This is a genomic window from Chelativorans composti, from assembly GCF_039541695.1.
Lineage (GTDB): Bacteria > Pseudomonadota > Alphaproteobacteria > Rhizobiales > Rhizobiaceae > Chelativorans > Chelativorans composti.
This window is the reverse complement of the sequence record NZ_BAABGS010000018.1, coordinates 1-56,064: the sequence shown is the minus strand read 5'-3', so window position 1 is coordinate 56,064 and position 56,064 is coordinate 1. Positions and strand designations below refer to the sequence as shown.

55 protein-coding genes (1 of these 55 only partly in view) are annotated in these 56,064 nt (G+C 64.3%); 29 read left to right on the top strand and 26 right to left on the bottom strand.

The annotated features are described in order from the left end of the window. A protein-coding gene (gene rpe, locus ABD906_RS05665; protein ID WP_165277232.1) for a ribulose-phosphate 3-epimerase crosses the window boundary here: on the bottom strand, positions 1 to 196 show its start. 488 nt of this gene lie to the left of the window's left edge; only the first 196 of its 684 coding nucleotides appear in the window; it begins with the start codon at positions 194 to 196; its stop codon lies off the left edge, out of view. A gap of 285 nt (positions 197 to 481) precedes the next feature. Here rpe and ABD906_RS05660 point away from each other — a divergent pair, with 285 nt between their 5' ends. The 3 genes from ABD906_RS05660 (at position 482) to ABD906_RS05650 (ending at position 2,213) form a co-directional block, all read left to right on the top strand. Then, on the top strand, positions 482 to 1,192 hold the full coding sequence (locus tag ABD906_RS05660) for a DUF1045 domain-containing protein (protein ID WP_345098594.1): 711 nt from the start codon (positions 482 to 484) through the stop codon (positions 1,190 to 1,192). A gap of 65 nt (positions 1,193 to 1,257) precedes the next feature. Beyond that, positions 1,258 to 1,887 (top strand): phosphonate metabolism protein/1,5-bisphosphokinase (PRPP-forming) PhnN, encoded by a 630-nt coding sequence (gene phnN, locus ABD906_RS05655; RefSeq protein WP_165277230.1) that lies wholly within the window; start codon positions 1,258 to 1,260, stop codon positions 1,885 to 1,887. A gap of 128 nt (positions 1,888 to 2,015) precedes the next feature. Then, complete coding sequence (locus ABD906_RS05650; protein ID WP_165277229.1) at positions 2,016 to 2,213, top strand: CsbD family protein; 198 nt, start codon at positions 2,016 to 2,018, stop codon at positions 2,211 to 2,213. A gap of 225 nt (positions 2,214 to 2,438) precedes the next feature. Here the strand turns inward: ABD906_RS05650 and znuA are convergent, their stop codons facing one another. Further along, entirely contained in the window at positions 2,439 to 3,443 is a 1,005-nt protein-coding gene (gene znuA / locus ABD906_RS05645; protein ID WP_165277228.1) for a zinc ABC transporter substrate-binding protein ZnuA, read from the bottom strand. An 83-nt stretch (positions 3,444 to 3,526) separates the two neighbouring features. On the opposite strand from znuA, the gene ABD906_RS05640 reads away from it, so the two are divergent. The 3 genes from ABD906_RS05640 to ABD906_RS05630 are packed head-to-tail and all read left to right on the top strand — an operon-like array spanning position 3,527 to position 5,719. Then, complete coding sequence (locus ABD906_RS05640; protein ID WP_345098593.1) at positions 3,527 to 4,504, top strand: ATP-binding cassette domain-containing protein; 978 nt, start codon at positions 3,527 to 3,529, stop codon at positions 4,502 to 4,504. Beyond that, on the top strand, positions 4,504 to 5,310 hold the full coding sequence (gene znuB / locus ABD906_RS05635) for a zinc ABC transporter permease subunit ZnuB (RefSeq protein WP_345098592.1): 807 nt from the start codon (positions 4,504 to 4,506) through the stop codon (positions 5,308 to 5,310). The genes ABD906_RS05640 and znuB overlap by 1 nt, the downstream gene beginning before the upstream one ends. A gap of 1 nt (position 5,311) precedes the next feature. Further along, on the top strand, positions 5,312 to 5,719 hold the full coding sequence (locus tag ABD906_RS05630; protein WP_165277226.1) for a transcriptional repressor: 408 nt from the start codon (positions 5,312 to 5,314) through the stop codon (positions 5,717 to 5,719). Positions 5,720 to 5,947: 228 nt separating this feature from the next. Here the strand turns inward: ABD906_RS05630 and ABD906_RS05625 are convergent, their stop codons facing one another. Further along, entirely contained in the window at positions 5,948 to 6,916 is a 969-nt protein-coding gene (locus tag ABD906_RS05625; RefSeq protein WP_165277225.1) for an NAD-dependent epimerase/dehydratase family protein, read from the bottom strand. Between the two features lie 227 nt (positions 6,917 to 7,143). Here ABD906_RS05625 and gyrB point away from each other — a divergent pair, with 227 nt between their 5' ends. After that, a complete protein-coding gene (gyrB, locus tag ABD906_RS05620) occupies positions 7,144 to 9,591 on the top strand; it encodes a DNA topoisomerase (ATP-hydrolyzing) subunit B (RefSeq protein ID WP_345098590.1) in 2,448 nt (815 codons plus the stop codon). A gap of 61 nt (positions 9,592 to 9,652) precedes the next feature. On the opposite strand, the gene ABD906_RS05615 is transcribed toward gyrB, so the two are convergent. From ABD906_RS05615 to ABD906_RS05565, 11 genes are all read right to left on the bottom strand, one after another. Next, complete coding sequence (locus tag ABD906_RS05615) at positions 9,653 to 9,931, bottom strand: DUF2335 domain-containing protein (protein ID WP_345098765.1); 279 nt, start codon at positions 9,929 to 9,931, stop codon at positions 9,653 to 9,655. Positions 9,932 to 10,487: 556 nt separating this feature from the next. Then, positions 10,488 to 11,714 carry an FAD-dependent oxidoreductase gene (locus ABD906_RS05610; protein WP_165277222.1) on the bottom strand — a complete coding sequence of 409 codons (1,227 nt, stop codon included), beginning with the start codon at positions 11,712 to 11,714 and terminating at the stop codon, positions 10,488 to 10,490. A 189-nt stretch (positions 11,715 to 11,903) separates the two neighbouring features. Beyond that, positions 11,904 to 12,761: a tetrahydrofolate dehydrogenase/cyclohydrolase catalytic domain-containing protein gene (locus tag ABD906_RS05605; protein ID WP_165277221.1), complete on the bottom strand. Its 858-nt coding sequence runs from the start codon at positions 12,759 to 12,761 to the stop codon at positions 11,904 to 11,906. After that, positions 12,761 to 13,918: a hypothetical protein gene (locus ABD906_RS05600; RefSeq protein WP_345098589.1), complete on the bottom strand. Its 1,158-nt coding sequence runs from the start codon at positions 13,916 to 13,918 to the stop codon at positions 12,761 to 12,763. The genes ABD906_RS05605 and ABD906_RS05600 overlap by 1 nt, the downstream gene beginning before the upstream one ends. Positions 13,919 to 13,995: 77 nt before the next feature. After that, positions 13,996 to 14,853 (bottom strand): ABC transporter permease subunit, encoded by an 858-nt coding sequence (locus ABD906_RS05595; RefSeq protein WP_165277219.1) that lies wholly within the window; start codon positions 14,851 to 14,853, stop codon positions 13,996 to 13,998. Positions 14,854 to 14,858: 5 nt separating this feature from the next. Continuing rightward, entirely contained in the window at positions 14,859 to 15,710 is an 852-nt protein-coding gene (locus ABD906_RS05590; RefSeq protein ID WP_345098588.1) for an ABC transporter ATP-binding protein, read from the bottom strand. Continuing rightward, a complete protein-coding gene (locus tag ABD906_RS05585) occupies positions 15,688 to 16,956 on the bottom strand; it encodes an FAD-dependent oxidoreductase (protein ID WP_165277218.1) in 1,269 nt (422 codons plus the stop codon). Before ABD906_RS05585 ends, ABD906_RS05590 begins: the two co-directional genes overlap by 23 nt. Before the next feature lie 64 nt (positions 16,957 to 17,020). Then, a complete protein-coding gene (locus tag ABD906_RS05580) occupies positions 17,021 to 17,602 on the bottom strand; it encodes an NAD(P)H-dependent oxidoreductase (protein WP_165277217.1) in 582 nt (193 codons plus the stop codon). A 5-nt stretch (positions 17,603 to 17,607) separates the two neighbouring features. After that, positions 17,608 to 18,999 carry an FAD-binding oxidoreductase gene (locus ABD906_RS05575; RefSeq protein WP_345098586.1) on the bottom strand — a complete coding sequence of 464 codons (1,392 nt, stop codon included), beginning with the start codon at positions 18,997 to 18,999 and terminating at the stop codon, positions 17,608 to 17,610. Beyond that, positions 18,996 to 20,282, bottom strand: a complete 1,287-nt coding sequence (locus ABD906_RS05570; RefSeq protein WP_345098585.1) for a cytosine deaminase — start codon at positions 20,280 to 20,282, stop codon at positions 18,996 to 18,998. Before ABD906_RS05570 ends, ABD906_RS05575 begins: the two co-directional genes overlap by 4 nt. 2 nt (positions 20,283 to 20,284) lie before the next feature. Further along, positions 20,285 to 21,076: a creatininase family protein gene (locus ABD906_RS05565; protein ID WP_165277214.1), complete on the bottom strand. Its 792-nt coding sequence runs from the start codon at positions 21,074 to 21,076 to the stop codon at positions 20,285 to 20,287. Between the two features lie 62 nt (positions 21,077 to 21,138). Here ABD906_RS05565 and ABD906_RS05560 point away from each other — a divergent pair, with 62 nt between their 5' ends. The 7 genes from ABD906_RS05560 to ABD906_RS05530 all read left to right on the top strand — a co-directional run bounded on the left by ABD906_RS05560 (position 21,139) and on the right by ABD906_RS05530 (position 29,549). Further along, on the top strand, positions 21,139 to 21,774 hold the full coding sequence (locus ABD906_RS05560; RefSeq protein ID WP_345098583.1) for an ureidoglycolate lyase: 636 nt from the start codon (positions 21,139 to 21,141) through the stop codon (positions 21,772 to 21,774). Next, complete coding sequence (locus ABD906_RS05555; RefSeq protein WP_345098582.1) at positions 21,771 to 25,109, top strand: hydantoinase B/oxoprolinase family protein; 3,339 nt, start codon at positions 21,771 to 21,773, stop codon at positions 25,107 to 25,109. Before ABD906_RS05560 ends, ABD906_RS05555 begins: the two co-directional genes overlap by 4 nt. A gap of 36 nt (positions 25,110 to 25,145) precedes the next feature. After that, positions 25,146 to 25,928: an IclR family transcriptional regulator domain-containing protein gene (locus tag ABD906_RS05550; protein ID WP_165277211.1), complete on the top strand. Its 783-nt coding sequence runs from the start codon at positions 25,146 to 25,148 to the stop codon at positions 25,926 to 25,928. 43 nt (positions 25,929 to 25,971) lie between these two features. Then, positions 25,972 to 26,796, top strand: coding sequence for a bifunctional 5,10-methylenetetrahydrofolate dehydrogenase/5,10-methenyltetrahydrofolate cyclohydrolase (locus ABD906_RS05545; RefSeq protein ID WP_165277210.1), 825 nt, complete (start codon positions 25,972 to 25,974; stop codon positions 26,794 to 26,796). Between the two features lie 455 nt (positions 26,797 to 27,251). Then, positions 27,252 to 28,133, top strand: a complete 882-nt coding sequence (gene exbB, locus ABD906_RS05540; protein WP_378188345.1) for a tonB-system energizer ExbB — start codon at positions 27,252 to 27,254, stop codon at positions 28,131 to 28,133. Positions 28,134 to 28,137: 4 nt separating this feature from the next. Further along, positions 28,138 to 28,599, top strand: a complete 462-nt coding sequence (gene exbD, locus ABD906_RS05535) for a TonB system transport protein ExbD (RefSeq protein WP_165277208.1) — start codon at positions 28,138 to 28,140, stop codon at positions 28,597 to 28,599. Beyond that, positions 28,596 to 29,549: an energy transducer TonB gene (locus ABD906_RS05530; protein ID WP_345098580.1), complete on the top strand. Its 954-nt coding sequence runs from the start codon at positions 28,596 to 28,598 to the stop codon at positions 29,547 to 29,549. Before exbD ends, ABD906_RS05530 begins: the two co-directional genes overlap by 4 nt. Before the next feature lie 253 nt (positions 29,550 to 29,802). Here the strand turns inward: ABD906_RS05530 and ligM are convergent, their stop codons facing one another. Then, on the bottom strand, positions 29,803 to 31,209 hold the full coding sequence (gene ligM / locus ABD906_RS05525; protein ID WP_165277207.1) for a vanillate/3-O-methylgallate O-demethylase: 1,407 nt from the start codon (positions 31,207 to 31,209) through the stop codon (positions 29,803 to 29,805). Positions 31,210 to 31,790: 581 nt separating this feature from the next. Here ligM and ABD906_RS05520 point away from each other — a divergent pair. Next, positions 31,791 to 33,473 (top strand): LTA synthase family protein, encoded by a 1,683-nt coding sequence (locus ABD906_RS05520; RefSeq protein WP_165277206.1) that lies wholly within the window; start codon positions 31,791 to 31,793, stop codon positions 33,471 to 33,473. A 17-nt stretch (positions 33,474 to 33,490) separates the two neighbouring features. On the opposite strand, the gene upp is transcribed toward ABD906_RS05520, so the two are convergent. After that, positions 33,491 to 34,120 carry a uracil phosphoribosyltransferase gene (gene upp, locus ABD906_RS05515; protein ID WP_165277205.1) on the bottom strand — a complete coding sequence of 210 codons (630 nt, stop codon included), beginning with the start codon at positions 34,118 to 34,120 and terminating at the stop codon, positions 33,491 to 33,493. 376 nt (positions 34,121 to 34,496) lie between these two features. Here upp and mbfA point away from each other — a divergent pair, with 376 nt between their 5' ends. Next, positions 34,497 to 35,477, top strand: coding sequence for an iron exporter MbfA (mbfA, locus tag ABD906_RS05510; RefSeq protein ID WP_165277204.1), 981 nt, complete (start codon positions 34,497 to 34,499; stop codon positions 35,475 to 35,477). Between the two features lie 198 nt (positions 35,478 to 35,675). On the opposite strand, the gene nth is transcribed toward mbfA, so the two are convergent. After that, positions 35,676 to 36,473 carry an endonuclease III gene (gene nth / locus ABD906_RS05505; RefSeq protein WP_165277203.1) on the bottom strand — a complete coding sequence of 266 codons (798 nt, stop codon included), beginning with the start codon at positions 36,471 to 36,473 and terminating at the stop codon, positions 35,676 to 35,678. A gap of 21 nt (positions 36,474 to 36,494) precedes the next feature. Here nth and ABD906_RS05500 point away from each other — a divergent pair, with 21 nt between their 5' ends. The 4 genes from ABD906_RS05500 to ABD906_RS05485 all read left to right on the top strand — a co-directional run bounded on the left by ABD906_RS05500 (position 36,495) and on the right by ABD906_RS05485 (position 38,911). Beyond that, positions 36,495 to 36,977 carry a DUF2244 domain-containing protein gene (locus ABD906_RS05500; RefSeq protein ID WP_165277202.1) on the top strand — a complete coding sequence of 161 codons (483 nt, stop codon included), beginning with the start codon at positions 36,495 to 36,497 and terminating at the stop codon, positions 36,975 to 36,977. Positions 36,978 to 37,060: 83 nt separating this feature from the next. Beyond that, complete coding sequence (locus ABD906_RS05495; protein ID WP_345098579.1) at positions 37,061 to 37,897, top strand: methylated-DNA--[protein]-cysteine S-methyltransferase; 837 nt, start codon at positions 37,061 to 37,063, stop codon at positions 37,895 to 37,897. Positions 37,898 to 38,137: 240 nt separating this feature from the next. Beyond that, on the top strand, positions 38,138 to 38,563 hold the full coding sequence (locus ABD906_RS05490) for an Hsp20 family protein (protein ID WP_345098577.1): 426 nt from the start codon (positions 38,138 to 38,140) through the stop codon (positions 38,561 to 38,563). Between the two features lie 90 nt (positions 38,564 to 38,653). Then, positions 38,654 to 38,911: a BQ00720 family protein gene (locus ABD906_RS05485; protein WP_165277199.1), complete on the top strand. Its 258-nt coding sequence runs from the start codon at positions 38,654 to 38,656 to the stop codon at positions 38,909 to 38,911. Positions 38,912 to 39,089: 178 nt separating this feature from the next. Here ABD906_RS05485 and ptsN read toward each other — a convergent pair whose 3' ends face one another. The 6 genes from ptsN to lptC form a co-directional block, all read right to left on the bottom strand. Next, the gene (gene ptsN, locus ABD906_RS05480; RefSeq protein ID WP_165277198.1) at positions 39,090 to 39,557 is read right to left on the bottom strand and encodes a PTS IIA-like nitrogen regulatory protein PtsN; all 468 of its coding nucleotides are present in this window, start codon (positions 39,555 to 39,557) and stop codon (positions 39,090 to 39,092) included. Between the two features lie 51 nt (positions 39,558 to 39,608). Then, entirely contained in the window at positions 39,609 to 40,193 is a 585-nt protein-coding gene (gene hpf, locus ABD906_RS05475) for a ribosome hibernation-promoting factor, HPF/YfiA family (protein WP_165277197.1), read from the bottom strand. A gap of 236 nt (positions 40,194 to 40,429) precedes the next feature. Beyond that, positions 40,430 to 41,899: an RNA polymerase factor sigma-54 gene (rpoN, locus tag ABD906_RS05470; RefSeq protein ID WP_345098575.1), complete on the bottom strand. Its 1,470-nt coding sequence runs from the start codon at positions 41,897 to 41,899 to the stop codon at positions 40,430 to 40,432. A gap of 248 nt (positions 41,900 to 42,147) precedes the next feature. After that, on the bottom strand, positions 42,148 to 42,945 hold the full coding sequence (gene lptB / locus ABD906_RS05465) for an LPS export ABC transporter ATP-binding protein (RefSeq protein ID WP_345098574.1): 798 nt from the start codon (positions 42,943 to 42,945) through the stop codon (positions 42,148 to 42,150). Then, positions 42,935 to 43,498, bottom strand: coding sequence for an LptA/OstA family protein (locus ABD906_RS05460; protein WP_165277195.1), 564 nt, complete (start codon positions 43,496 to 43,498; stop codon positions 42,935 to 42,937). The genes lptB and ABD906_RS05460 overlap by 11 nt, the downstream gene beginning before the upstream one ends. Further along, a complete protein-coding gene (lptC, locus tag ABD906_RS05455) occupies positions 43,476 to 44,114 on the bottom strand; it encodes an LPS export ABC transporter periplasmic protein LptC (RefSeq protein WP_345098573.1) in 639 nt (212 codons plus the stop codon). The genes ABD906_RS05460 and lptC overlap by 23 nt, the downstream gene beginning before the upstream one ends. Before the next feature lie 328 nt (positions 44,115 to 44,442). Between lptC and sppA the strand changes: the two genes are divergently transcribed. The 9 genes from sppA to ABD906_RS05410 all read left to right on the top strand — a co-directional run bounded on the left by sppA (position 44,443) and on the right by ABD906_RS05410 (position 52,621). Further along, positions 44,443 to 45,402: a signal peptide peptidase SppA gene (sppA, locus tag ABD906_RS05450; protein WP_165277193.1), complete on the top strand. Its 960-nt coding sequence runs from the start codon at positions 44,443 to 44,445 to the stop codon at positions 45,400 to 45,402. Positions 45,403 to 45,462: 60 nt separating this feature from the next. Continuing rightward, positions 45,463 to 45,747 carry an integration host factor subunit beta gene (locus ABD906_RS05445; RefSeq protein ID WP_165277192.1) on the top strand — a complete coding sequence of 95 codons (285 nt, stop codon included), beginning with the start codon at positions 45,463 to 45,465 and terminating at the stop codon, positions 45,745 to 45,747. 24 nt (positions 45,748 to 45,771) lie between these two features. Continuing rightward, on the top strand, positions 45,772 to 46,095 hold the full coding sequence (locus ABD906_RS05440; RefSeq protein WP_165277191.1) for a lipopolysaccharide assembly protein LapA domain-containing protein: 324 nt from the start codon (positions 45,772 to 45,774) through the stop codon (positions 46,093 to 46,095). Positions 46,096 to 46,323: 228 nt separating this feature from the next. Next, on the top strand, positions 46,324 to 47,325 hold the full coding sequence (locus tag ABD906_RS05435; protein WP_165277190.1) for an RsmD family RNA methyltransferase: 1,002 nt from the start codon (positions 46,324 to 46,326) through the stop codon (positions 47,323 to 47,325). Then, the gene (locus ABD906_RS05430) at positions 47,322 to 48,182 is read left to right on the top strand and encodes a TrmH family RNA methyltransferase (RefSeq protein ID WP_165277189.1); all 861 of its coding nucleotides are present in this window, start codon (positions 47,322 to 47,324) and stop codon (positions 48,180 to 48,182) included. The genes ABD906_RS05435 and ABD906_RS05430 overlap by 4 nt, the downstream gene beginning before the upstream one ends. Next, complete coding sequence (gene lspA / locus ABD906_RS05425; RefSeq protein WP_165277188.1) at positions 48,179 to 48,670, top strand: signal peptidase II; 492 nt, start codon at positions 48,179 to 48,181, stop codon at positions 48,668 to 48,670. The genes ABD906_RS05430 and lspA overlap by 4 nt, the downstream gene beginning before the upstream one ends. 202 nt (positions 48,671 to 48,872) lie before the next feature. After that, positions 48,873 to 50,801 carry an ATP-binding protein gene (locus ABD906_RS05420; RefSeq protein WP_345098572.1) on the top strand — a complete coding sequence of 643 codons (1,929 nt, stop codon included), beginning with the start codon at positions 48,873 to 48,875 and terminating at the stop codon, positions 50,799 to 50,801. 114 nt (positions 50,802 to 50,915) lie between these two features. Next, positions 50,916 to 51,800, top strand: a complete 885-nt coding sequence (gene olsB / locus ABD906_RS05415; protein ID WP_165277364.1) for a l-ornithine N(alpha)-acyltransferase — start codon at positions 50,916 to 50,918, stop codon at positions 51,798 to 51,800. A gap of 101 nt (positions 51,801 to 51,901) precedes the next feature. Further along, positions 51,902 to 52,621 carry an SH3 domain-containing protein gene (locus ABD906_RS05410; protein WP_165277186.1) on the top strand — a complete coding sequence of 240 codons (720 nt, stop codon included), beginning with the start codon at positions 51,902 to 51,904 and terminating at the stop codon, positions 52,619 to 52,621. A 237-nt stretch (positions 52,622 to 52,858) separates the two neighbouring features. Here the strand turns inward: ABD906_RS05410 and ABD906_RS05405 are convergent, their stop codons facing one another. From ABD906_RS05405 to ABD906_RS05395, 3 genes are all read right to left on the bottom strand, one after another. Next, the gene (locus tag ABD906_RS05405) at positions 52,859 to 53,854 is read right to left on the bottom strand and encodes an extracellular solute-binding protein (RefSeq protein ID WP_345098571.1); all 996 of its coding nucleotides are present in this window, start codon (positions 53,852 to 53,854) and stop codon (positions 52,859 to 52,861) included. A 23-nt stretch (positions 53,855 to 53,877) separates the two neighbouring features. After that, positions 53,878 to 54,855 (bottom strand): ABC transporter permease, encoded by a 978-nt coding sequence (locus ABD906_RS05400; RefSeq protein WP_345098570.1) that lies wholly within the window; start codon positions 54,853 to 54,855, stop codon positions 53,878 to 53,880. Positions 54,856 to 55,048: 193 nt separating this feature from the next. Beyond that, a complete protein-coding gene (locus ABD906_RS05395) occupies positions 55,049 to 55,975 on the bottom strand; it encodes an ABC transporter ATP-binding protein (protein WP_345098569.1) in 927 nt (308 codons plus the stop codon). Between the last annotated feature and the right edge of the window lie 89 nt (positions 55,976 to 56,064).

Sequence of the window (56,064 nt, the reverse complement as noted above, 5' to 3'; positions counted from 1 at the left end):
CCTTGTCGGTGCGGTTGCGGATGGACTTCACTACGGCCGGGCCGAAGGTGATGTTCGGGACGAAATGGCCGTCCATGACATCCAGGTGAATCCAGTCGGCTCCTGCCGCGGCGACCGTCTCGACCTCTTCGCCCAGGCGGGAGAAGTCTGCCGACAGAATGGAGGGCGCGATGGCGATCGGGCGTTTGGTGCTCATGGCTGCTCCAGCTCGTTCCTGATCCTGATTTATCCGGCCCGCATTGGGCGCGTTGACTGGGTACCCTGCGCGCATCCGCTCCAGCCGGTTCGGATACTCGGGGCGGGGAGGCAAACCGACTACTGACTCGATTATCAGTAGTCGAGATCCTATCTCGGGGAAGATACGATCAAGCGCCATGTTGCAGGCTTGGTGCCATTCAGGCAAGTTCCGGGACAACCCTCGGCGCCGTTCCAGTCAAGGTCACGTTGTCACACACGCCGGGCAAGGATGGAGAGACCGCCCATGCGATATGCGATCTATTTCACCCCACCCCGACACCACCCGCTGACGGCGACAGCAGAGCGGTGGCTGCAGCGCAGCGCTTTCGACGGGCCGGTCGCGTCGATCCACATCCCCGGATTTTCCGAAACGGAAGTGGCGCAGCTGACGGCGGAGCCACGGCGGTACGGGTTTCACGCGACGATCAAGGCGCCATTCCGGCTCGCCGGGGGCACGAGTGCGGAGGCGCTCGACGAGGAGCTTGCCAGTTTCGTCAGCGACCAGGAGCCGTTCGGGGTACGTCTCAAGGTCGGGCGGCACAACGGCACGCTTGCACTTGTGGCGGACGGCGCACAGCCCCCCGAGCTGGACCGTCTCGCCGGGGCAGTGGTGGAGCGGTTCGACCGCTTCCGGGCCCCGCTCACGCCGGCTGAAATCGCCCGGCGCGAGCCGGACAGGCTCACTCCATCGCAGCGGCGGAATCTGGATCGCTGGGGCTATCCGTATGTCTTCGAGGACTTTCGCTTCCACATGACGCTGACGGGCAAGATGCCGGAGGAGCAGCTGGACGCGATGCAAGCGGCGCTGGAGGAGATTTTCAATCCGGTGCTGCAGCAACCGGTCGAAATCGCCGCACTTGCCCTCTTCACGCAAAGGAGTATGGATTCCCCGTTCTTTGTGGAGCGTGTTCACGCCTTCGGGGCTGCCCGGCAGAGCGGTTTGGCGAGCATCTGAACACGCCTGGCAAACACGCCTGACGGAGCAAGACTGCTCCATGAGGCGTGAGGGGGGGCAGTCGAGTGAGTGTCATCGTTGCCGAGAGGAGTCCTTCCCCGGCAGGACTCATTGGTCCGGGCGCGGTCATTGCGGTTGCCGGCCCGTCCGGCGCGGGCAAGGATTCGGTCATGAAGGCCGCCCGCGAACGACTGGACCCCGCGCTGCCCGCAAGCTTCATCCGCCGCATCATCACGCGGCCAGCCGATGGCGATGCGGAAGACCATGACAGCGTGGACGCTGAAACCTTCCGGCGGATGAGCGCCGATGGGGCGTTTGCCATCCAGTGGGAAGCGCACGGGCTTCTCTACGGGTTGCCGGCCAGCATGGACAAGTTCGTGGCGTCGGGCGGTGTCGCGGTGGCCAATGTTTCGCGCGGCGTGATCCCGCAGCTACGCAGACGCTATGCGCATGTAGTGCCGGTCGTGGTCACGGCATCCGTGCCCGTACTGGCGGAGCGGCTCATGCGGCGGGGGCGCGAAAGCGCCGAAGCGGTCGGCGCGCGTCTCCGGCGGGCGGTGGCGCAGGATCTGCAGATCGCAGGTGCAGAGACGATCGTCAACGATGGTTCTTTGGAGGATGCAGCGGAGCAGTTCGCCGCCCTGATACTGAGGGTCTGCGAGGACGTTCGGGCAGAACGGTTCGCTATTCCGTGACACTCCGGCCAGGGGGTCTCGCGCGGATGAGTCCGTTGCGGTGATGCGCACGGATAATCATTTCCCGGAACCATCCGCCGAGGCTCGCGTTGTCAGGCCAGTCCCCCCCAAGAAAAGGAGATTGGCCGATGAACTGGAACCAGATCGAAGGCAACTGGGAGCAATTCAAGGGCAAGGTACAGAAGCAGTGGGGCAAGCTCACGAACGATGATCTTGATGTGATCAAGGGCAATCGCCGCGAGCTCGCCGGACGCCTGCAGAAACATTACGGCAAGGCGGAGGAAGAAATCGAGCGCGAGATCGACGACTGGTCCGGCCGCCTCTAGGACCGTCAAGCTGTAGGCTTCGCCTGGCCGCATCCTGAGCTTGTCGAAGGACGCAGTTAAGAGAAGCCACGGTCTCTGAAGCCCGCGCCGTTCGACCGGTCTAATCAGGTTGAGGGTGTCAGGGTGAGGGTCCGGTGACCGTCCGTGAAAGGGCCTGCGGCTCAACGAGCTGCAGGCCCTTTTCTTCGTCAGGTGGTGCCACAACGCGTCATGCGGGCAGTGGCATTAATTGGCCGCCGCACAGGCCCTGAAGGAGGCGGCGAGGGCCTGGATCAGCCGCGGGTAGAGGTCCGGTCCGTCCGCAAGGTCCGCGCCGAGGGGATCGAGAACGCCCGACTTCGCATCGGTTCCTTCAGTGACGACGCCAACGATCTTCGGTTCGAACTGCGGTTCAGCGAATACGCAGATAGCACCGCTTTCCGCGATCCGGTCGCGGATTTCCTTCACCCGCTGGGCGCTCGGTGGCGTCTCCGGATTGATGCTGATGCTTCCCGCCGCGTGCAGGCCGAAGCGGTCCTCGAAATAGTGATAGGCGTCGTGGAAGACGATGAACGGCTTGTCCGCCACAGGCGCCAGTTCATTGCGGACCGTTTCCATGAGGGAAGCCAGGCGTTCGTCCAGAGCTTGAGCATTGCGTGCGTAGACAGCGGCATTTTCCGGGTCTGCCTCCCCCAGGGTCGCGGCGATCTTCCTTGCCATCACCCGCGCATTTTCGGGATCGAGCCAGATGTGCATGTCCTTGCCGTGGGGCCGGTCCTGACCTTCGTGCGCGTGTTCATGCTCGTGGTCATGATCATGATCATGATCATGATCGTCGTGATCCTCGTCATCATGATCGTCTGCGTGGTCATCGTGGTTGTGGGCCTCGAAGGCACCGCCCTCACGCAAATCCAGAAGTGTCAGGCCCTCGGTTTCGGAGAGCGTGATGACACGCGCGTTGCGGGCGAGCGCATCGAGCGGCTTGCCGAGGAAGGTCTCCATGCCCTCGCCGACCCAGAAGACCACCTTCGCCTGTTCGAGCTTGCGCGCCTCCGAAGGACGCAGGGAATAGGTGTGGGGCGAGGAAGCGCCCTGAACGAGGAGCTCCGGCGAGCCGGTGTCACCCATCACCGCCGCGACCAAAGAATGCACCGGCTTGATGGAGGCGACGACACCATCCAGCGCCAGGGCAGGGCCGGACAGAAGAACGGACGCTGCAAACAGCGGAGCAGCGAGGGAGGATCTGGTCATGTCAATAGTCCTGAACGTTATAATATTACGAATCGTTGCGTTATGCTATAACGTATGGCGTAGCGGCAGCGCAAGAGAGCGAGATGGCCATGAACGAAGTCCAGATAATGGCGACGGGTGCAAACGCAGTTCCGGCCGCAGCGCAAGGCGAAGGCGCAGCCTCTGGAAGGGCCGGAGGCGCCGGATCGGATATTCTGGTGGAGCTTGTTGACGCCGGCATCCGGCGCAACGGGCGGTGGCTCGTGCGGGGTGTCGATCTCACCGTGCGGCGTGGCGAGATCGTCACGCTGATCGGGCCGAACGGTTCCGGCAAGAGCACGACGGTCAAGATGGCGCTCGGCATCTGGAAGCCGGATGAAGGCACGGTTCGCTCGAAGCCGTCGCTGCGCGTGGGCTACGTGCCGCAGAAGGTGGCCGTGGACTGGACGCTGCCGCTGACAGTGGAGCGGCTGATGACGCTCACGGGCAAACTGCCTGAGCAGCGCATCCGCGAGGCGATGGCCGCCGCGGGGATCGAACACCGGGCCAAGGCCGAGGTGCAGACGCTTTCCGGCGGCGAGTTTCAGCGGGCGCTGCTGGCGCGGGCGCTGGCACGGAATCCGGAGCTCCTGGTACTGGACGAGCCCGTGCAGGGCGTGGACTTCACCGGCGAGATCGCCATCTACCAGCTCATCCGTGAGATCCGCGACCGGACGGGATGCGGCGTTCTCCTCATTTCGCACGATCTTCATGTGGTGATGGCGCAGACCGACACGGTCGTGTGCCTCAACGGACATGTCTGCTGCCGGGGTGCGCCCGCGCAGGTGCTTGAAAGCCCCGAATATGTGCGCCTGTTCGGTGCGCGCGCGGCGGAGACGCTCGCCATCTACAGACACCACCACGATCACACGCATCTGGCCGACGGCCGTGTGCAGCTCGCGGACGGCACGATTACCGACAGCTGCGGTCACGACCATCATCATCACCATGACCATGACCACGATCATGGCCATCATCATGACCACCACGGGCATGACCATATGACCGCCGAAGATATCCGGCGCGCGAAAGGAAACGCGTGATGCTGGACGACTTCTTTACCCGCGCCATCATCGCAGGCGTCGGCATTGCGCTGGCCGCCGGACCGCTCGGCTGTTTCGTGGTGTGGCGGCGGATGGCGTATTTCGGCGACACGATGGCCCATTCGGCGCTGCTCGGCGTGGCTTTCGCGTTCCTCTTCCAGATCAACCTGGTGGCCGGCGTTTTCGTCGTGGCAGGGCTGGCTTCGCTGGTGCTCATCCTGCTGCAGAGGCAGGAGGCACTGTCCACCGACGCGCTGCTGGGCATCCTGTCGCACTCGACGCTGGCCATCGGGCTGGTCATGGTTGCCTTCATGACCAATGTGCGGTTTGATCTCATGGGCTTTCTGTTCGGCGACATCCTTGCGGTTTCGGCAACGGATATCGCGCTGATCTGGGGAGGTGGCGCCGTCGTGCTCGGCGTTCTGGCGTATCTGTGGCGGCCGCTGCTGGCGGCAACGGTCAATCCCGACATCGCAGAGGCGGAGGGGCTTCGCCCCGAGCGCGCCCGCATCCTGTTCATGCTGCTGATGGCGGCGGTGATCGCCATCGCCATGAAGATCGTGGGCATCATGCTGATCACTTCGCTGCTGATCATCCCCGCAGCGACGGCGCGGCGACTTTCCGCCACCCCTGAGATGATGGCTGCCGTTGCGTCGGTCGCGGGTGCGGTGGCGGTGGTCGGCGGCCTCACCGCATCGCTGCGGTTCGACACGCCGTCCGGTCCTTCAATCGTTGTGGCAGCTCTGGCGCTCTTCCTGCTGAGCCTCGTTCGGCTGCCGTGGCGTGCAAAGCGTGGAGCAATGTGAGATGGCAGGTACGGCTCACCCGGAGTTGACGCGAAACCAGGCGCTGGTGCTCAAGGCGCTCGACAGCGCCGAGGGGCCGTTGGGCGCCTATGCGATCCTCGACCGGCTGCGCGACAAGGGGTTTCGCGCGCCGCTTCAGGTCTACCGGGCGCTCGACAAGCTGCTGGAATTCGGCCTTGTGCACCGGCTCGAGAGCATCAATGCCTTCGTTGCCTGCGCGCACCCGGAATGCCACGCCCATGCGACCATCGCCTTCGCCATCTGCGACAAGTGCGGGAGGGTGTCCGAATTCGGCGATGAGGATGTGGAGGACCGTCTCGGCACCTGGGCAAAGGAGCACAAGTTCAAGCCGACCAAGACCACCATCGAGATCCGCGGCTTTTGCGAGAAGTGCGCCAGCGAAGGGTAACGGCTGGCGTCACCATGGTGAGCCCGTCGGACCAGGCGGCCGCGGGCTTTTCTTCGATAGTCTCACACTCCTGACCCCTTTTTCCGCAAGCCCACCATGAAGGCGGGCTTGCCGCATACCCTCGGATAAGCCCATGCCTCGACAAGCTCGGCATGAGGGAGGACGGAGGGAAACGAAAATGGGCGCCAGCAGCGCCCATTCAAGTTCCTGTTTTCCGAATTCCGCCAATCAGGCCTGAGGCTGGGTGAACTGGCCGGCCGGGCGGTAGGACCAGAGATAGGTGGGCAGGATCGCATGGATCGAGTGGCGGGCGATGCCCATGGCTTCCAGCGTCCGGCCCTCCTGGCGGGCCTGCTCGGAGACGATGTTGTCGACGGTGAGCATGTTCACCTGGTCCACCGTCAGCAGCGGCTTCGGCAGAAGGCCGAGGAAGCGCGCCTGCAGGCGGGCGAGCCACCACGGGATCGAGACCAGCGGGCGCTTGCGGTCGATGATCTCCAGCATTTCTTCCATGCACTCGCGGAAGGTGAAGACATGCGGGCCACCGAGTTCGTAGATTCCCGGCGCCAGCTCGCCATCCACCGACTTCGCGAAGGCCTCGGCCACATCGCCCGCATAGACGGGCTGCAGCTTCGTATGGCCGCCGCCGATCAGCGGCAGGAAGGGCGAAAAACGCGTCATGCTGGCGAAGCGGTTGAAGAAGTGGTCATCCGGCCCGAAGACGATGGATGGGCGCATGATCACCGCATCCGGCACCGCCTTCAGGACCTCGGCTTCGCCCATTGCCTTCGAGCGGCCGTAACCGGCCGGAGACCTCGGATCCGCGCCAATGGCGGAGGTGTGAGTGAGCTTCGCACCTGCTGCCGCGGCGGCTTCCGCGACGGCGCGGGCGCCAGCCACGTGGATGGAGCCGTAGTTCTGGCGGCCCGACTCGTAGAGGATGCCGACAAGGTTGATGACATGATCGGCACCCGCCACAGCCCGGTCGATCGACCAGCGGTACCGCAGATTGGCCTGTACCGGCTGCACCTGGCCCATGTTGCCGAGCGTCTGCACGCGATTGGCCTTGTGGGGATCGCGGCAGGCGACACGAACACGATGACCCCGGCGGGCAAGCGCCTGCACGACATAGCGTCCAAGGAAGCCGCTACCGCCGAAAACCGTTACAAGTTTGGGTTTATCGCTGATCATGGCCATGGATTTCTCGAGGTGAGCTCAACACAATTCCGTTGCTGCTTCTTAATCCCTTTCGGCGCAAAGGCAAAGGGTGGAAGTGCCGCGAAATTTTGCCCTTCCTCCCCAACAGTTTGGCCCGCGCAACTGGAAAAATGTGTTGAAATGCCTATATCTTAGACAATTGAAGGCCCTTGATTCGCCGCATTCCTGCGATCCTTTTGCGAAGCCTCCTTGACCGAAAGCAGTTCATGAACGACACCCCCGAAACGAAGCGCGGCGCGACCGCCGAATATGGTGCTGAATCAATCCGAGTGCTGAAGGGGCTGGATGCAGTCCGCAAGCGCCCCGGCATGTACATCGGCGACACCGATGACGGCTCGGGTCTCCACCACATGGTGTATGAGGTGGTCGATAATGCGATCGACGAGGCTCTCGCGGGCTATGCGTCACGCGTGACGGTCACGCTCAACCCTGACGGTTCCTGCACGGTCACGGACAACGGCCGCGGCATTCCGACGGACATTCACAAGGAGGAGGGCGTTTCGGCGGCTGAGGTGATCATGACCCAGCTGCATGCGGGCGGCAAGTTCGACCAGAATTCCTATAAGGTTTCCGGCGGCCTGCACGGCGTGGGTGTGTCGGTGGTGAACGCGCTGTCGACCTGGCTCAAGCTCAAGATCCGCCGCGGCGGCAAGATCCACGAGATGAGCTTCACGCACGGCGTGCCGGACGCACCGCTGGCGGTGACCGGCGAGTGCGGCGACGAGACGGGCACGGAGGTGACCTTCCTGCCTTCGCCCGAGACCTTCACCATGACCGAGTTCAGCTTCGAGACGCTGGAGCGGCGCCTGCGCGAGCTCGCGTTCCTGAACTCGGGCGTGCACATCACGCTGACGGACAACCGCCATGCCGATCCCAAGGTGGTGGAATTTCACTACACGGGCGGCATCGTCGAGTTCGTGAAATATCTCGACCGCGCCAAGAAGCCGCTGATCGCGGAGCCGATTTCCATCGTCGCGGAGCGCGACGGCATCGGTGTCGAGGTGGCGATGTGGTGGAACGATTCCTACCACGAGACGGTGTTAGCCTTCACCAACAACATCCCGCAGCGGGATGGCGGTACGCATCTCGCCGGCTTCCGCGCGGCGCTGACGCGCCAGGTGACGTCCTACGGCGAGACCTCCGGCCTCACCAAGAAGGAGAAGGTCACGGTCACCGGCGACGACTGCCGCGAGGGCCTGACGGCGGTGCTGTCGGTCAAGGTGCCGGATCCCAAGTTCTCCTCGCAGACGAAGGACAAGCTGGTTTCGTCCGAGGTGCGTCCGGTCGTGGAAAGCCTGGTCAACGAGGCGCTGTCGACCTGGTTCGAGGAGCATCCGGCCGAGGCGCGGGTGCTGGTCGCGAAGGTGGTGGAAGCCGCCGCCGCACGCGAGGCTGCGCGCAAGGCGCGCGAGCTCACCCGCCGCAAGGGGGCGCTCGACATCGCGTCGCTGCCCGGCAAGCTCGCCGACTGCCAGGAGCGCGATCCGGCCAAGTCGGAGCTCTTCATCGTCGAGGGTGACTCGGCAGGCGGTTCGGCCAAGGCCGGACGGTCACGCAAGAACCAGGCGATCCTGCCGCTGCGCGGCAAGATCCTGAACGTCGAGCGCGCGCGCTTCGACCGCATGCTCTCGTCGGACATGATCGGCACGCTGATCACGGCGCTCGGCACCGGCATCGGCAAGGACGAGTTCAACATCGACAAGCTGCGCTACCACAAGATCATCATCATGAGCGATGCCGACGTGGACGGCGCGCACATCCGAACCCTGCTGCTGACGTTCTTCTTCCGGCAGATGCCGGAGATCATCGAGCGCGGGCACCTCTATATCGCCCAGCCGCCGCTCTACAAGGTGACGCGGGGCAAGTCGTCCCAGTACATCAAGAACGAGGCGGCGTTCGAGGAATTCCTGATCGACACCGGTCTGCAGGACGCGAGGCTGGAGCTGCCGAACGGCGAGGTTCGCGCCGCCGGCGACCTGCGCCAGATCATCGAGGAAGCCCGCACGCTGCGGACGCTCATCAACGGCTTGCACACGCGCTACAACCGTTCGGTGGTGGAGCAGGCAGCGATTGCCGGAGCGCTCAACGCCGACGTGCTCAAGGATCCGGAGAAGGCTCAGGCGGCCGCCGAATATGTCGCGCGCCGGCTGGACCTCATCTCCGAGGAGACAGAGCGCGGCTGGAAGGGCACCGTGAACCCCGACTTGGAGGGTGGCGGTGGCTACATGTTCGAGCGCACGGTGCGCGGCGTGCGCGACGTCGTCATGCTGGATGCGGCGCTGATCAATTCGGCCGATGCGCGGGCGATCGACCGCTTCACTCCGAAGCTGCAGGAAGTGTTCGAGAAGCCGCCGGTCCTGCGCCGCAGCGACAAGACGGAACAGGTCAACGGTCCGCTGTCGCTGCTGGATGCCGTGTTCGCGGCTGGCCGAAAGGGCCTCACCGTTCAGCGCTACAAGGGTCTGGGCGAGATGAACGCCGAGCAGCTGTGGGAGACGACGCTCGACCCGAACGCGCGCTCGCTGCTGCAGGTGAAGATCACCGACGCGACCGATGCCGACGCGCTGTTCGCCCGCCTGATGGGCGACGAGGTCGAGCCACGCCGCGAGTTCATCCAGGAAAACGCCCTGTCGGTGGCAAACCTGGACGTGTAACGGCTTTAGCCGGTACGGGATGCGCAGAGGGCCGCCTGAAGTATTCCGGCGGCCTTTTTGTTCATGAGCGACCGTTATGATTGCCCCAGATCAGAGCTGCCGCGCCGCTCAGCATGCCGCTGGTGAGGAGCATTCCTGCGAGGATATTGTTGCCTGACATGCCCGCCCAGACCGCAAGTCCAATCAGGATCAGGAGAACGGAAGCGCCGAGGATCATTCCGGCCCTCGCTTCCCAGATGGATGCGCGAATGATCGCTTCCTCCATCTTCCGATTGTGGTCCTGAGCCTTTTCGGCCATCTGGATGATGCGCTCTGCCGACCCGGGACGATCTCCTCGTATGCTCTGAGGTGCTTCGGATGAGCAATGGGGCCGCTAAACTGTTCCGACATCAGGAACATTACGCGAGAGATAACCTGTTCTCGCGACTGGCAATGAGGGGGCCGATTTGCTTTTCCAGTTGGGCGCGCAAGTTTGCGCCCGATGTGTCATCGGGATTTGATACGCCGTCCTGCGCGCGGGACTTTGATCCCGGTCTCTTGCTCAATTGTCCGCCCCTGCTCTTGAGTTGCCCTGGCAAGCGCGTGGCCTACATCCGACCACGCTTTCGCGACGCTGGCGGAGTAGGTCTTGGGACGGTCAATTCGTGGAGGCATGAAGAAAAGGAACGGCGCACTCAGACCCTGGCGAAAACCTCTCTTAAAGGAAGCCGAAATCAGCGATTTCTTCTCACGCCCAGCTTTCATGGTCCGATTCACCGCTATTCCCCCTAACCCCTATTGCGACCTCCTCAATCATCCCCCCGATCGCACCTCAACAATACATACATTGGCAATCGAGGGGACAACTTTGGCTATCTCCATGCAATTGCCGACAAACTACATGGATGAACCGGCTGTCAGCTGCTCTTCACCGCCTTCATCAACGGAACGCCGGCATCGGCGGCGAGCGACAGGTCGAGGAACGCGCCCTCGGCGATGAGGCGGCGCGCGGCCATGTGGTCGGCCGCGCGATTGACCGAGAAGACCGCGACCAGCTTGCCGTCGATGGTCTCGATCACCGAGAAGGCGTTCGCGTCGGGATCGCCGCGGAGCGTCTGCACCGCGTCCGGGCGTGAGAGACCCGCCATCTGGACCTTGAGGTCGTACTGGTCGGTCCAGAACCAGGGCGTGACGGGAGCCGGGGCCGGCTGCCCGAGGATGTGAGCGGCGATTGCCTTGGCCTGGTCGACCGCGTTCTGGACGGATTCGAGCCGCATGGGCTCGCTCGCCAGCAGGTTGGGCGCGGCAGCGACGTCACCGAGGGCGTAGACGTTCCCGATGGAAGTGCGGCCGAACTCATCCACCTCGATACCACCGGCGGCCAGTTTCAGGCCGAGGGGCGCGGCCAGGGTGAGCTCCGCCTCGCCGCCAATGCCAACAAGGGCCATGTCGGCCGGGATGCGCGTGCCGTCTGCGAGCCGGATAGCGCGGAGCCTGCCGCTTTCGCCCTCGAACTCGGCGAAATGGGCATTGAAATGGAAGCGGACGTTGTGCGCGGCGTGGTAGGCGCGGATGAAGTCGCCTACGGTGGCCGGGAGCGATCGCATCAGCAGCTTTTCGCGGGCTTCGATCACGGTCACGGTCTTGCCGAGCTTGGCGGCGGTCGAAGCGAACTCGAGGCCGATGAAGCCACCGCCGACGATGACGATGTCCTGCGCCTCAGCCATGGCTTCCTTGAGGGCGTGCACATCGGACAGCGTGCGCAGGGTGAAGATGCCCCGCAGGTCATGGCCCGGCGCCTTGAGCAGCCGGGGCCGCGACCCTGTCGCGATCACAAGTTTGCTGAAGGCCTGCTCTCCGGAGCGGGCGCGGACCCGGCCAGCGGCGAGATCGATCGCCTCGACCGGATCGGCCAGGCGCAGGTCGACGCGATGGTCCTCATAGAAGGCGGGGCCTTTCAGCAGGATCTGGTCGAGGTCCTTCTCTCCCGCGAGATAGGCCTTTGAGAGCGGCGGGCGGTGATAGGGGAGGACGTTTTCGGCCGAAAAGAGGATGATCTCCTCCTCAAAACCCAACTGGCGCAGCGATGCCGCGACCTGAACGCCTCCGTGCGAGGCTCCGATGATGACGACTGGTGCGCTCAAGATCGATGCTCCGGTAATTCCTGACTGATGGTGTGCCAATCTCCGCTGGCGTGGCCGCGAAGTTGGTCCATTTCATGTCCGGCCGCTGCCAAATCCTGCGCATAGCATATCGCGTGAGGCTTGCGCGCAAGAGTTCCCTGCGGACTTGTTGGGGCGCGAGGGAAAGGCATCGGCTTGTCTCCGATCCGGTCAACGTCCGCTGGCGAGCTGCAGCAGATTGGCCAGCAGGAAGGCGCGGGTGAGCGCACCGACGGAGCCATGGCGTGGTGTCTTCCAGCCAGCGACCGCTGCGACGTCATCGGCGATGTCCGAGACCAACTGCCCGTCTGCATCATAGGTGATGCCAACGCCGACCACGGCGGCGCCAGGCTTCACCATGTCCCTGGTGACGAGGTCGGGAACACCGGCGGCGGAGATGATCACGTCCGACTGGCGGGCAAGCTCGGCCAGGTCGGGCGTGCGGCGATGGGCGAGGGTTACTGTTGCATCTACCCCGCGCAGCGAGAGCAGCATGGCGAGGGGCCGGCCCACCAGCGTGCCACGGCCGATGACGAGCACGCGCTTGCCTGAAAGCCGGATATCCCAGGATTCGAGCAGGGCGAGAACGCCGGCGGGTGTGCAGGGCAGAACCGTCGGGGTTCCCGCAAGAAGGCGGCCGAGATTGTAGGGGTGCAATCCGTCGATGTCCTTGGTGGGCAGGATGGACGAAGCCGCCTCGCCCTCATCGAGACCCTCCGGAAGGGGGAACTGCACCAGAAAGCCGTGGACGGCAGGGTCGTCGTTCAGGCGCCGGATGACGCTCAGGAGCTCGGTGCGGGATGTATTCGCGGGAAGGTTGAGCTCGCGGGATTCGATGCCGACCTCGCGGCAGTCCGCATGCTTGCGTGCGACATAGGCGCGGCTCGCGGGATTGTCACCCACCAGCACGGTGGCGAGGGTGGGGACGATGCCCGCGTCTCTCAGCGCGCGCGCCTCGTTCGCCAGCTCGCCGCGGATGCGGCGAGCCAGATCGTCACCATCGAGAACGATGGCAGTCCTTCCGGTCATCAGTTCCTGAATCCGATGCTGGGGTCGATGAAGCGGTTCGTGACCACGTCCTCGGGCTTCACGTCCGGATTGGCCCGCTCGTCGAGCCAAGGTTTGACGATCTCGTACATCTTCAGGACGCGATCCATGTCGAAGGCACCTACCGCACCGGATGGGCTGTTGGCGACGATGCCTGCCTCCTTCATGGTGTTCGAGGCGTATTCCATCAGGTCCATCGGCGTTTTCCACCAGCTGGTGGCGTGCCCGGCCTCGTTGAACTCGTAGATCAGCTGGTTCACTTCGCGCGGATCATTGATGTAATCGACATAGGCCTGCTGGATGATCGGTACGAGCTTCTCGAGGCAGGGGGCGAGTTCCTCCAGCCGGTTGGTCGCCACCGCAAGCATACCGGTATAGTTGTCGTAACCGAGTTCGCCGACGGTCACCGCGTCGATCGGCTTGCTCCAGTTCATGCCGGTGGAGAACTTGTAGGGCTCGCTGGTGATGAAGCCCTGGTTCAGCCAGGTGCCGTTGCTGGTGACGAAGTTCTCGCCGTCGCCCCGGTAGCCCTCGATGAAGACCTCTTTCGGAACGCCGGATTCGACCAGCCAGAGGCCGAAGGTGCGCTGGATGGTCGAGACATAGATCATGCCCTTGCCGGAGGCGGCGAAGGCCTTGAGATCGTCGATGCTGTGGAAGCCTTCGGGATAGGTGCCACGATCCCACCACAGACCCTGCGGGGCCTTTTCCAGCGGGGTGACGACGCCGACCACGGGGAAGCGCTTCGAAAAGATGACGGCGCCGTCGAGCTCCTGGAAGCCGAGGTGCGGAACGACGCCGGCTTTGGAATTGCCGTTGTAGAGAGCGGAATAGGCGGTTTCGCCATCGCCCAGGCCGATGCCGCCGCCGCCCTCAAGAATGGTGAGGGTGATGCCGGTGCTGCCCAGCGGGCCCGAGTACTGGCCGCTCGACATTTCGCCGCCGGCGCCGATCATCTGGTAAAGCCCGCCGTGCTCGGCCTGGGCCAGCCAGTCCTTCTGGATGTAGAAGGGGCTCGGGCAGACGTCGGCAAGCGGCGTGGTGTAGTGCTCACGGGCGAACGCGCCGGGCTCGGGCTGCTGGGCGAGCGCCGGAGACGCTGCGACTGCCGCCAGCAATGCCAGTTTCAGGTGTTTCATGGTTCCCTCTCGAGGTTCGGATTGGAGTTGACAGGGTTTCTTGTCATTTCTGCCAGGACGGTTGCGCCGCATGGCGCTCAGCCCTGCTTTCCTCCCGATTCGTGCCACTCGGAGAACAGGTAGTTTCCGAGCCAGCTGAAGAAGAGATAGACCGACACCGACAGCACCGTCGAAGCGATGAGCGCCGCATACATCTGTTCATACTTGAAGTCGATCTTCGAGTTGATGATCATCTGACCGAGACCACCCTTGCCGGCAAGGAAGAAGAGCTCGGAGACGATGGCGCCGACGACGGCCATGCTCGCCGAAATGCGCAGTCCGGCGAAAAGGGCCGGGGCCGAGGACGGCAGGGCGCATTTCCAGAGGGTGGTCCACCAGCTCGCGTTCTGAAGCTTGAAGAGATCCAGCGCGCCGCGGTCAACGCTCTTCAGGCCGAGCAGGAAAGTCGTCGGAATGGCGAAGAAGGTCATCTTGGCGACGATCAGCACCTTCGGCAGGAAGCCGAAGCCGAGCGCCGTCTGGATGAGGGGAATGACCGCCAGCATGGGGATGGCCTGAAGGGCCACGATGTTGGGCAGCAGGCCGCGCTCCAGGATGAAGTAGCGGTACATGACGAGGCCGGTGAGCATGCCGAGCGGAATGGAAATGGCGAGGCCGGAAAGCGCGATGGAGATCGTCACCAGCGAGCGGCTGCCAAGCTCTGCCCAAACCTGCGGCAGCGAAAAGGCGTTGGCCCAGAGTTCGTAGCCGCTCGGCATCAGGAACTGACGATGGGGCTCCAGCTGGGCGCGCACCCAGGCGTAGAGCAGGATCAGAAGTCCAGCCACCACCAGGGGCGGCAGCACCCTGAGGATCGCCCGGGTGAGGGGCCCCTGCGGTTTCGGGAGAGGGACCGGCTGGTAAAGCTGCACGGACATGTTGGTCGTGTCGGTCATGGCGGTTAGCCCTCGATGGCCTGGCGCAGGGAGATGGAAATTTCTCCGCAGAGGGCGGAGAAGGCGGCGTCATAGCGAAGCTCGGGCGAGCGTGGAAAGCCGAACGGAACGTCGAAGGTCTTCAGAATGCGGCCGGGGCGGCGGGACATGACGACCACCTTCGACGACATGTAGACGGCCTCCGGGATCGAGTGGGTGATGAAGAGGCCGGTGAAGCCCTTGCGCACGTAGAGCGAGATGAGCTCGTCATTGAGACGCTCGCGAGTGATTTCGTCGAGCGCTCCGAAGGGTTCGTCGAACATGAAGACGCTCGGGTTCAAGGCGAGCGAGCGGGCGAGCGAGGCGCGCATCTTCATGCCGCCGGACAGGCGCTTCGGGTAGTGGTTCTCGAAGCCCGAGAGGCCGACGAGGGCAATCTGCTCCATCGCGATGCGGCGGCGCTCCGCGGCGGGATAGCCGCGCAGCTCCATCAGCAACTCGACATTGCCGAGCACCTTACGCCAGGGCAGCAGCGTGGCATCCTGGAAGGTGTAGCCCAGATTGTTGCGGTCGACGGATACGGTGCCCGAGGTTTGGGGAACGAGGCCGGAGGCGATCTTGAGGAGCGTGGACTTGCCGCAACCCGAGGGGCCGACGACGGAGACGAATTCGCCCTGCCGGATATGGAGAGTCACGTTTTCGAGGGCGATCGTGCCGTCGGGGAACTGCATCCCGACATTGTCGAAGGCCAGGGCGACCGGCCGTTCGGCGGCACGGTTGTCGGTACCCTGACCAGAGGTTCCCTGGGCAGACAGCGCGGCTGGCTGGTTTTCCATCTGGGCCTGTTCCCCTTTCTTATCGATGGCTGGCGACGCCATTCCGGAACCTCCCAACCGAGAACGGCGACAGATCTATGGTAGCGGGTTTTCCCGCGACGAGTCTCGCAATCTGGCGGCCCGTGGGCGCGCCGGAGCAGATTCCCACGTGCTGGTGCCCGAAGGCGAAGAAGACGTTGCCGAAGCGCGGCGACCGGTCGATCACCGGCAGGCTGTCCGGCAGGCAGGGGCGGTGGCCCATCCATTTCGACGGCGAGGCCGTGTTCAGGTCCGGAAACATCTGTTTGGCGATCTCGGCCAGCCGGTCGGCGCGGGCATAGTTCGGTGCGGCCTTGAGGCCGGCGAGTTCGACGGTGCCGGCGATCCTGAGGCCGGGCTGCATCGGGTTCACGAACACGCTGCGCCTGTTCCACATCACCGTGCGGCGGACCTCGATCTGCGGGTCGGGGAAGGTGACGTGGTAGCCGCGCTGGGTCTCGAGCGGCACGGATGCGCCGAGCTTGCGCGCAAGCCTTCCGGACCAGGCACCGGCGGCGAGGACGAGCCGGTCGACGGGGAGGCGGCCGGCGCTGGTGATGAGGGCCGCCGGGCCTTCAGGACCGATCTCGACGTCATGAACCTCCGCCTCAAGGATCTCGCCGCCGTACATCCGGACGCGGTTCGCGATGGCGCGGACGAGCTGGTAGGGATCGACCGTGCGGCCGTTCTCAGGTGCGAAGATGCCGAGCTGGAAGTGGCGCGAGAGGGCCGGTTCGAGCTGGAAGATCTCGCTGCCGCCGATCTCCTGCATCTCGGCGCCGAGACGGCGGCGCAGATCGATGGTCCAGCGCGCGGCCTCAAGCTCCGCGCGGGACTCATAGACGTAAAGGCAGCCGTCCCGGCGGATGAGATTGCCGAACTCGCCATGGTCGAGGATGGCGGCATAGTCGTCGAAGACCGATACCATCAGGCTGCGCATGGCAGCGGCGACGCGCCCGGCCTCGGCACGGTTCGCGTGGCTGAGGAAGCGGATCAGCCAAGGCGTGACAATGGGCAGGTAGGACCAGCGGATGGTGAGCGGCCCCAACGGGTCCATCAGCCAGGACGGAACCTTGCGTAGCATGCCGGGGAGCGCAACGGGCATGACGGCGCTGGGGGATACGGAGCCGGCATTGCCGAAAGACGTGCCCCGGCCGGGTTCCTGATGGTCGATTACCGTCACGGCGAAGCCTTCCTGCTGCAGAAAGGCAGCCGCGCAGATGCCGACGATGCCAGCACCGATCACGGTCACGTGCCGCTTGTCACTCATACCTGCAACTCCGCTTTCCCCTCTTGCCGGAGCCTGCCGCGCCTCGAAGCACTAATAAGGCCTGTCAGAATTGCGACATCGCCTTGCGCACCTTCTTCAGGTAGTTATCCACCATCTCTGGCGTGACGTTATTGATGTTGTAGAGCGCGTGATAAGTCACCTTCACATTGGGGTGGCAGACGGCGCGCAGGAAGCGGGTGCCGTTCTTGCGGGGCGGGTCGCCCAGAACCCAGGCGCGCCAGCGGGGCGAGCCATAGGTCGTCACCGTTGCCAGGCGGCGGATATTGGTGAGGCCGGGGTACAGCATGCCATCCTTCATCTTGAAGGATACATCAGGCAGGAACACGCGGTCGAAGTAGCCCTTGAGGATGGCCGGCCAGCCGAAGTTCCAGACCGGGTGGCAGAGCACCACGCCCTCGGCGCGCTGGAGCCGCTCCACATATGGGCGGATGTATTTCTGGTTGATGGAGGTGTCGTGGTAATCACGCCGTTCCTCGGCGGAGAGGACGGGGTCGAAGCCTTCCGCGTAGAGATCGAGATCGTCGACCGTGTGGCCGGCCTTCGTGAGCTCATCGAGAACAATCTCGTGGAGCTGCGCCGCCAGGCTGTCCTTGAGCGGGTGGGCGTAGATGACGTGCACGTGCATGGAGGCTATTCCGCAAAGAGGTAGGTCTTGCCCGGAACCGGAACCCAGTCCGGATCGACCCAGGCGATCATCTTCCCCGGATTCATGAGACCCTTGGGATCGGTCTCCTTCTTGAATGCAAGCTGATCCGGGTTTGTGCGCTTCATGCCGCCTTCCTCCAGTGTGACACGATGCGGATTGAAAACGGGCAGTCCCAACCGTTCCTCGAAGATGCGGACGATCTCCTCCAGCCGCTCGTTCGTGGTGTGGCGGATTATGGGTAATCCGACCGGCGAGACAACTCCGTCGAAACGGGTGAACTCGAAGTGCAGCAGCACCTCGTCGCCGAAAGTGTTCTTCACCTCTTGGATTTTCTCGAACATCACCGGGCGCGGCATCATCATCTGCAGGTAGGTGATGGTCGGATCGACGCGCAGGGCGCGCAGGGTGGTATGGTTCCAGGCAAGCTCGAAGGCGGCCGGCAGGCGCGCGCCCTCGGGCAGCCGGTCATAGCGCAGGCGGATCTCCGCGCCGTCGAGGGCGGCGACGCGGGCCACGAGCGCATCCAGCGTCCCGCGGGAGACAGTGACCGCAAGCAGCGCCTCGTCTTCCTTCAGGTAGGGGCGGTGGCGCAGGAAGTAGCTCGCCGGAATGGGAGCCTCGAAGGTCGAGAGCATGCGCTTGAGAATTGCATCGTCGTCGCCGATCCCGATGGCGAGGCGGCAGCAGTTTTCAAAGGTGTCGACGCCAACGAGCACATCCACCCAGTCCATCGCAGGATCGGCGGGCATTTCCACCTCGATCAGCACGCCGTTCACGCCATAGGCGTGGGCGGCCTTGCTAATGTCCGGGCCAGTGAGGTCGATCACGCGCGGATTCTCCTCGAGCGTGACGAGACGCAGGCGGCGGATGTTGGCGGGATTGCGCAAGCCGCCCCAGCGGATGGCGCCGACGCCGCTCGAACCGCCGGCGATGAAACCGCCGATGGTGGCGGTGGCCACCGTGGAGGGGAAGAGACGGATTTCCTTGCCGTGCCGATGCAGTTCCCGGTCGATGTGCTCGATGACGGCACCGGCCTCGGCGACGAAATAGTCGTCGCCGATCTCGATCACGCGGTTCAGATGCTTCGTGTGCAGGATGACGCCGCCGAAGAGCGGCATGGCCTGGCCGTAATTGCCGGTGCCAGCGCCGCGGACAGTGACCGGGACGTTGTATTTCCAGCAGGCGGCGAGGACTTCTTTCACCTCGTCCACATTGCGCGGGGCGACCACGAAGTCGGCAACGACGTCCTTCAGCCGCTCCTTCAGGATCGGGCTGTACCAGTAGAAGTCCCGGCTTTTCTGCAGAACCGTCTTCGGGTTGTCGTCGAGGTCGAGGTGCGCAAGCGCCTGCTTGCAGGCGGCAAGGTCAGGTTTCATCGGGATTCACTTTCAAACGGTTGCCGCCAGTCCATGCCGCCCGAAGGCAGGACGGAGCCATTCCTGAAAACCACCCGTTCCGCGTGGGCATGGCTCAGCAGGCCGTACCAGTCGGTGGCGTCGAAGACGATGAAGTCCGCAGGGTTTCCGGCCGCGATCCTGCCATGGGAATCGAGGCGCAGCGCGGCGGCGGCGTTGAGAAAGAGTTCCGGCAGCCAGGCGCCTACAGCGGAGTCGAGATGGGCGATGCGGACGGAGGATCGGATCACCTCCAGCATGTCGAATTCGCCGAAGGGGAAGAAAGGGTCCTGCACATTGTCTGAGGCAAAGTGGACGGGAACGCCCGCGGCTCTCAATTCGTGCACCAGCGTGATGCCGCGCAGGCGCGGGGTGCGGCCCGGCGTTCGGTCCTGCAGGTACAGGTTGGAATGCGGAAGCGAGATCACATGGATGCCGGCGTCGGCAACCTTGGCGACGAGGGCTTCCACCTCCGCTTCGGGACGGGTGGCGATGGAGCAGCAGTGGCCGGCCACGACGCGGCCCCCGAAGCCGGTGCGCAGAACGCTCTCGGCGATCAGCTCCAGACCGATGGCGTTCGGGTCGAGGGATTCGTCGACGTGGAAGTCGATGTCGAGGCCGTGGCGGGTTGCGAAACCGAACAGGCGGTCGAGCCGGTCTGCGGTGGCGGAGCCGGTGGGCACAAAGGCGCCCAGGATGCCGCCCAGCTCCGCGATCTGGTGGCAGCGTTCCTCGAAGTCGGGGTCGTCGACGCGCTCCAATGCCATGAGGGCGACGGCCTGCAGGGTGAGGCGATCCCGCCACTCGTCGCGCAGGCGGGCAAAGACCTGCCAGGCAGGCGACGCGCAGGGCTGAGCCTGTGTGTCGAGATGAGTGCGCAGTGCGGCGGTACCGTTCGCATGGGCCATGCGCAGGCCCATTTCCATCCTGCGGGTCAGATCCTCAGGTGAGCGGTTTGGCGCATCGGCCATCGAAAGCTGAACCGCATCGAACAGGCCACCGGCGGGAACGCCCGTGCGCCGGACGGTGAAGGCCTTGTCCAGATGGACGTGGGAATCGATGAAGCAGGGCAGGATTATGCGGCCGCCAAGGTCGATGGCAGGAGCATTGGAGGACGGGGAAATCCGGCCGTCCGGCCCGATGGCCAAATCGACGAGCGCGAGGCCCGTGGCCGCGTCGTGTTCACGGAGCGCAAGGCCGTCCGCGAGCGCGGCCGGGACCCTGGCATTCCGCAGCACGACCGAACGGACAGGGCCCCAGTTCACGCTCAGGCCTCCGATCCGAAGGGGATGCGGTAGGCCGCGACTTCCTCAAGCAGGCGGGCGTAGCGCGTGGCGGCGTGTTCGACGATCGCCCGTCCCGCTTCCTCGGTGGCAAGGTGGGCCTGACCGGCCGCGCCTTCCGGGTGCAGGTCGTGCATCATCCAGCCGACCGAGAGGGGACCGGTGAGGCGGAGGACCAGGTTTCCTGCGGCGACCGCGCGGGTGGCGGGGACGAAGTCCTTTGCCTTCGTCATGTCCACGAGGTCCTTGCGGAAGTGCAGCATGGCCGCAGTCTCGACGAAGCCGGCATGGATGCCGTCGCGCGCCTCGTTCTCCGGCAGCAGGCCCTCGGGGAAGCCCATGCTCATCCAGCCGGCGCAGACGATCAGCATCTTCGCCTCGATGCGGAGGGTACGGGCGGCGATCTGAAGGACCGGAACGTTGCCGCCGTGGGCGTTCAACAGCACCAGGCGGCGGATGCCGGAGCGGGCGACGCTCTTGCCGATCTGGACGATGGTGGCAAGCAGCGTCCGGGCATCGAGCGTGAGAACGCCCGGAAAGTTCAGGTGCTCGTCGGACTTGGCATAGGCAATGGCGGGCAGGACGAGGACGGTCGCGTCCTTCACGCGGCGGGCGGCCTCGAGCGCCATACCCTCGGCCAGCGTGGTGTCCGTCGACAGGGGCAGGTGCGGCCCGTGCTGTTCGATCGCGCCCACGGGCAGGAGCGCAACCGTGGCGTCGCCGGCCAGCCCGGCCAGATCCGACGATTTCAACTCAGCCCACAGGTGGTACGTCATTCGCATACCGATTATCGAACAGCTGTTCGCAAAGCGTCGCAGCAATAACAAATTCCGTCAAGATGCTGCAGGTGCGAACAAGCGTCTCAGGTCCATGTTTCCAAAGTCCGAAGCCTTCAATTGACAGAACCATGGTTCGCGGCTTTATGATAATGGACCAGAAGGTCGATTATCGAACGAATGCGAACGCCGTGAGACAATTGTTGCGCCTGACTCCGGAACGCTTCCGCCCCTACGGTCATGTCGGGAGGGCCGGAGACGGGATCGTGAAGACGATCCGCAATGGCGGCGCGGTTCTCACAAAGTCGCCCGTTCCGTTCGAGCACGACGATCTGGCGCCCGACCATGCGCTGGAATTCTATCAGGTGCGGGCGGAGGGCGCCACACTGACGGCCGTGCAGGCCGAACGGCATCCCCATTCCTCGCAGATGTTCGTTCCCATCTCGGTGGAGAACTACCTCGTCTTGGTTTGGAAGGACCATCCGGAGACGGGCGTGGTGCCGGAGGCCTTCGTTGCCGGGCCGGAGGACGTGGTTATTTACAGGCCGGGCGTCTGGCACCACGGCATCATCGCGCTCGGACGGGACGGGTTGTTCGCCTCGACCATGTGGAAGACGCGGGGCGGGATGGATACGGAGTTTCTTCAGCTTCCCGAGCCCGAAACTTTCGACCTCGGCGGATACAGGATGATCGCATGAGCATCATCGGGATCGACCTCGGCTCGAGCTTTGCCGACCTCGCGCTTCTGAAGGACGGGGCAGTGAAGACGGCCAAGGTCGCCTGCGACGGGCTGGCGGCGGGCGAGGCGATCCTGACGGCTCTCGACCGGGCGGCGGTGGAGTGGGGGATCGATCCCGCCGGCGTGCGGGAAATCCGCATCGGCTCCACCGGGGCAGTGAACATGCTGCTCACGCGGCAAGGCGCGTCGGTGGGGCTCATCACCAATCGCGGGTTCGGCGACACGCTGACGCTCGCGCGGCAGAACCAGGCGGACCTCTACGACCCCGTGGCGCGGTCGCCTGCGCCCCGCTTCCTGGTGGCGCCGGGGTGCATCCGGGAGATCGGCGGGCGACTCGATGCGAAGGGCGAAGAGCTGGAGCCGATTGCCGTCGATGAGATCCGCGCGGTCGCGGCGGATCTTGTCGGGCAGGGCGTGGAGGCCATCGCCATCTGCCTGCTGTTCTCCCATGTGAATCCGGCGCACGAGCGGCGCTGCGCGGAGGTGATTTCAGGAGCTTTCCCCCACTTGCATGTGGTGCGGTCATCAGAGGTGGACGGGGTGGCGCGCGAGTACGAACGGACCGTTTCGGCCTGCCTGGAGGCGTGGCTGCGGCCGTGGCATCGGCGAACCCTGCAGGATATTCGGGAAGGGCTCGTCGCGCGGCAGTTCGGCGGTCGGCTGGCGTTCGCGGATTCGCGCGGGTATCTGCTCGAGCCCGAAGAAGCGGCCCTCAAGGCCATCAACCAGATCGCCAGCGGCCCTGCCGCAGCGGCACTGGCAGCGAGCCACATTTGCCGGCGGCATGACGCGCGGCTCGCGATCATGATGGATGTGGGCTCGGTGAGCACGGATATCGTGCTAATCGAGGATTTCGTGCCGGCCAGCAGCCTGGCGGGGACGTTCGCCGGTGTGCCGATGCGGCAGCCGATGACCGACGTAGGCAGCATTGCCCTCGGGGGTAAGAGCCGCATTACCGTAAGGGATACGGTAATTGCCTTGACGCAGGAGGGAGATGCGGGTGCCGCAAGCCTGAGCGATGCGCTGGCAATGCTCGGCCTGCTTCCGGAAGAGGCTTTCCCGGGTGCGGGCGAACGCGTGGCGCGTCTTGCGGAGATGCTTGGGGTTGATGCGGCGAAAGCCGCGCACCGTGTCCTGGAAGCGGCGGCGGATCAGGTGGCGGAAGCCATTCTCAAACATGCCGCAGGGCGGGCGGTCGATCCGGCCTCGGCAACGCTGATTGCCTCCGGCGGACTGGGCGGACTTCTGGCGACGGCCGTGGCTGAGCGCCTGGGCAGCTCGCGGGTCATCGCTGGGCCCGCCTCGGCGGTGGGCGGCGCGCTGGGGCTGACGCTCGCGCCGCACGTCCACGAGGAGGTGGTGCTGTTCAACCGGACGCTTGGAGCGATCACGCAGGCGGAGCTCGATGCGCTGGGAGCGGGTGAAGCGGGCGTCTTCACCATGGAGATCGCACCGGACCCGTTCATGCACCCCGTGCGGCTTCCGATCGGCGGGACTCTGACGGTCGAGGTGCTGCGGGAGACATATCGCGCCTATCACGCGAAGCGGTTCGGTGGGGAGCCGCGGACAGCGGGGCATCTGTTCGCGCTCATCCGGCAGATGTTCGAGGGTGGCGCCGATCTGCCAGTCCTGTCTGACGGTGGGGATGCGCCAAGGGTTGGCGCAGGTTGGGAATGCGAGGTCGCGCAGGGAGCCCTGCTGCTCACGCGGACCGGCAAGACGGAAGAACTGCGCCCGCGCACGCTGCAGATGCGGCTCGACGCGATCGCGCAGGCAATGCAGGAGACGCTGTTCCGCACGGCTGTCTCGCCGGTGGTCCGCGAGGGCAATGACGCGGCGGCGGCGCTGCTCACGCCCGATGGCGAGATCATCGCGCTTTCCAACGCCATTCCGCTGCTGCTCGGCGCGCTGGGAAGTTCGCTGAAGGCAATCCTCGAAGAATTTCCGGCTGAAAGCATGCGGGAAGGCGATCTGTTCTTCATGAACGATCCCTACCGGGGCGGCACGCATCTGCCGGACATTACCGTGGCGATGCCGGTGTTCGCGGATGGACGGCTCGTCTGTTTCGCCGCCACCATGCTGCACCATCAGGACGTGGGCGGCATGCGGGCCGGTTCCGTGCCGCCCGATGCGGTGGACATCTTTCAGGAGGGGCTGCGGCTGCCGCCCATGCGGCTCGGGACAGGCCGGCGCATGGCGCGGGAAGCGGAAGCGCTGATCCGCGCCAATTCGCGCACGCCGGAAACGGTGTTGGGAGATCTCGGCGCGCAGATCGCGGCCGCCGTGCAGGCGGAAGCGGCGCTGCACCGGCTGGTCGGCGAGATGGGCGCGGATGCGTTCCTGGGCGGTGTGGCGCAGTGCCTCGACCTTGGCGAACAGGCGGCGCGGCAGGCGATCCGGGCGATGCCGACTGGACCATTCTTCGCGCAGGAAATGCTGGACCCTACGCCGGGGCTGCCGGACGTGGTGGTGAAGCTCCGGCTGGAGTTCCGGGACGGGATGTTCCGCGCAGATTTCACCGGTTCGTCGCCTCAGGTGACCGCACCCATCAATTGCGTGCGATCCGGGCCGTTTGCGGCCGCTTTCTACAGCCTGCTCAGCGTGATGGGGAAGGCGGCATTCCGTAACGGCGGCGCGGTGCGCCGCCTCAAGCTCATCCTGCCGGAGGCAAGCGCGGTGAATGCCTCCATGCCGGCGGCGGTAAATGCGCGGACGGGGATGGTGCGCGCCATCACGTCGGCGCTCCTGCAGGCACTGGCGAAGGCGGCTCCCGAACGCATGCCGGCGGCCAATTCCGGCATGTCCTATGTGCTTGCTTTCTCGGGCAGGCGGGAGGACGGCTCGCCTTTCGTCTCCACGGAGATCATTGCAGGCGGCGCAGGCGGCGGGCCGAGGGCCGACGGGGAGCCTGGCATTTCCACGGATGTGGGAAATGCCATGAACATGCCGGCGGAGGCGCTGGAGCCGCTCATTCCGGTGCGGCTGTTGAGTGCGGAAATCCGGCGCGGGTCGGGCGGCGCGGGACGTTTCAGGGGCGGCGACGGCATCCGCCGTGTCTACGAGGCGCTGGCAGACGGGATCCAGGTGTCGCTGCGCGGCGAGCGGTTCCACACGGTGCCACCGGGGTTGCTCGGGGGCCAGTCGCCGCAACCTGCCTGCGCGACGGTGCGGCGCGTTGACGGGACGATCGAGGTTCTGCCAACCCGGTCGACGCCGCGGCTCAACCGGGGCGACCGGTTGATCGTCGAAAGCTGCGGGGGTGCCGGCTATGGCCGTGCGGAAGGGAAGAGATGATGGCTCGAACGAAGTTCCGGACCGCAGGAGGTATTCGTGCAGCGGCCTGCGCATGACCTTCTGGACAAGGATGACAAGGAGGTCTCGCTCACCTTCGCCAAGGGACTGTCGGTACTGCTTGCCTTCCATGGCAAGGAGCGCGAGCTCTCCATTTCCGAGATCGCGCAGCGCACGGGGCTCAACCGCGCGGTTACGCGCCGGCTGGTGCGGACGCTGGAGCAGCTCGGCTATGTGAGCCAGGACAGGGGGCGCTTCCAGCTCACGCCGCGGGTGCTGCGGCTCACGCACGGGTTCATGGAAGCTCGAAGCATTCCGCAGGTGGTGCAGCCCGTGCTGCGGGCAGCGGCGCAGGAGATCGGCGAGTCCGTGTCGCTCTCCATGCTGGACGGGGACGAGGCGATATATGTGGCGCAAGCCTTCGTGCCGGGGCGATTCTCGCTCAACGCGGCTACCATCGGCACGCGGGTTCCGCTCGTACCCACGGCCATCGGGCGGGCGATGCTCGCCTTCCTGGACAAGGCCAGGCGCGACGCGATCCTCGACCGGCTGGCGGCGGGAGAGGACAGGGGCGCGCTGCACGACCGGAGGAGCTTCCTAGACTTGCTCAACCTCATTCGCATCAGCGGGTTCTCGGTCACGTCATCTGAATATGTGGAGGGCGTGAGCTCGCTTGCGGTGCCGGTTCTTTCGGCGGGCGGTGAGGCGGCGGGAGCGGTCTCGATCATCTTCCCGCAGGGGCAATATTCCGAAGAGGAAATACAGGGCCGGCTCAAGGATCAGCTCACGAAATGCGCGCAGGACGTGTCCGGCGTGTTCTGACGGGGGATCGGACCGCTTGCGGGAGAACGACAGAGACAGGGCGATGGACACGACGATCTTCACGGGGTTCGAGCTGGCGGCGCGCATCAAGCAGGGCGTGAAGGCGCGTGTCGCGGCTCTTGGCCGGCGGCCGCGCTGTACCCTGCTTCTGGACGGCAGCAATGCCGGGGCGGCAGCCTATGCGCAGCGCCTCGTGGCCTCCGCCGATGATGTGGGGATAGAGATGGTCCCGGCCGAATATGCGGCCAACGCGGAGGCGGTGCGGACGCAGCTTCAGGCCGAGGGAGATGCGATGATGGCGCTCTATCCGATCCCCAGTTTCATCGGGCGGGACGAGGTGGCCCGCCTGATTGGGCCGGAACGGGACGTGGACGGGCTGCATCCGCTCAATGCCGGCGGGGTGCTGCTCGGGGAGCGAAACGCCAGGCCGCCTGCCACGGCCAGGGCCTGCGTACTCATTCTCGAAGAGCTGCTGGGATCGCTGAAAGGCCGCGAGATCGCCGTGGTCGGCGCTTCGGCGGTGGTCGGACGTCCGTTGGCGCTGATGCTGCTCGACCGGGAGGCGACGGTCACGGTCTGCCATGCGGCAACGGCCGACCTTGCCTCACACACACGAGAAGCGGAGGTGGTCATCTCCGCCACCGGCGTGGCGGGCCTGATCAGGGCCGGACACATTACCGAAGGGTCGATCCTGCTCGATGTCGGCATCGTGCGGACTGAGAAGGGACTGGTGGGCGACGTCGATCTCGAGAGCGTGTCGGGCAGGGCTTCGCTCGTCACGCATGTGCCTGATGGGGTCGGTCCGGTGACCACCGCCTGCCTGCTGGAAAACATCGTCTCGGCAGCGGAAGCGCGCGCCATTTCCTGATTGCCTGCCGAATGGGAGAGAGGACCTGCCGGCGCAGGCGCTTCCGGCGGGCGATGGCCGTTGCCTTCCGTTTGTCTGGAAAACCATCAGATTCGGTCTTCCAATTTATTCCTGATTACAATAATCAATTTTTCGACATTCGCCCACGATGGCCAGGATGCGGGAAGGGATCTGTCCTTTTCGGCGAAGAAGGGTCGACAGTTGATCTGGCGAGGCTGAATTGAGACGATATTGGCAGCACCCGGTCGGCACCGAACGCCAAGCGTGGGCGGGGCGGAGCATCCGCAGCCTGAAGACAAGACCGGAATCGACGTTACCTTTGGTAGCTCAGTAGACAGAGAATATTCATGACCCTGACAGCGGCGCGGCGCATGCGTGTTTCCAGAGTTGTTTCCCTCGCACTGGCGGCATGGATGGCCGTTGCGGGACCGGTGCTGGCGCAGACCGGAGAGACGATGACGCCGGCGCAAGAACAGGCGCCGCAGGCGGGCAGCCAGGCGGAACCGGTTCAGGCTCCCGCAGGCGGAGCGGAAGTGCCTGCCGCGGTTGCGCCGGAGGGTGAGGCACCGACCGTTCAGCCGCAGATGACCGAGCTGGTGGCGGCTGAGGCGGAGCGCGATCCGACGCTGCCGCACAATCTCTCACCCTGGGGCATGTTCATGGCGGCGGACTGGGTGGTGAAGGCGGTGATGATCGGCCTGGCCTTCGCTTCGCTCGTCACCTGGACCGTATGGATCGCCAAGTCGCTGGAGCTGGCGGGGGCGAAGGCGCGGGCGCGGCGCGCTCTGGACGCGATCGTTGCCGCCCATTCGCTTCAGGATGCGAGCAAGGCGCTCGAAGGGCGCAAGGGCCCCGCGGCGCTGATGGTGCAGGCGGCCGCCCATGAAGTGGCCGCCTCTGAGCCTACGCTGGACTTCGGCGGCGGGGACGGCCTCAAGGAACGCGTCTCCTCGCATCTCGCGCGCATCCAGGCGCAGGCGTCACGGCAGATGACGCGGGGTACGGGCGCGCTTGCCACCATCGGTTCGACCGCGCCCTTCGTCGGACTGTTCGGTACGGTCTGGGGTATCATGAACTCTTTCATCGGCATTTCGGAGGCGCAGACGACCAACCTTGCCGTCGTGGCGCCAGGCATTGCCGAGGCGCTGCTGGCGACTGCCATCGGCCTTGTCGCGGCCATTCCCGCGGTGGTCATCTACAACGTGTTCTCCCGCTCGATCGCGGGTTACAGGCTGCTGCTCGGGGATGCCGCGGCGGCGGTGGAGCGGCTTATCAGCCGGGACCTCGACTACCGGCTGACGGCGCCGCAGCGGCGGAAGCTGGCGGCTGCGGAGTGAGGCAATGGCCGGCAAGATCAACTCCGACCCGGAGAACGACGATCTCGTGGAAAACCACGAGATCAACGTGACGCCGTTCATCGACGTGATGCTGGTGCTGCTCATCATCTTCATGGTGGCGGCGCCACTGGCGACCGTCGATATCAACGTGGATCTGCCGAAGTCGGCCGCAGCACCGCAGGCGCGGCCGGAAGAGCCGCTCTACGTCACTGTCGACAAGGACCTGAATCTGGCGGTCGGCAATGACCGGGTGGCGGAGGCGGAACTTAGCCAGGCGCTGGACCGCGTAACCCAGGGCGACAAGGAAACGCGCATCTTCCTGCGGGCGGACAGGACGGTCGACTATGGCGACCTGATGGAGGTGATGAACCTCCTGCGCACGGCAGGCTACCTCAAGATCGCACTCGTCGGGCTCGAGGCGCCCACGACGCCCGCCCCCGAAACGGAGGGTACCGCTAACCCATGAGCGGCCGGCCGGACATCGCATGGTCCAAGCATATGGGCAGGGCCTCCATAGGCAGGCTGCTGCTCTGGTCGGGCGCGGCAATCGTGGCGCTTGGCGCGCACGCGGGCGCGGCCTGGTGGATCATGCGCGTGCCGCCGCCCCCGCCGCTCGAGGCGGGCGAGCCGATTGCGATCATGATCGACCTCGCGCCGATGCCGGTGGCGCCGGCGGCGGAAGAGGAGATGGTCGCCGATACGGTCGATTCTGCTGCCTCGGAAGCGGTGGACGAGGCCGAGGAACTCGAGCCGGTCGAGCCCGTGGAGACGGCGCAGGAGGCTGAGCCGGACCCGGTGGAGACGGTGAGCGAGCAAGAGCCCGTTGAACCCGAGTCAGAGGTGGCCGAGGTTGAGGAGCCGGCCGAACCCGAGCCGGTGGAGCCGGAAGAGGTGGCGGAGATTGAGCCGGAGGTGCCCCTGCCGCAGGTGGCGCCTCTACCGACGCCCAAGCCAGACCCCAGGCCCGCACCCAAGGTCGCTGAAAAGCCCAAGCCGAAACAGGAGCAGCCGCAAAAGCAGGCGAAGCAGCAGAAGCCCGCGCCCTCGCGCGAGGCGCGGCCGACGAAGCTTGCGACCCAGCAGGCAGCCGCACAGCCTGCTGCGCCTCAGTCCAATCGCGGCGCCGCGTCCAACATCTCGCCAGCGCGCTGGCAGTCCAAGCTGATGGCGCATCTGGAGCGCCGGAAGCGCTATCCGGCCGAAGCGAAGCGCGCGCGGCAGGAAGGCACGGCGCAGGTTCGCTTCACGATTGACGAAAACGGCAATGTGCAGTCCGTGTCGCTCGCGGGGTCTTCCGGCTTCCCGGCGCTGGACGAGGAAGTGATCGCCATGGTGCGCAGGGCCTCGCCGGTGCCGCCACCGCCGCCCGGTGTCAGCCGCACCATCGTCGTGCCGGTGCGCTTCAATCTGCGGTGAGTTTAGAAATCGGGTGCCCAGAATGCCGGTCCGCCTCCATCCCGAGCGTTTCGAGGGATAAGCGGGACGACGCCGGGCATCTCGTGGCCAAGATGGGGCGCGCGCCGCCCGGCGTCACGGTATCCGGCCGTGAAAACAGAAACCCACCCCTTCACCCCTCGACGAGCACAAGGTGAAGGGATGGGTGATCATTGTCCCGTCCCGGGTATGCCCCCTCATGCCTTGACACGCGCAGCATGAGGGGAGGAGAGCATCAGATGTTCTGCTTCGTGCGCCAGCTGTCGGCGTAGTTCTCGCGGGCGTCGCGCGAGTACGGAACCGGCGAGACCTTGACGCGAATCTCGATCTGCTTGTGGCGCTCGACCGTGGTCTTCTCGGTGCCGCCATTCGGCTCGCCCCAGACGAGGGTGAGAACCTCGCCCATCTGGATGTCCGGATCGACGGTGGCCAGCGAGAGCATCTGGCGCTCGTTGAAGCTGTAGCCGGAGAACATCGAGAAGCCGACCACCTTGCCGTCCTTCATGACGGCGTCGTAGTTGGCCGACGCATAGTTGGAGAGCGGCAGGTCGATGTACTTGTAGTTCTCGATGCCGGGCTCCAGCATGGAGCGGAAGACCTTCGCCACATCGTCCGCGTTCCAGGCCAGCGTGACCTTGCGGCGGTGCGGCTTGTCGTGGATCTTCTCCAGCGCTTCGCGGCCGATGAAGTCATGGTCGAACTTCACGAACGGACCGTAGCCGATGTCATAGGGCGTGACGTAGTAGTCCTCGATGTTGTCGGACACGAAGCTGCCGCCGATCGAGCCGGTCGCCTCGTAACTGTCGACGCCAAGCCACTCACGGTATTCCTTCATCTCCGGATCGGTGTAGACGGCCGGGAGCGGCGAGGGGATCCAGCCGGACTCCAGCGTGTTGGTGGCGTAGGCGCGGGAGCCCACGGGCACGATGCCGAATTCGGCGCCGGCCTCGAGGATCGCGTTGCGGATCTCCTCGCCCTCCTCGTAGGGGCCCCAGATCTCCAGGCCCGGCGCGCCGGACATGCCGTGGCGCAGGCAGCGGACCTTGCGGCCGGCAATGTTGATCTCGCCCATGAAGAAGAACTTGATGTCCGGAATCGGGCCGCCGTTCAGCTTCTCGAGGATGGCCCAGGCATTCGGGCCCTGGATCTGGTAGCGGTAGCGGCGGCGGACCACCGGCTTGCCCATCGGGCGGGACGGCGAGCGGTCGTCGCGGTCATAGCGCAGGTTCTTGTAGCCGCCGGTCTCGGCGTGGAACTGCAGCCAGTTGACCGTCGGGGCGCGGCCGACGAAGAGGTACTGCTCTTCCTCCAGGCGGAACAGGATGCCGTCGCCGATCACATGGCCGCTGTAGCTCACCGGCACGAACTGCTTGGCGCGGTTGACCGGGAAGTTGTTGACGCTGTTGATGCCCGTGCGCTCGATCAGCTTGATGGCGTCGGGGCCCTCCAGCATGATTTCGCACATGTGGTGCGACTGGTCGAACAGCACCGCCGTCTTGCGCCAGGCAGCCTGTTCGTCGCGCCAGTTGGTGAATTCCGAGGGCACCACGGGATAAACGTAGGCGCCGATCTTGGAGTTGCGGAGCATGTGAACCACATTGCCCGCTTCCCGCATCTTTTCTTCGAGATTTTTCGCAGCCATTTCTTCCTCCTAGATGTCACCGGTGCAGTTCGCGCCCGCTCGCGGTCGCGCAAGGTGCGCTCGGCCGGCGGAGCCCTTGTCCCCTCATCGCCCGTGCCGAACTGCCACTGAAAAAGCGCAGGCCTCCTCAAGCCCGCCGTTTCCTCCCTCCAGAACGCTTGACTGGCATCGGCGCATCGCCGGTGCCGCAAGTCACCGTTCTCCGCGCCCGCCAATCTGTTTCCAAGTATACAATCACACCTGAAATGGCGCCGTGTCAATGCGCAATTCACCGTCAGGGAGCGGGGAGTCGATTGCCGGATACGCGAGGGGAAATCAGGAAAAGCGACGATATATCAATTGGTTCATTTGTGAAATGCGTCGGGACTCTTGTCCGGGAGTGTATCACTTCGCCAAGGGGTGCAGCTCACAACAAAGTATACGCGGATGCGGGTCAGGTCACATCCCCGACAACTGCGGATCTTCGTCAGGTTTCGCGCGTTAGCGTGGCGGCAGAATGACGATGGAAACGCACCGGTTCCGCCGGAAAGGAACGCAGCGGCAGATCGCGGGTTTGGAATATCAGGTGAGGCGCACGACCGATGTCAGACCGGCCAATCATAACGGAGCAAACGGACGCATTCACCGCGCAGCCGGCGGCCAGGCAGCCGGCGCGGCGCATCGCATGGGACAGGACGTGGCCGTTCCATCCCATGCTGCTCGCGGCTTCGTCGGTTCTGACCCTCATGTCCAACAACATGGATTTTACCGGCTGGGATGATGTGACTTCGTCGCTGGTCGTGGCGCTGGTCCTGGCCGGTAGCGTGCATGCGATCATCGCGGTCATCCGCGGGCGTCTTGACGCCACCTCGGCCATCATCGCCAGCATCTGGGTTGCGGGCATCCTGTACTACTTCACGCTCTTCGGCGGTATAAACCGATGGCTCGAGGGTGGGTTTCCGATGGTCCGGTCGTTGCCGGTGGCGATCGCGCTGCTCGTGGCCGCCACCGCTTTCGCGCTCCGGCTCGACGAGCGCGCGCGGCAGCTGAACGGGGCGCTGAACCTGATCGCGGTGGTTTTCCTGCTCGTGCCGTTCTGCAAGATCGTGGAGCATCAGTGGATCCACCGGGGCGCGCTGGACAGCCACGATCCCGCGGCCGCGATGGCGGAGATTGATCCGTTCATCACAGGCGCGGCGAGCGGGGAGGCTCCGCCGGACATCTTCCACATCATCTTCGACCGCTATGCCTCGGAGGGGGTTCTGAGACGGTATTTCGGTGTCGACAACAGTGACGTCGGCCGGTTCCTGGAGGATCGGGGCTTCTATCTCGCACGCGGCAGCAATTCCAATTACCAGAAGACGGGGCATTCGATCGCCTCGACGCTTCATATGGGCTATCTCGACGCGCTGGCGCGGGATCCGCGGGTAAAGGGCCAGAACTGGCGGCCGATCCACAAGATGCTGGACGACCACCGCGTGGGACGGTTCCTCAAGTCGCGCGGTTATCGCATCATCCAGTTCGGATCGTGGTGGGTCGGCACCTTCCGGAGTTCGCTGGCGGACGAAAACAGGCCGCACGGTTTCAGCGAGTTCGCCATGCTCTACTGGCGCACGACGATGGCCAGGCCGGTGTTCCATGTGTTGCCTGACACTCCCTTCACCATGCGTCTCGACTGGGATAACGGCCAGTGCCAGCGCATCCGGCCGCAGATCGAGGAGATCAAGAACGCGGGCCGAGATGGCGATCGGCCGGTCTACGTCCTTGCGCACATCCTCATCCCCCACGGACCCGAGAATTTCACGGCGACGGGGGAGTGCCTGAGCCTGGCGGAGGCAGCGAAGCGCGGACAGGAGAAGGGTTATCTAGAGCAGATCGAATATGCGAACCGCATCATACGGGAACTGGTGATGGCTTTGCAGGAGCCAGGGCGCCGGCCCGCCGTCATCATCCTGCAGGCGGACGAGGGACCCTTCCCGAAGCGGGACGGAACAATCCCATGGCACGAAGCGCCGGCGGATGAGCTGCGCATCAAGACCGGGATCCTCAACGCCTATTATTTCCCGGGCAGGGACTACAGTGGCCTGTGGCAGGACATCACGCCGGTGAACACCTACAGGGTGGTGTTCAACACCTATTTCGGAACGCGCCTGCCGATGCTGGAGGATAAGATCTATGCCTTCCCGTTCGACAGCAACATTTACGAGTTCCACGACGTGACCAGCAGGGTACGCGGACCGGGGCCTGTGGCCGGCGCGCGTCGGCCCGCCCGCCGGTCAGGGTGAGATTGCCGGACTGAAAGCTATTTGGTGCCGTACATGCGGTCGCCGGCATCGCCGAGGCCCGGCACGATGTAGCCCTTCTCGTTGAGGCACTTGTCGATGGCCGCGGTGAAAACCGGCACGTCCGGATGCTCGCTGGTGAAGTGCTCGATGCCTTCAGGCGCTGCCAGCAGGCAGACAAAGCGCAGGTTGGTCGCGCCGCGCTCCTTCAGCTTGGTGACTGCGGCGACGGCAGAATTGGCCGTGGCCAGCATCGGGTCGACGACGATCACCAGGCGGTTCTCAAGATCGCTGGGGGCCTTGAAGAAATATTCGACGGCCTGAAGGGTCTCGTGGTCCCGATAAAGGCCGATATGCGCCACGCGGGCCGCCGGGACGAGTTCCAGCATGCCTTCGAGTAGGCCGTTGCCGGCACGCAGCACCGAGGCGAAAACCAGCTTCTTGCCCTCCAGGATGGGCGCTTCCATGGTCTCCAGCGGGGTCTCGATGGTGCGCGTGGTCATCTCAAGCTCGCGCGTGACCTCGTAGCAGAGGAGGAGCGAGATTTCGCGCAGGAGCCGCCGGAAACTTGCCGTCGATGTGTTCTTGTCCCGCATGATGGTCAGCTTGTGCTGCACAAGCGGATGGTCGACGACAGTCACGCCCTGCATTGGAAATCTCCGTCTCGAATGGATCTGTTCTAGAAACTTTTAGCGATACAGCGAGCGGACTCATACCCGTCAACCGCGTTTCGGCAACAAAAATGTCGCCAAGAGCCATGCAGATCGGGGATAACTGCCATACTGCGGGACAATGCTACGCAGTCAAAGGTCCATTTCCGGGCCCTGATCCGGGGAGACCGGACAAAGCACCGCCCGTTGCCACCCTCTGTTTCCGGGCTGCGCGTGGGCGCTTCCAGAAATTCCGGCGGACGCTTGACCAGGATCATGGATTGGCAGAGGCTCGCGACAAAACTTAGCCGGAGCACTTGATCTACGCCAATGCCAAGAATACTTTAGAACTGTTCTAAACTGTAGAGAGCTGCCCATGCTCAGTCGATTTACCGCGCAGAAGCGCCCGTTTTCATCCCTGTCCGAACAGGAAATCCTTGCGCTCGCCATTTCGTCCGAGGAAGACGACGCGCGCATCTACCGTGCTTACGCGGACGCGTTGCGCGAGGAATATCCGCATTCGGCCGCCGTCTTCGAGGAGATGGCAGCCGAGGAGGATGGCCATCGCGCCGCGCTGATCGAGCTTCACCGGCAGCGGTTCGGAGAGCGGATCCCGCTGATCCGGCGCGAGCACGTGCGCGGCTATTACAGCCGCAAGCCTGACTGGTTGGTGCGACCCCTCGGCATCGAGCATGTGCGTGCGCAAGCCAAGCTGATGGAGGAAGAGTCCGCCCGCTTCTACATGGAGGCGATCAAGCGCACCGAGGACGCGGCGACGCGAAAGCTGCTGGGCGATCTCGCTTCGGCGGAGCAGGGGCACGAGAAGCTTGCCGACCAGCTCGAGAAGAAGCATCTCACTCCGGAAGCCGTCGAGGAAGAAAAGCAGACGGAGCGCAGGAAGTTCATCCTCACCTACGTGCAGCCGGGGCTTGCCGGCCTGATGGACGGCTCGGTGTCCACGCTCGCGCCGATCTTCGCTGCGGCTTTCGCGACGGGCGACACGTGGCAGACCTTCCTCGTCGGCCTCGCCGCATCGGTGGGTGCGGGCATTTCGATGGGCTTCACCGAGGTCGCCTCGGATGACGGCGTCATCTCCGGCCGCGGCTCGCCCATCAAGCGGGGACTGGCCACCGGCATCATGACCACGCTCGGCGGCCTCGGTCACGCGCTTCCCTACCTCATTCCGCACTTCTGGACGGCAACGATCACAGCCTTCGTCGTGGTGTTCATCGAACTGTGGGCGATCGCCTTCATCCAGAACCGCTACATGGAAACGCCGTGGAGCAGGGCCGTCTTCCAGGTGGTGCTCGGCGGTGCGCTGGTGTTCGCCACGGGCATGCTGATCGGCAGCGCGTAGTCTCACGCGCTGTTGTTCCCTCTCGTGGTGCGGCTGCCGAAGCATGAGGGGGGAGGGCATCGGTGTCCCGTGGGCCCGATGTCTTGCACGGGCTCTGGTTTGTACCGCTCACCCGCCGACGGGCTCTGCCCGTCACCGCACTCCGGTGGCTCACTTCGCCAAGGCTCAGCATGAGGGAGCGGCCGACGAGTGGCGAGACTACTTCGCCGGCAGAAGGCCACTTTCCTCCCAGGGAACCAGCGGGGCAGGCACGTCGCAGGTCTTTTCCGGCGACTTGCAGATGTCGGCGATAACGCAGCGGGTGCACTCCGGCTTGCGCGCCTTGCAGACGTAGCGGCCATGCAGGATCAGCCAGTGGTGCGCGTGGAGAAGGTATTTCTCGGGCACCACCTTGAGGAGCGCCTCCTCCACCTCGTCCACGTTCTTGCCGGGAGCCAGCCGGATCCGGTTGGCGACGCGGAATATGTGCGTGTCGACCGCCATGGTCGGCTGGCGGAAGTACATGTTCAGCACCACGTTCGCCGTCTTGCGGCCGACGCCGGGAAGCTTCATCAGTTCGTCGCGGTCGGCGGGAACCTCGCCGCCATAGTCGCGGATCAGGGCTTCGGAGAGCAGGATGACGTTCTTCGCCTTGTTGCGCCAGAGGCCGATCGTGCGGATGTATTCGCCGAGCTTCTCCTCGCCTAGCGCCAGCATCTTCTCCGGCGTGTCGGCCACCTTGAACAGCTCGCGCGTGGCCTTGTTCACGCCGGCGTCGGTGGCCTGCGCGGACAGCACGACCGCGACCAGGAGCGTGAACACGTTGACGTGTTCGAGCTCGCCCTTCGGTTCGGGCCGCTGAACCGCAAAGCGGCGGAAAATCTCGTCGAGCTCATCCTCCGTGTAGGCGGTGAGGCGGGATTTGGGCCGTGCGCGTCGAGCGGTCGCCCTTGACGGCTGGGGGGCGCCCGGCGCACTGTCATTTACGGGTAAGGTTTGAGGCTTCGGCTTTTCCATAAGCGCTCTATAGTCCGAACGATGCTGCAAGAGAATGCCGCCGATACGCCTTTCTTCAAGGCGCTTCTGATTCCGTACCGTTCGCTCGGGCGGACGGGCTTCCTTGTTCTCATGGCCTTCATGCTGGGGGCCTGGGCATTCGTGGCCATCACCTTCTACAGCATGGGCGCGTGGCCGATCATTGGCTTCTTCGGACTGGACGTGCTGGCGCTTTACGTCGCCTTCCGCGTCAACTACCGGGCGGCGCGGGTGCGGGAGGAAATCGCTCTTTCCCGAACAAGTCTCGTGATCCGCAAGGTGCCGCTCTCGGGCCGTGTGGAAGAGCATCGCTTCAATCCGTTCTGGACGCGCTTCAACATCCGTCGCGGCCCGGAGGACATCATCGCGGAGATGATGGTCGAGACGCGCGGCATGCGCGTGGCGATCGGTTCGTTCCTCAATCCGGATGACCGGGAAAGCTTCGCCAGCGCCTTCGGGCAGGCTCTGGCCGCGGCGAAGCGGTAGCCTTTCGGGTCGAAACGTTTTCGCAAGAATCGGGTGGCGGTGTCGGTGCTGCCGACGCATATTTCACGGCAAGGAGGAATGCCATGCGAGCCGAACTTGCCGTGCTTGACCGTGACATCACGCCGGCGGGCGGAGACTATGAGCTTGTCCGCCGCGTGATCGAGAAAATCAGCCTGGATTACCGCCAGGAGCCAACCCTGGAGCAGNGGGCGGGGCTGTCACCGAAGGCCTTTCTTCAGGCTGTGACGCTCAATCACGCGCGGCGCCTGCTGGACGAGGGGATGCCGCTGCTGGAAGCTTCGCTCGAGCTGGGGCTATCGGGGCCCGGCAGACTGCACGACCTGTTCGTCACGCACGAGGCGCTGTCGCCGGGCGAATACAAGCTGCGCGGCGCGGGGCTCACGTTCCGCTATGGCTATCACCTGTCGCCGTTCGGAGTGGCACTCCTGATGATCACCGACCGAGGTCTGGCAGGCGTGGCCTTCGCGGACGCCGGGGAAGAGCAGCAGGCGTTCGAGGACATGCGCTCGCGCTGGCCGAACGCCACCTATGTGGAGGATCCGCAGGCCACGGCCCCCTACGCGGAGCGCATCTTCAACCCGTCGCGATGGCGGGATGCGGAGCCGCTGCGCATCGTCATGATCGGTACCGATTTCCAGGTGAAGGTCTGGCGGGCATTGCTCAGGATCCCGATGGGAAGGGCGCGGACCTATTCGGACATTGCCGCCGAGATCGGTTCGCCAAGAGCCTCCCGCGCCGTGGGCGCGGCGATCGGAGCCAATCCCATCTCGTTCGTGGTGCCCTGCCACCGGGCCATCGGCAAGTCCGGCGCACTGACCGGCTATCATTGGGGGCTCACGCGCAAGCGGGCCATGCTCGGGTGGGAAGCTGCCCAGCTGCGTAGGGCGTTGGCAGGCTGAGGGGGGCCGAGAAGGGCGCACCCCTCAATGGCGCCAGAACCCGCGCGGATTGCAGCTGCCCGAAAGGCAGGTTCCTGACTGCCCGATCCTTGTTCCGACCGCGAATACACAGGACAGTCCCCGGAGCCGGAGGGTGTCCGTCCCACATTCTTGAACTTTTTTTCCCGATCCACCATATCTGGGTTGCAAGGTCGCCTGATGGGGCCTTGCCACGACGTCGCTCATTGAGGACAGAGAGAAATGACGCGCATGACGCCCTTTTCAAACCCGTTGTTCCTCGGGTTTGAAAGCATGGAAAAGACCCTCGAACGGATCGCCAAGTCGGGGGACAGCTATCCTCCGTACAATATCGAGCGCATTCGACGGGGGAACGGCAAAGGTGAGCTTCTCAGGATCACGCTCGCGGTAGCCGGATTTTCGGAACACGACCTCGAGGTGACGACCGAGGAGAACCAGCTCATCATTCGCGGCCGTCAGTCGGACGATGCCGAACGCGAGTATCTCCATCGCGGCATTGCTTCGCGCCAGTTCCAGCGCGTGTTCATGCTGGCCGATGGAATGCGGGTGCTCGGGGCGGAACTGCGCAACGGTCTGCTCTCGATCGACCTGGACAGGCCGGAACCCGAGAGGCTTGTACAAAAGATAAACATTTCAGTGCGAGACTGATGACGTCTTGTAACGCCTGATCTGCAAAGGAACCGAATGGCTCTTGTGCGGGTTGGTCCTTGAGGACGGCCCGCCCCTAAGGAGGCTGATATGGTGGAAAACGGACGCAGGATTACAGTTACTCCGCAGCAGCTGGCAGCGCTGGGAGAAGGTGCCATTGCCTATGTTCGTGAAATGGCGGTGGAAGAGCTGCGCGGAAAGTTCCCCGGCATGCCTGAACTGGCGCCCGGCACGAAGCTCTGGGCCCTCTTTGCTGCAAACGGTCAGCCCATCCTGCTTGCCGATGGGCCGGAGGCCGCACTCGCCGGTGCATTCCAGAATGACCTGAAGCCGGTGAGCCTGCACTGAGCACCAGCAAGACCCTGTGTAGGCGCGGAAACGCGAACAGATTCTGATCATTCACGGCCGAACCGGAATGACGGCTCATGGAGCCTGATGGCTTCCGAATTGTTATTGCTCTCCAAGCTCATCCTTCGACGAGCTCGGTATGGGGGCCGTGAGCCGGAAGAGTGACGAAGGCGGCCGGTCAGACCGCCTTGCACTTCTCCTCGGCTTCCAGAAGGAAGGAATAGATGGCCGCGGCGTCGCGTGTGCCCCTGATCTTCGCGGTCACATCGCGCTCGCGCATCACGCGGGCGACGAGCGACAGCGCCTTCAGATGGTCTGCGCCGGCTCCCTCGGGAGCCAACAGCAGAAAGACCAGATCCACCGGCTGGTCATCCAGGGATTCAAAGTCGACGGGCGTTTCCAGGCGGGCGAAGACGCCGGTGATCCGGTCGATACCCGCGAGCTTGCCGTGCGGGATGGCCACACCATAGCCTGCGCCCGTGGAACCAAGCCGTTCCCGCTGGAGGACAGTGTCGAAGACCTGACGCTCTGGAAGGCCGGTGATTGCAGCAGCCCGTTCTGCCATGAGCTGGAGAACCTGCTTCTTTGAGTTCGCCTTCAAGGCCGGCATGATCGCCGAAACCTCCAACAGATCTCTCAGGTGCATGCTGTCCCTATCCTCTGCTCAGCGGAATGCCTTGCGGTCCGTCGACTCTGCTTACTGGGCAGTGCTCGAAGGATCAATCCACCCGATGTTTCCGTCAGCACGTCTATAGACGATGTTGATTTCGTTGTTGCTGGCATTTCGGAATACAACCACCGGGTTGTCGCGCATGTCCAGCTCCAATACGGCATCCGCCACGCTCATGGACTTGAGCGGAACGCGAAGCTCCGCCACCACGGCGGGCGCATAGCCCTCCTCGACCTCATGCTCTTCGTCCTCCGGACCAGTCATGATGCGATAGGACATTTCGGCGCCATCCGCCAGACCGTCCCCGGAAGTTGGATAGCTGCGCGATTTCAGCCTGCGATTGTAGCGGCGCAGTCGCTTTTCCAGGCGCTCGGACGCAATTTCGAACGCAAGCTGCGGCTCCTGAGCCTGGCCGGTCGCCTGAAGCTCGGCGCCACTGTCGAGACGGATCATGCAATCGGCCGTGAAACCGGCACGCTCCTTGATCATGTTCACATGGCCCGAATAGCCACCGTCGAAATATTTCGTGACAGCTTCCTCGATCTTGCCTTCGATGCGTGTCCGGAAGGCCTCGCCTACGTCCATATGCTTACCAGAAATGCGCAGACTCATTTTTACTGAAACCTTTTGGCCGGTTAGCGATGCTAGAGAGTTTATACTTGTGATCGGCGCTTACAAGCTTGAGCGGCAATCAAATGTGAAACTATCCGGACGCCGATCGTATCCCCTTAATCCTTGTCAAATCTCCACGCAGGCCTTCTCCACCGTGGAAGCGGGCGCTTCTAGTGGGTTCCGGCAACCCTGTCAATCCAAGGGGGCGTACCGGCCGTCGAAACGACGGAAGGATATCACCGCTGGGCGGCCAGCGCCTTCTTTTCCCGCCGGCGCTGGACGGAAGAGGGGAGGGACATGGCTTCCCGGTATTTCGCCACGGTGCGGCGGGCGATGTCGATGCCTTCCTTCTTCAGGATATCGACCAGGGCATCGTCGGAGAGCACGTTGTCGGCCGTCTCCTGGTCGATGAGCTGCCGGATGCGGTTTCGCACCGCTTCCGCGGAATGAGCATCGCCCCCGTCGGCGGAGGCGATCGCGGCGGTGAAGAAATAGCGCATTTCGAACATGCCGCGCGGGGTCAGCATGTACTTGTTGGCGGTGATGCGGCTGACGGTGGATTCGTGCATGCCGATGATGTCGGCAATCGTTTTCAGCTTGAGGGGGCGAAGGTGGCTGACGCCGTGGGTCAGGAAGGCCTCCTGCTGGCGGACGATCTCGGAGGCGACCTTGAGGATCGACCTGGCCCGCTGGTCGAGGGCACGGACGAGCCAGTTGGCGTTCTGCAGGCATTCCGAGATGAACGCCTGGTCCTGCTTGCCCGACCTGGCCGAGACCTGCGCGCAATAGGCCTGGTCGACCAGGACGCGGGGCAAAGCCTCCTCGTTGAGCTCCACCCGCCAGGAACCGTCGGGCGCGGGGCGGACGATCACGTCCGGCACGACCGGCGCGGAGCTGCCGGAGGCAAAGGCGGTGCCCGGCTTGGGATCGAGGGCTCGGATCTCGGCGATCATGTCGGCGAGGTCGCTCTCGTCCACGCCGCAGATCTTGCGCAGCGCGGCAAAATCCCTGCGGGCAAGGAGGTCCAGGTTGTCAAGCAGGGCCTCCATGGCAGGGTCGAGACGTCCCTTCGCCCGAAGCTGGATGGCAAGGCATTCGCAGAGATTGCGCGTGAAGAGGCCGGGCGGTTCGATGTTCTGCTGGAGCGTCATCAGGATGCGCTCGAGTTTCGCGCGGGTCGTGCCCGTTCGCACCGGCAGCTCGTCGAAGTCGGCGAGATAGCCGGAGTCCTCCAGCGAGTCGGCGAGGTGGAGGGCCAGAAAGCGGTCGGCCGGATCGCGGAAGATCAACGGGATCTGCTCCTGGACCACGTCGCGCAGGGTGCGCGGGGCGGCTGCGAAGGACTCGGCGTTCCAGTCGTCGTCGGACAGGGTGGAGCCATGGCCACCCGCGGACTTCCACTGGGCGGAGAGGTCCGGGCTGATCGTGTCGTGACGGCCGGGATCGTCCGGGTAGAGGTTCTCCAGAGAGGCGTCCAGTCGCTCCGAGATGATCTCGGCCTCGGACTGCTGCTGGGGTTGCGGCTGCTGGTCCTCGGAGGAGCGGGATTCGTCGCGGACGAGGAGGGGGTTTCTTTCGATTTCTTCGGAAACGTACTGTTCCAGCTCAACGGCGTTGAATTGCAGCAGCTTGATTGACTGCAGCAGCTGAGGAGTCATCACGAGGGACTGGGTCTGCTGTAACCCGAGTACCGGCTTTAGCGACATCGCTCGTCCTCACCCCCTGACCGCAGCGCGACGGCTGCGCGGGGATAAGAATGGCCTGAGACTTGCTTGTCAAGAATTCTACGGTTGTCGGAGCGCGTTTTTTGACGCGGGTGGGACGTCGCACACACGGGATTGACGAAGGTTTGGAGATCCGCGCTCAGTGCGGGCCAAGACGCGGGACTGATCAGCCCGAAACCTGAGCAGGACCGGTCTGCCATCCAGCAGACCGGTTTCCCGTTCCGCCCGTGTCAGAGCGCAAAACCCTCGCCGAGGTAGAGGCGGCGGACATCGGGATTGCCGACGATGTCCTCGGGCTTGCCGTGGGTCAGCACCTGCCCGGCGTGAATGATGTAGGCGCGGTCGATGAGGCCCAGGGTTTCGCGGACATTGTGGTCCGTGATCAGCACGCCGATGCCCCGCGAGGTGAGGTGCTTCACCAGTTGCTGGATGTCGGTCACCGCGATGGGGTCGATGCCGGCGAAGGGTTCATCCAGCAGCATGAAGTTGGGTTTGCTGGCGAGCGCGCGGGCAATCTCCAGACGGCGGCGCTCGCCGCCCGACAGGGCGATGGAGGGCGCCTTGCGGAGATGACTGATGTGGAACTCTTCGAGCAGGGAGTCGAGCATCTTCTCGCGCTCCTTGCGGCTCTTCTCGACCACCTCAAGAATGGCGCGGATATTGTTCTCGACCGACAGGCCGCGGAAAATCGAGGATTCCTGCGGAAGGTAGCCAATGCCAAGGCGGGCGCGGCGGTACATGGGCATGGCGGTCACATCGAAGCCGTCGATGTGAATGGTGCCCTGATCCACGGGAACAAGTCCCGTCACCATGTAGAAGCAGGTCGTCTTGCCGGCGCCGTTGGGGCCGAGCAAGCCCACGGCTTCGCCTGCGCGCACGCCAAGCGACACGCCATTGACGACCTGGCGGCCCTTGTAGGCCTTGGTCAGGCCGCGCGCGATCAGCGTCCCCTTGTAACGCTCCAGTTCGTCCAGGTTGGGGCCGGTTGAGTTGCGGGGCGTGCGTTTCCGGGGCGTATCATCGAGCATTGCGGTCCGGGGGAGTGATGAGCATCTTGACGCGACCGGCCGACGAGTTGCCGTTCTTGCAGCTCTCCAGCGTCGCTTCGCCGTTGCGGCCGCGAATGACCAGCTTGCAGCCAACGATCACGTTCTCGCCTTCGGTGAGGACAACTTCCTTTCCGGTCAGTTCGAGAATTTCGCTGCGCATGTCGTAGAAGCCGCGATCGCCGGTCGCCACCTGCTTGTCCGACTTCACATAGACCCCGCCCTCGACTTCGATGCGCTCGATGTTGTTGCCCGAGGCCGTGCCGGGCGTGGTGCCACGGGCGAAATAGACGGTCATCTTGCCCGAACGCAGCAGATTCGGGCCCTGAACGACCGAGACATTGCCGGTCAGAACGTTGACGCGGCCCTCTTCCAGGACCTCGAGGCGATCGCCCTGGATCTCGAGCGGCTCGTCATTGCTGAAATTCAGGCCTTCGCGCATGTTTTGCTGCGCCACGGCCAGACCCGGCAGGGCCGACAACAGGGCCAGGGTACAGGTTAGGCGGACCAGGTCAGTCCACGGCTTCTTGCGCATCGGTCGCCCCTCTCTTGATCTCTGACGGCTGAACCTGGATGTGGACCCCTCCATCAAATACCAGCTTCTTGCCGCCTTCGGCAGTCTCAAATCTTTCCGCTTCGATGCGGACACCATTCATCTGGATCGTCACGGGCTGGTCAGACTGAACCGTCCGGTTGGCCAGATCGACTTCCGCAGATTGCAGCTTCGCGTGTATGCCCGATGTGGTCTCTATGTCGATAGACTTGTCGAGCAAAAGACGGCTGGACTGACGGTCCAGACTGCCGCCGCCGGCGACGATCTGTGCGCTGTCCTTGTCGCCGAACGGGATCGTCGCGGCAATTTCCTCAAGCGAGAAGGTGCCGAGCGGCTCGCCCACCGGCTGCCGCGCCTTCTTCGCCGTGATCGAGTAGCGCTGGTTGTTCCTCGTGAACCCGTCCAGCGTCGGGTTGGACATGACAAGCTCGCCGTTCTCGACGGTCGTGTCGATGATGTCCACCTTGGCCGCGCCGAAACGGGGAAGATAAGAGTAGCCGAAGAATGCGATCACAATCAGCGTGGCCGCTACAGGCAGGACGATCTTCAGCGTCTTCACCTTGCGAGAGTGCCGCGCCGCAAGCGCAAACGCTTCCACACCGCGTTCATTGCGGCGGAATGTGCTGCCTCCCGGCGATTCTGTCAGCACGTCTCCCATCAATGCCCCTTTGTGTCTGCCTGTACATATGTCCTGGAACCGAAACCGCCAGTCTCGCGGGGCACGGGTCGCCGCGCTGATTTCCAATTTCGGCCAGAATAGCTTCTAATCAAGCACCGTGAATATACGTATTCTGATATATCTTGGTGAATCCGGGATGAACGGGCACCAAATTTCGCCCCCGATCAACAAGCCCGCATCTTCCGGTAGCTGATATGAGATCTTTCGTCTAAAAAACAAGCCCTTATGATTTTCAGAGAGGTGGTTTATGCCGTCCAGAGTTGACGAAATCATGGATCGCCGTAGCCTGCGGCGCAAGTTGACCTTCTGGCGGGTCATGACGCTCCTCGTCATCGCTGCGGCAATTGCCGGCGTGGCGCAATACGCCGTCACGGATACGCGGGGTGACCATATCGCGCGCGTCCGGGTCGAGGGCACCATCACGGAAGACGAGAAGCTGCTCGAGATGCTGGACCAGATCCGGAAGGATGATCGCGTGAAGGGCGTGATCCTGACGGTCGATTCTCCGGGCGGCACCACGGTCGGGGGCGAGGCGATCTTCAACTCCGTCCGCAAGCTGACCGAATCGAAGCCGGTCGTCGCCCAGGTCGGGACGCTGGCCGCGTCTGCCGGCTACATGATCGCCAGTGCGGCAGACCACATTGTCGCCCGGCACACGTCGATCGTCGGGTCCATCGGCGTCATCGTGCAGGTGCCGAACGTCGCCGGCCTCATGGAGAAGATCGGCGTCGGCGTAACCGAGATCAAGTCGTCGCCGCTCAAGGCGGAGCCGTCGCCCTTCTCCCCGGCGACCGAAGAGGCGAGGCAAATGGTTCAGAACATGGTGCGCGACAGCTACGAGTGGTTCATGGACCTGGTGGCCTCGCGGCGACCGCTGACGAAGGAAGAGGTTCGCCGGCTCTCGGACGGTTCCATCTTCACCGGGCGGCAGGCGCTGGAACGCAAGCTCGTCGACGCCCTGGGCGGCGTGGAGGAGGCCAAAGCGCATCTGGTGGAGAAGGGCGTCGCGGAAGAGCTCGAAATCGTCGAGTGGGAGCCGAAGCAGTCGGATGGCCCGTGGCTGCTTTCCGAAACCGCGGCCTTTTGGATGGGCGGCATGCGAGGCTTTGACATCAATGCCGCGCTGAAGGAAATCGGCGCCGAGCGGTTGTTCCTTGACGGTCTCCTGTCCCTCTGGCAACCTGAAAACGGGTTGGCTGGAGATTGAAAACTCTAGCAAAATCCGTGTAATAGGTCTCACGATACCTGAAACCGGCGGAACCTTATCATGATCAAATCCGAACTCGTGCAGATCATCGCGAACCGCAATCCGCATCTCTTCCTGCGTGACGTGGAAAACATCGTCAACGCGATCTTCGACGAGATTGCAGATGCGCTCGCGCAGGGGAACCGCGTCGAGCTGAGGGGTTTCGGGGCCTTCTCCGTTAAGAATCGTCCGGCCCGCGTCGGGCGCAACCCGCGCACCGGCGAGGCCGTTCACGTGGAAGAAAAGTGGGTCCCCTTCTTCAAGACAGGCAAGGAGCTGCGGGAACGGCTGAACGCCGGGAAGTGACGATCCCGTTCCCCGGATAATCCCATGTTCAATCGAATCGTCCTCACCGTCATCCTGGTGCCTCTGGCCGTGATCCTGATCGCGCTGGCGGTGGCGAACCGGGGACCGGTCGTATTCACGCTCGATCCGTTCAATCCGGGCAACCCGGCGCTCAGCGTCGAGCTGCCTCTGTTCGTGTACCTGCTGCTGGCGCTGATGCTCGGCGTGGTGGTGGGCAGTACCGTCACCTGGTTCCGGCAGGGGCGCTACCGCCGGCTCGCGCGGCAGTCGCAGGTGGCGGAGCGTGAGCGGACGAAGGCGACGAACGAGGGCGAGCGGCCGCAGGGTACCGCACTCGCGCGGTACTAGGGCCAAGTCCGCCGGGCCAATGCGCCTGCGCGCGAGTCCCGGCGACAAATCACGGGCCGAGACTTGTGAGCGCGCTTGCGCGGCCGCAGGTTGCCGCTTCCGATTGCGCCGGTTTCTCCTCTATGGCACAAGCTGCCAAAATCACCGCGCCACGGACTGTTCCGCGTTGAGGTCTTGACCCGTGGCGCCGCAAAGGGCAGCGGCCATACAGCAAGCTTGGAGCCTCCGTTGAAGACGTTTCGCGAGAAAAAGCATCAGCCGGCACCGAGCCGCGAGGATCAGGGTGCGCAGGCAAGACCGGCGCCGCGGCGCTCGGCGCGGCCGCAAGGCGCGCTGCCGGCCGAGCGGCTGCCGGTGATTCTGGAGGTGCTGCCCAACAAGGACTATGCGCTGCTCGACTCGGGCGACGGGCAGAAGCTCGAGCAATATGGCCCGTACCGGATCGTGCGGCCGGAGGGACAGGCGATCTGGCGGCCGGCGCTGCCCGAGTCGGAGTGGGCGAAGGCGGATGCGATCTTCACCGGCGATACGGACGAAGAGGGCATGGGGCGCTGGCGGTTTCCCAAGACACCGCTCGGGGAAACCTGGCCCATGCGGCACGAGGACATCGACTATCTCGGCCGGTTTACCTCGTTCCGGCATGTCGGCGTTTTCCCCGAGCAGGCGACGCACTGGGCCTTCATGCGGTCGTTGATCGAGAACGCGAAGCGCCCCGTGAAGGTGCTCAACCTGTTCGGCTACACGGGGCTCGCCTCGCTGGTGGCGGCCAAGGCCGGGGCGCATGTGACCCACGTTGACGCTTCCAAGAAGGCCATCGGCTGGGCGCGGGAGAACCAGGAACTGGCGCGGCTCACCGACAAGCCAATCCGCTGGATCTGCGAGGACGCGATGAAGTTTGTCGAGCGCGAGGTCCGGCGCGGCAATGGCTACGAGATCATCCTGCTCGATCCGCCGGCCTACGGGCGCGGGCCCAAGGGCGAGGTATGGCAGCTGTTTGAGCATCTCCCGGCGATGGTCGAGGCCTGCCGGCAGATCCTGTCGGACAAGCCGCTGGCGGTGGTGCTTACAGCCTACTCCATTCGCGCCTCCTTCTTCGCCATCCATACGCTGATGCGGGACAGTTTCGCCGGCATGGGCGGATGCGTGGAATCCGGCGAACTGGTCATCCGCGAGCAGGCCGCGGGCCGCGCCCTGTCAACATCACTCTTTTCGCGGTGGGTAGCTGAATGAACGAGACACGAGCCAAGGCAACCGCGCCCGGCAGGGTGAAGGAAATCACCAGCCTCTCCAACCCGCTGGTGAAGGACATCAAGGCGCTCGCGCTAAAGAAGTACCGCGAGCGCGACAATGCCTACATGGCCGAGGGGCTGAAACTGGTGATCGACGGGCTGGATGCCGGGTGGACGATCCGCTTCTTCATCTTCGCCAAGGCGGGCAACGGCAATCCGGCCGTGGAGAAGGCTGCCGCCCGGACCGTGGCCGCTGGCGGAACGGTGCTCGAAGTGAGCGAGAAGGTACTTTCAGCCATCACCCGGCGCGAAAACCCGCAGATGGTAGTGGGCGTGTTCGAGCAGCGCTACCGTCCACTCAAGGATATCCGGCCAGCGCCGGGCGACGTCTATGTGGCGCTGGACCGGGTTCGCGATCCCGGCAACCTCGGCACGATCATCCGCACGGCGGATGCCGTTGGCGCCAAGGGCGTGATCCTTGTGGGCGACTGCACGGATCCGTTCGCGATCGAGGCGGTACGGGCGACGATGGGTTCGCTCTTCGCAGTACCGCTGACGGAGACCGATGAGGAGGAATTCCTCGCCTGGCGGAAAGGTTTTAAAGGACTGGTCGTCGGCACCCATCTCAAGGGGTCGGTGGACTATCGCACCGTTGACTACTCGAAGGGGCCGGTGCTGCTCATGATGGGCAACGAGCAGAAGGGCCTGCCCGACAGCCTGGCGGAAGCCTGCGACAAGCTCGTGCGCATCCCCCAGGCCGGCAAGGCCGATTCCCTCAACCTGGCGGTCGCGACCGGCGTGATGCTCTACGAGATCCGCCGCAGCGCCTTCCCGCTGACAGGGGAGAATGGCCGATGAGACGCAGCACTGCCTGGTTCATCTTCACGGTGGTCGCGGCGGTCGTGTTCGACCAGGCCATCAAGCTGTGGGTCGAGACCAACATGCCGCTCCACAGCCGCATCGACCTCATACCGTTCCTGTCGCTGCTGCATACGCAGAACACCGGGATCGCGTTCTCCTTCCTGTCGGACCTCGGCAGTCCGTGGCTAGGAGTGATCGCCATCGCGATCATCGTCTTCGTGGCGGTGCTCGCATTCCGGACCGATCCGCACCAGATCTATGCGCGGACAGGCTTCGCGCTCATCATCGGCGGCGCGATCGGCAACCTGATCGACCGGCTGATCGGCGGCTACGTGGTGGATTATGTGTATTTCCACACGCCGGTCTGGTCCTTCGCCATCTTCAACCTGGCCGACGCCTTCATCACGGTCGGCGCGGGGCTGGTGATTTTCCAGGAGTTCCTCGTCTGGCGGCAGGGGCGATCCGCGAACCGCGCCTCGGAGTGACCGGAGGATTCGTTCGCCGCTGCAGGAAAGCCCTCCCGGATCCGATGGGCTGGCTGCCTCCGGTTTTCGCGCGAAAAGCGGCGGGCTCCCGGAGGCGGAACGGATCGCGAAAGCCAGTCAACGGTCAATTCGACATGGCTGCAGCGATTTGCGTTTGAGGGCGTTTGTCCCTAAAAATGTGTCCATGAGGGAAGGGTGGGGCATGCAACCGGGCGGGAGAAATCCTGCCATCAAGGGACATCAGGAGGATGTCCGGTCGGCGCTCGGTGCGCTGGGAGACGTGGTCATTCAGTATGATCACGACGGCCGGATCCTCTGGTGCAATCCGCAGCTCTGCTTTCTGCTGGAATGCGCGGCCTCCGATCTCAAGGGCAAGCTTCTTCCGGAACTGGGTATCGATATTCCGGTCGGTCCGGGGAGTCCTGCGGAAGATGGACCACCGGAAAGCGTGGTTCACACGGGACAGGGCGTTCGCTGGTTCTCGTGGCGCGAAGTGGAGCTGGAGGACGAGTACGGTGGGAGAAGCCGCTTCGCGCTTGCCCGCGACATCACGCACATCAAGCAGCGGGAGGCTGCACTCATCGAGGCGCGCGAACAGGCGGAGCAATCGAGCCTTGCCAAGTCGCGACTCCTGGCAACCGCGAGCCATGAACTCCGCACGCCCATGAACGGCGTGATCGGCATGGCGGGCCTGCTCGCCTTTACTCCGCTGACGCCCGAACAGCAGACCTACGTCCAGGCCATTCGCACATCAGCCGAATCCCTGCTGAAGCTCGTGAACGAACTCCTCGACCTGTCGCGAATCGAAGCCGGGCGGCTCGTGCTCGAACCGCAGCGCGTCTCCGTTCGCGAGCTCATCGAGAGCGTGGTGGAGCTGCTCGCCGCCAATGCCTTCGAGAAGGACATTGCGGTGGCCTCGCATATCGCTCCCGACGTGCCCGAAAGTTTCACGGTCGATCCGTGGCGGCTGCGGCAGGTGCTGTTCAATCTCGTCGGCAACGCGATCAAGTTCACCGAGAAGGGCGGTGTTCTGGTGACCGCAGAATGCAGCAGGCCGGACGAGATCATGTTCACCGTCGAGGACACCGGCCCCGGCATGAACGGCGAGACGGTGGCCCGGCTTTTCCGGGAATTCGAGCAGTCGGGCGACCGGACGCGGCACCCTCAACAGGGCGTGGGGCTTGGGCTGGCCATCACCCGCCGTCTCGTGGTGGCGATGGGCGGATACATTGCCGTTGAGACGGCTCCGGGCCAGGGTGCTGCTTTCAGGGTCTTCCTGCCGCTCGTTGCGCCCGAGCCAAGCACCGAAAGTGCAGACGTGTTCGCCGGGCTCAAGGTGGCGGTCCTGACACCCCGCGAGATGGAAGCCAGGGCGCTGGCGCAAGCGGTTGAATCGAGGGGCGGGACGGTGCGGCTGCTGAGCGGGGAGGCGGAGGCGCTGGCCATGATCGATGAAGGTCATGGCGACGTCGATGTCCTGATTGCGGATGCGTGCCTGGAAACGGGCGGGGAACCGATGCTGGCCCGCTTGCGCAACCGCGGACTTCGGACCCGGCGCGCGCTGACCATGATCGCTCCCGTCGATCGGCCCCGTCTGCCGTATCTGCGGGAAGCCGGTTACAACGCCTTCATAGCCCGTCCCCCGCGCGGGTCGACGGTCGTTCGCCTTATCAGCGGCGACCTGCCCAGCCGGCCGATGCAGCCTTCGAGCGAGCGGCAGGCGATTCTGAAGAAGGCGGAGATTGGGCACAAACTGAGGGTGCTGCTCGCCGAGGACAACCGGATCAACGCACTTCTGACGGAGAAGACGCTCAGCAGCGCCGGCTGCGCTGTCACATGGGTGCGGACCGGCGCCGAGGCGATGGAGGCATTCAGCGAGGCTCCGCGGAGCTATGACCTTGTCGTGATCGACCTCAATCTGCCTGACGCCTGCGGACTCTCGGTCATCGAGCACATTCGCTCTGTCGAACGCAGCAAGTCCATCGATCCCGTCGTGATCGTCGTCCTGTCAGCCGACGGACAGCCGGCTACCCGGCGCGGTGCGCTGGAAATGGGAGCCAACGAATTTCTCCAGAAACCCGTCGAGCCCTCGGCGCTCATGGATCTGCTTGCGAAACTTGGTGAATCCTGAGCTTATTGTGGTATGAGGGAGCTCAGGTTCATTGCCTGTCATGTTTCTGTCCTCGCGCGCCTCTGTATCAGGCGGGCATCATGACCGGGAGACCAAGACGTGAGCAGTATTCAGATGGATGGCAATCCGGGGAGCCGTGAGGCGGCATTGCTGGAGCGCGCATATCTGACCGGTGACGCTCCGGCCCAGGGTACTGTCCTCGGCCGTCTTGGAACAATGCAGGTGCGGCTCGCGGAAAGCGGCGATGACGTCACCGCAGCCCAGATCGTGCGTTATCAGGTCTTCGTGCAGGAACTCGGCGCCAGAAGTGCCTGCGCCCAGGCGGAGGGGCGTGACGCCGACGAATTCGACGCCATCTGCGACCACTTGCTTGTGATCGACACTGCTCCCGACGAGGAGGGCAGGCCGCACCGCATCATCGGAACCTACCGGCTGCTGCCGCAGGAACGGGCCGTTCGCGGATTCTACTCGGACGGTGAGTTCGAGCTGTCCGAGCTGGTGGCGCGGCATCCGGAACGCCGGTTTCTGGAGCTTGGCCGGTCCTGCGTGCTGCCGGATTACCGATCCAAGCGCACCATCGAACTCTTGTGGCACGGGATTTGGGCCTACTGCCGACGCAACCGAATCGACGTGATGGTGGGCTGCGCATCTTTCCATGGCGTGGAACCGTCAGAGCATGCACAGGCGCTGTCACTCCTGGCGCATGACTTTCCCGCGGAGGGCGAATGGCACATCCGAGCGAGGCCCGACCGTTATTCCAGCATGAAGCTGATGCCGCGGGAGAAGGTCGATCCCAAGGTTGCCCTGGCCGGGATGCCGCCACTGGTGAAGGGCTACCTGCGCCTGGGCGCCCGTTTCGGCGACGGATGCGTCATCGACCGCGATTTCGACACCACCGATGTGATGGTCGTGCTCCCGGTGGAGAACATTCCGGCGCGGTATATTGACTACTACACGCCCAGCGGGGCGATGACCGGCATCGACGGGCGTTCGGCCTGACCCAATCGGAATTCATCATAATTGTCTTAATGCCGCCGCAGTTGGAACTTTTGCTGTCTAAACATGTTGAGTGCGGCGAGGTTCTCTGCAGGAGTCAGAAGATGGTTTATCGCGTGCTGCTTGGGGCGGCAGCTATCATGGGGGTGGCGACCGTCGGTGCGCTCGCCCAGAATGCCTATACGACTGCCAATGTAAACATGCGGGCTGGCCCGGGTACCGACTATCCGGTGGTGGTCACGCTGCCAAACGGCGCGGTTGTCGACGTCCACGGCTGCCTCAGCGGATGGAGCTGGTGCGATACCTCCTGGCGCGGTAACCGCGGTTGGGTGAGCGGGCGCTACCTGCAGATGATCTACCAGAACCGGCGCGTCTACCTGCCCGAGCTGGCGCCGCGCATCGGCATTCCGGTCATCACCTTCCAATTCGGCAATTACTGGGACCGCTGGTACCGCGATCGTTCGTGGTATCGCGATCGCGACCGGTGGGGCCCGCCACGGCCCCCGCGTCCGGGCGCAGTTCCTCCTCCGCCGCCTCCGCGGCCTGGCGTCATGCCTCCTCCGCCACCGCGGCCGGGCGATGCTCGACCCGTGCCGCCGCGTCCTGGGGCCGGCAACCCGCCGCCTCCGCCGCGTCCGGGTGCGACCGCACCAGGTGCACGGCCGCCTGCGGCAGCCGCTCCCGATCGCAATAGACCTGGTCCCAACGCGAACGCTCCCCGTCCGCGTCCGCAGCAGAGCGAGGATCGTCCGAGAAGCCCGTTCCCGCGGCGTGACAATACGTGTCCCAGCGGCAGGGTCGGTCCCAACGGTCAGTGCATCTGACAAGCAGCGCTTGATCGCAGCAAGACTCCCCCGGCCACGCGCCGGGGGCTTTTTGTTGGGCGACGGTTCGGCGCGATGTGTCTGGTCCTGAGCAAGTGTGTGCTGGCCCTTGCCCGCTGTCCAAACATTTGGTCCTTGCGGTTCCGGGAGGGGAAATGCGGTCCCGCATTGTCTGGAACCGCTCCAAACAAAACGGCGGCCGAAGCCGCCGTTGTGTCCTGATTGCCTGACGCGATCCTACTTGAGGGCGAAGAGCTCGTCGAACTTGCGCAGGTTCTCCTCGCGCTCCGCAGCCGCCTTGGCGTCGTCGTAGACGAAGGCCTTGATCTGGTCGAAGGGCAGCTGGCCCTCCGGTGGAGCGACGTCCGGACGGACCGAGCGGCGGTTGGTGATGCCGACGGAGATCTCGTGGGCTTCCTTGGAGTTCAGGAAGTCGAGAAGCTTCTTCGCGTTCTCCTGATTCGGAGCGCCCTTGATCATGGCATTGGCGGAGAAGCGCAGCGCCACGCCCTCCGACGGATAGATGGCTTTCACAGGATAGCCTTCCCTGGCGAGGCTCACGACATTGTTGTCGTTGATTACGCACATGTCATACTCGCCCTTGGCGACACCCTGCCAGACCAGCTGCGAAGAGTTGAGGAAGGTGGCGTTCTCGACGACCTTGGCCGCCACGTCCCAGCCGTAGAGCTGCAGGAGCTGGCCGAACTGGCCGTAGGCCGAGCCGGACAGCGACGGGTTGGCGAGCACGATACGGCCCTTGTACTTGGGATCGGCGAGGTCGGCCCAGCTCTTCGGCGCTTCCTCCTCGGACATGCGATCTGTGTTGATCATGAAGGTCTGCAGCAGCAGGTCGAGGCCGTAGTAGAGGCTGTTCTCGCCCACGAACTCGCGCGGGTAGGCCGCGTCGTCAGCCGTGAGATAGGGCTCGAAGAGATCCGGCTTGTCCTTGTAAGCTTCGACGCTGGCGCCCATCAGCACGTCGCCGTTGGGGCTGGCGCTCTCGGCCTCGATGCGGGTGAAGAGTTCGCCCACACCGGCATTGATGACGTCCACGGTGATGTCCGGGTGGTGCTTGTTGAAGGCCGCGACCAGCGCGTCAGCGAGCTTCGCGCCGCCCGGGTTGTAGAGCACGACGCGGCCGCTGTCGGCGCGCGCGGGCAGGCTTGTGCCGGTGGCCGCCATGGCGAGCAGGCCGGCGGCGCCCTTGCCGAATTGTCTGCGAGTGAGCTTCATCGTTTCCTCCAATGTTGGATGATTCAGCGGAACATGTCCGCCATGTTCTTGCCGACCAGCTTGCTGGCGCCGAAGACCAGAGACAGGACGAGCACGATGGTGACCGAGCCGATGGCGGCAGCCGCCGCCGTCTCGTCGGCAACGAGACGCTCGAAGATGGCGATGGAGATCGTCTTCCATTGCGCGGAGTAGAGGAAGACGGTCACGCTCATTTCGCTCACGAGGTCAGCAAAAGCGATGATCGCGCCGGCCAGTACGCCGGGGGCCACGAGCGGCACCGTCACCTTGCGCATGGTGTAGCCCCAGGTGGCGCCGCAGACGGTGGAGGCTTCCTCGATGCGCGTGTCGACCTGGCTGAGGGAGGCGGACACGGTGCGGAAGACATAGGCCACCCGCCGGACGAAATAGGCGAAGATCAGGATCGCCGCCGTGCCCGTGAGCACGATCGGGCCGGAGTTGAAGGTGATGAGGAAGGACACGCCGGTGATGATGCCTGGCAGGATAAAGGGCAGCATCACGGTCAGGTCCAACGCCCACTTTCCCTTGAACTTGTGACGGACCGACGAATAGGAGACCAGCGTGCCGAAGACCACGGCCATGAGGGTCGCGGCACCCGCCAGGAACACGCTGTTGGTGATGACCTGACGCAGCACCGGCCAGATCGTGATGTAGTTGCCGAGGCCGTATTCAGTGGGGAAGACGGTGCCCGCCCAACGCTCCGCGAAGGAGATCCAGATCACCATGATCTGCGGCAGCAGGGCGACGAACAGCAGGCCCCACACGTAGACGTTGGCGAAGATGCGGGCGCCGCGTCCCGCGGACTTCGGCATGCGGCGGGTGACGCCGGTGACGGTGACGAAGCGGCGACGCCGGTTGAGCCAGGTGAGGATCAGCAGCGCCACGAGCGTGATGCCGACGTTGACGAGGGCAATGGCCGCTGCAGCGTTCAGGTTGAAGAAGCCGTGCACCTGGAAGTACATGAGGGTCGGCAGCACATACATCTGGCCGCCGAGAATGGCCGGTACGCCGAAGTTGCCGAGCGCCTTGATGGCAGGAAGGCCGAGACAAGGAGCTGCAGGATCGGAATCAGGATGAAAAGGACCAGGACGGCGACGGTGAGACCGCCCGCTACCCAGGGGAGCCAGTCGATGCGCCTTGTCCGCGGGCGCTCCGGCGTTGCTGTCACGGCCGCCGTCATCGCGCACCTGCCGGATGGAAGAGGATGGCTTCGGCCGGATCGAAGGTGAGGCGGGCGGATTCCCCCTCGCCAAGGCCCGGCACGGAGCGGACGGAGTCGATGATCAGGTCGCGCCGGCTGAGGCCGCACTCGACGATATAGCGCACGAAACTGCCCAGGAACTGGACACGCACGATGCGACCCTCGATGCCGGGATGGTCCGTGGTCTGAAGGCGCAGGTGCTCCGGCCGCACGTTGACGATGCCATGGCCGGGGGCGATGCCTGCCGCCTCGTCGCTCTCGAGCTCGCAGGTGCGGGTGAGCGTGATCTCGCCCATACCCGGGACGCCGACGCGCGCGCCGTCCTTGCCCACGGAGAGGAGCGAGACGTCGAGGAAGTTCGCCTTGCCGATGAAGTCCGCGACGAAGAGCGAATTGGGGTTTGCGTAGATGTGCTCCGGCGCGCCGAACTGGCGCAGGCGGCCGCGGTCGAAGACGCCGATGCGGTCGGAGACCGACATGGCCTCCTCCTGATCATGGGTGACGTAGAGCGTCATGATGCCGAGCGTCTTCTGGATGCGGCGAATCTCCTCGCGCATCTGCACGCGCAGCTTGGCGTCGAGATTGGCGAGCGGCTCGTCGAGCAGGAGCATGCGCGGGCGGTAGACGAGGGCGCGGGCAATCGCCACGCGCTGCTGCTGGCCGCCGGAGAGGTCGGACGGGTAGCGGCCGGCCAGATGGTTCAGCTCCAGCATTTCCAGCGTCTCGCCGACGCGCTTGCGGATCTCGGCCTCGGGGGTCTTGCGGATGCGCAGGCCGTAGGCCGTGTTCTCGAACACGGTCATGTGCGGGAAGAGGGCGTAGGACTGGAACACCATGCCGATGTCGCGCTCGAAGGCGGAATAGGCGGTGAAGTCCTGGCCGTCGAAGTGATCCACCCCCATTGAACGGGTCCACCTTGAAGTATGGTTTTGACCATGAAGGAGGACCACAATGGCCAACAAGCGACACAAGCCCGACGAGATCGTCACGA

Coding starts and splice junctions, on each gene's coding strand:
- hpf (WP_165277197.1), bottom strand. CDS start 40,193: ATGAGTCTGCGCATTTCTGGTAAGCATATGGACGTAGGCGAGGCCTTC.
- ligM (WP_165277207.1), bottom strand. CDS start 31,209: ATGGCTGCGAAAAATCTCGAAGAAAAGATGCGGGAAGCGGGCAATGTG.
- ABD906_RS05445 (WP_165277192.1), top strand. CDS start 45,463: ATGATCAAATCCGAACTCGTGCAGATCATCGCGAACCGCAATCCGCAT.
- ABD906_RS05410 (WP_165277186.1), top strand. CDS start 51,902: ATGGTTTATCGCGTGCTGCTTGGGGCGGCAGCTATCATGGGGGTGGCG.
- ABD906_RS05585 (WP_165277218.1), bottom strand. CDS start 16,956: ATGAGTGACAAGCGGCACGTGACCGTGATCGGTGCTGGCATCGTCGGC.
- ABD906_RS05430 (WP_165277189.1), top strand. CDS start 47,322: ATGAACGAGACACGAGCCAAGGCAACCGCGCCCGGCAGGGTGAAGGAA.
- ABD906_RS05400 (WP_345098570.1), bottom strand. CDS start 54,855: ATGTATGTGCTGCCGACCCTCATGTACTTCCAGGTGCACGGCTTCTTC.
- ABD906_RS05545 (WP_165277210.1), top strand. CDS start 25,972: ATGGACACGACGATCTTCACGGGGTTCGAGCTGGCGGCGCGCATCAAG.
- olsB (WP_165277364.1), top strand. CDS start 50,916: ATGGATGGCAATCCGGGGAGCCGTGAGGCGGCATTGCTGGAGCGCGCA.
- ABD906_RS05485 (WP_165277199.1), top strand. CDS start 38,654: ATGGTGGAAAACGGACGCAGGATTACAGTTACTCCGCAGCAGCTGGCA.
- nth (WP_165277203.1), bottom strand. CDS start 36,473: ATGGAAAAGCCGAAGCCTCAAACCTTACCCGTAAATGACAGTGCGCCG.
- ABD906_RS05605 (WP_165277221.1), bottom strand. CDS start 12,761: ATGACCGGAAGGACTGCCATCGTTCTCGATGGTGACGATCTGGCTCGC.
- ABD906_RS05590 (WP_345098588.1), bottom strand. CDS start 15,710: ATGGCGTCGCCAGCCATCGATAAGAAAGGGGAACAGGCCCAGATGGAA.
- sppA (WP_165277193.1), top strand. CDS start 44,443: ATGCCGTCCAGAGTTGACGAAATCATGGATCGCCGTAGCCTGCGGCGC.
- upp (WP_165277205.1), bottom strand. CDS start 34,120: ATGCAGGGCGTGACTGTCGTCGACCATCCGCTTGTGCAGCACAAGCTG.
- ABD906_RS05395 (WP_345098569.1), bottom strand. CDS start 55,975: ATGGGGGTGGATCACTTCGACGGCCAGGACTTCACCGCCTATTCCGCC.
- ABD906_RS05440 (WP_165277191.1), top strand. CDS start 45,772: ATGTTCAATCGAATCGTCCTCACCGTCATCCTGGTGCCTCTGGCCGTG.
- lspA (WP_165277188.1), top strand. CDS start 48,179: ATGAGACGCAGCACTGCCTGGTTCATCTTCACGGTGGTCGCGGCGGTC.
- ABD906_RS05460 (WP_165277195.1), bottom strand. CDS start 43,498: ATGCGCAAGAAGCCGTGGACTGACCTGGTCCGCCTAACCTGTACCCTG.
- ABD906_RS05630 (WP_165277226.1), top strand. CDS start 5,312: ATGGCAGGTACGGCTCACCCGGAGTTGACGCGAAACCAGGCGCTGGTG.
- ABD906_RS05420 (WP_345098572.1), top strand. CDS start 48,873: ATGCAACCGGGCGGGAGAAATCCTGCCATCAAGGGACATCAGGAGGAT.
- ABD906_RS05490 (WP_345098577.1), top strand. CDS start 38,138: ATGACGCGCATGACGCCCTTTTCAAACCCGTTGTTCCTCGGGTTTGAA.
- ABD906_RS05660 (WP_345098594.1), top strand. CDS start 482: ATGCGATATGCGATCTATTTCACCCCACCCCGACACCACCCGCTGACG.
- znuA (WP_165277228.1), bottom strand. CDS start 3,443: ATGACCAGATCCTCCCTCGCTGCTCCGCTGTTTGCAGCGTCCGTTCTT.
- gyrB (WP_345098590.1), top strand. CDS start 7,144: ATGAACGACACCCCCGAAACGAAGCGCGGCGCGACCGCCGAATATGGT.
- exbD (WP_165277208.1), top strand. CDS start 28,138: ATGGCCGGCAAGATCAACTCCGACCCGGAGAACGACGATCTCGTGGAA.
- mbfA (WP_165277204.1), top strand. CDS start 34,497: ATGCTCAGTCGATTTACCGCGCAGAAGCGCCCGTTTTCATCCCTGTCC.
- znuB (WP_345098592.1), top strand. CDS start 4,504: ATGCTGGACGACTTCTTTACCCGCGCCATCATCGCAGGCGTCGGCATT.
- ABD906_RS05595 (WP_165277219.1), bottom strand. CDS start 14,853: ATGACCGACACGACCAACATGTCCGTGCAGCTTTACCAGCCGGTCCCT.
- ABD906_RS05625 (WP_165277225.1), bottom strand. CDS start 6,916: ATGGCCATGATCAGCGATAAACCCAAACTTGTAACGGTTTTCGGCGGT.
- ABD906_RS05520 (WP_165277206.1), top strand. CDS start 31,791: ATGTCAGACCGGCCAATCATAACGGAGCAAACGGACGCATTCACCGCG.
- ABD906_RS05405 (WP_345098571.1), bottom strand. CDS start 53,854: ATGAAGCTCACTCGCAGACAATTCGGCAAGGGCGCCGCCGGCCTGCTC.
- lptB (WP_345098574.1), bottom strand. CDS start 42,945: ATGCTCGATGATACGCCCCGGAAACGCACGCCCCGCAACTCAACCGGC.
- ABD906_RS05560 (WP_345098583.1), top strand. CDS start 21,139: ATGCTGCAGGTGCGAACAAGCGTCTCAGGTCCATGTTTCCAAAGTCCG.
- ABD906_RS05565 (WP_165277214.1), bottom strand. CDS start 21,076: ATGACGTACCACCTGTGGGCTGAGTTGAAATCGTCGGATCTGGCCGGG.
- ABD906_RS05580 (WP_165277217.1), bottom strand. CDS start 17,602: ATGCACGTGCACGTCATCTACGCCCACCCGCTCAAGGACAGCCTGGCG.
- ABD906_RS05500 (WP_165277202.1), top strand. CDS start 36,495: ATGCTGCAAGAGAATGCCGCCGATACGCCTTTCTTCAAGGCGCTTCTG.
- ABD906_RS05555 (WP_345098582.1), top strand. CDS start 21,771: ATGAGCATCATCGGGATCGACCTCGGCTCGAGCTTTGCCGACCTCGCG.
- ABD906_RS05530 (WP_345098580.1), top strand. CDS start 28,596: ATGAGCGGCCGGCCGGACATCGCATGGTCCAAGCATATGGGCAGGGCC.
- exbB (WP_378188345.1), top strand. CDS start 27,252: ATGACGCCGGCGCAAGAACAGGCGCCGCAGGCGGGCAGCCAGGCGGAA.
- ABD906_RS05575 (WP_345098586.1), bottom strand. CDS start 18,999: ATGAAACCTGACCTTGCCGCCTGCAAGCAGGCGCTTGCGCACCTCGAC.
- ABD906_RS05600 (WP_345098589.1), bottom strand. CDS start 13,918: ATGAAACACCTGAAACTGGCATTGCTGGCGGCAGTCGCAGCGTCTCCG.
- ABD906_RS05650 (WP_165277229.1), top strand. CDS start 2,016: ATGAACTGGAACCAGATCGAAGGCAACTGGGAGCAATTCAAGGGCAAG.
- ABD906_RS05640 (WP_345098593.1), top strand. CDS start 3,527: ATGGCCATGAACGAAGTCCAGATAATGGCGACGGGTGCAAACGCAGTT.
- rpoN (WP_345098575.1), bottom strand. CDS start 41,899: ATGTCGCTAAAGCCGGTACTCGGGTTACAGCAGACCCAGTCCCTCGTG.
- ptsN (WP_165277198.1), bottom strand. CDS start 39,557: ATGCACCTGAGAGATCTGTTGGAGGTTTCGGCGATCATGCCGGCCTTG.